Origin of the sequence: Polaromonas sp. AER18D-145, assembly GCF_002379095.1 — a bacterium.
Lineage (GTDB): Bacteria > Pseudomonadota > Gammaproteobacteria > Burkholderiales > Burkholderiaceae_C > Polaromonas.
Genome location: NZ_NBZV01000019.1, coordinates 1 through 54,322, shown reverse-complemented (window position 1 = coordinate 54,322; position 54,322 = coordinate 1). Strand labels below are relative to the sequence as shown.

Annotated in this window: 58 protein-coding genes, 2 tRNA genes and 1 pseudogene (1 of these 61 cut by a window edge); 26 read left to right on the top strand and 35 right to left on the bottom strand. The window is 63.4% G+C overall.

Annotated features, from left to right (window positions below):
* The 5 genes from B7G52_RS11510 to B7G52_RS11490 form a co-directional block, all read right to left on the bottom strand.
* Positions 1–464: the 5' portion of a branched-chain amino acid ABC transporter permease gene (locus B7G52_RS11510; protein WP_096697733.1), read on the bottom strand. It extends 400 nt beyond the left edge of the window; the window shows 464 of its 864 coding nt (coding positions 1–464); it begins with the start codon at positions 462–464; its stop codon lies beyond the left edge, outside the window.
* A 9-nt stretch (positions 465–473) separates the two neighbouring features.
* Positions 474–1,100, bottom strand: a complete 627-nt coding sequence (locus B7G52_RS11505; protein ID WP_096697732.1) for a LysE family translocator — start codon at positions 1,098–1,100, stop codon at positions 474–476.
* An 81-nt stretch (positions 1,101–1,181) separates the two neighbouring features.
* Positions 1,182–2,381 (bottom strand): ABC transporter substrate-binding protein, encoded by a 1,200-nt coding sequence (locus tag B7G52_RS11500; protein WP_096662290.1) that lies wholly within the window; start codon positions 2,379–2,381, stop codon positions 1,182–1,184.
* Between the two features lie 144 nt (positions 2,382–2,525).
* Positions 2,526–4,106 carry a benzoate-CoA ligase family protein gene (locus B7G52_RS11495; protein ID WP_096697731.1) on the bottom strand — a complete coding sequence of 527 codons (1,581 nt, stop codon included), beginning with the start codon at positions 4,104–4,106 and terminating at the stop codon, positions 2,526–2,528.
* A gap of 76 nt (positions 4,107–4,182) precedes the next feature.
* Positions 4,183–4,671 carry a flavodoxin domain-containing protein gene (locus B7G52_RS11490; protein ID WP_096697730.1) on the bottom strand — a complete coding sequence of 163 codons (489 nt, stop codon included), beginning with the start codon at positions 4,669–4,671 and terminating at the stop codon, positions 4,183–4,185.
* A gap of 123 nt (positions 4,672–4,794) precedes the next feature.
* Between B7G52_RS11490 and B7G52_RS11485 the strand changes: the two genes are divergently transcribed.
* From B7G52_RS11485 to boxB, 3 genes are all read left to right on the top strand, one after another.
* Positions 4,795–5,691 (top strand): helix-turn-helix transcriptional regulator, encoded by an 897-nt coding sequence (locus B7G52_RS11485; protein ID WP_096697729.1) that lies wholly within the window; start codon positions 4,795–4,797, stop codon positions 5,689–5,691.
* Positions 5,692–5,829: 138 nt separating this feature from the next.
* Positions 5,830–7,524 carry a 2,3-epoxybenzoyl-CoA dihydrolase gene (gene boxC, locus B7G52_RS11480; protein WP_371329018.1) on the top strand — a complete coding sequence of 565 codons (1,695 nt, stop codon included), beginning with the start codon at positions 5,830–5,832 and terminating at the stop codon, positions 7,522–7,524.
* Between the two features lie 146 nt (positions 7,525–7,670).
* Entirely contained in the window at positions 7,671–9,095 is a 1,425-nt protein-coding gene (boxB, locus tag B7G52_RS11475) for a benzoyl-CoA 2,3-epoxidase subunit BoxB (RefSeq protein WP_096697727.1), read from the top strand.
* A gap of 30 nt (positions 9,096–9,125) precedes the next feature.
* Here boxB and B7G52_RS11470 read toward each other — a convergent pair whose 3' ends face one another.
* The 6 genes from B7G52_RS11470 to B7G52_RS11445 all read right to left on the bottom strand — a co-directional run bounded on the left by B7G52_RS11470 (position 9,126) and on the right by B7G52_RS11445 (position 11,276).
* Positions 9,126–9,467, bottom strand: coding sequence for a type II toxin-antitoxin system RelE/ParE family toxin (locus tag B7G52_RS11470; protein WP_096697726.1), 342 nt, complete (start codon positions 9,465–9,467; stop codon positions 9,126–9,128).
* The gene (locus B7G52_RS11465; RefSeq protein ID WP_096697725.1) at positions 9,442–9,756 is read right to left on the bottom strand and encodes a type II toxin-antitoxin system Phd/YefM family antitoxin; all 315 of its coding nucleotides are present in this window, start codon (positions 9,754–9,756) and stop codon (positions 9,442–9,444) included. Before B7G52_RS11465 ends, B7G52_RS11470 begins: the two co-directional genes overlap by 26 nt.
* Positions 9,757–9,799: 43 nt before the next feature.
* Positions 9,800–10,186, bottom strand: a complete 387-nt coding sequence (locus tag B7G52_RS11460) for a DUF488 domain-containing protein (protein ID WP_096697724.1) — start codon at positions 10,184–10,186, stop codon at positions 9,800–9,802.
* A 74-nt stretch (positions 10,187–10,260) separates the two neighbouring features.
* Positions 10,261–10,337, bottom strand: a tRNA-Arg gene (locus tag B7G52_RS11455).
* A 72-nt stretch (positions 10,338–10,409) separates the two neighbouring features.
* A tRNA-Pro gene (locus tag B7G52_RS11450) sits at positions 10,410–10,486 on the bottom strand.
* Positions 10,487–10,571: 85 nt separating this feature from the next.
* A complete protein-coding gene (locus B7G52_RS11445) occupies positions 10,572–11,276 on the bottom strand; it encodes a glutathione binding-like protein (protein ID WP_096697752.1) in 705 nt (234 codons plus the stop codon).
* Between the two features lie 126 nt (positions 11,277–11,402).
* Between B7G52_RS11445 and B7G52_RS11440 the strand changes: the two genes are divergently transcribed.
* A complete protein-coding gene (locus tag B7G52_RS11440; protein WP_240523411.1) occupies positions 11,403–12,059 on the top strand; it encodes a hypothetical protein in 657 nt (218 codons plus the stop codon).
* Positions 12,060–12,144: 85 nt separating this feature from the next.
* Here B7G52_RS11440 and B7G52_RS11435 read toward each other — a convergent pair whose 3' ends face one another.
* From B7G52_RS11435 to B7G52_RS11415, 5 genes are all read right to left on the bottom strand, one after another.
* Positions 12,145–13,404: an acyl-CoA dehydrogenase family protein gene (locus tag B7G52_RS11435; RefSeq protein ID WP_096697722.1), complete on the bottom strand. Its 1,260-nt coding sequence runs from the start codon at positions 13,402–13,404 to the stop codon at positions 12,145–12,147.
* Between the two features lie 42 nt (positions 13,405–13,446).
* On the bottom strand, positions 13,447–14,547 hold the full coding sequence (locus B7G52_RS11430; protein ID WP_096697721.1) for a phosphotransferase: 1,101 nt from the start codon (positions 14,545–14,547) through the stop codon (positions 13,447–13,449).
* Positions 14,548–14,551: 4 nt separating this feature from the next.
* Complete coding sequence (locus tag B7G52_RS11425; protein ID WP_096697720.1) at positions 14,552–15,277, bottom strand: Crp/Fnr family transcriptional regulator; 726 nt, start codon at positions 15,275–15,277, stop codon at positions 14,552–14,554.
* A 131-nt stretch (positions 15,278–15,408) separates the two neighbouring features.
* Complete coding sequence (locus B7G52_RS11420; protein WP_096697719.1) at positions 15,409–16,188, bottom strand: oxepin-CoA hydrolase, alternative type; 780 nt, start codon at positions 16,186–16,188, stop codon at positions 15,409–15,411.
* Positions 16,189–16,338: 150 nt separating this feature from the next.
* Positions 16,339–17,859 carry a 3-hydroxyacyl-CoA dehydrogenase gene (locus tag B7G52_RS11415; RefSeq protein WP_096697718.1) on the bottom strand — a complete coding sequence of 507 codons (1,521 nt, stop codon included), beginning with the start codon at positions 17,857–17,859 and terminating at the stop codon, positions 16,339–16,341.
* Positions 17,860–18,101: 242 nt separating this feature from the next.
* Here B7G52_RS11415 and B7G52_RS11410 point away from each other — a divergent pair, with 242 nt between their 5' ends.
* Entirely contained in the window at positions 18,102–19,868 is a 1,767-nt protein-coding gene (locus B7G52_RS11410) for an emp24/gp25L/p24 family protein (protein ID WP_096697717.1), read from the top strand.
* A gap of 66 nt (positions 19,869–19,934) precedes the next feature.
* Here the strand turns inward: B7G52_RS11410 and B7G52_RS11405 are convergent, their stop codons facing one another.
* The 3 genes from B7G52_RS11405 to lexA all read right to left on the bottom strand — a co-directional run bounded on the left by B7G52_RS11405 (position 19,935) and on the right by lexA (position 22,365).
* Entirely contained in the window at positions 19,935–20,942 is a 1,008-nt protein-coding gene (locus tag B7G52_RS11405) for a D-2-hydroxyacid dehydrogenase family protein (protein WP_096697716.1), read from the bottom strand.
* Between the two features lie 183 nt (positions 20,943–21,125).
* On the bottom strand, positions 21,126–21,524 hold the full coding sequence (locus B7G52_RS11400; RefSeq protein WP_096697715.1) for a hypothetical protein: 399 nt from the start codon (positions 21,522–21,524) through the stop codon (positions 21,126–21,128).
* 148 nt (positions 21,525–21,672) lie between these two features.
* A complete protein-coding gene (gene lexA / locus B7G52_RS11395) occupies positions 21,673–22,365 on the bottom strand; it encodes a transcriptional repressor LexA (RefSeq protein ID WP_170954752.1) in 693 nt (230 codons plus the stop codon).
* A 127-nt stretch (positions 22,366–22,492) separates the two neighbouring features.
* Here lexA and B7G52_RS11390 point away from each other — a divergent pair, with 127 nt between their 5' ends.
* The 9 genes and pseudogenes from B7G52_RS11390 (at position 22,493) to B7G52_RS11360 (ending at position 26,461) form a co-directional block, all read left to right on the top strand.
* Complete coding sequence (locus tag B7G52_RS11390; RefSeq protein WP_096697714.1) at positions 22,493–23,443, top strand: asparaginase; 951 nt, start codon at positions 22,493–22,495, stop codon at positions 23,441–23,443.
* Between the two features lie 137 nt (positions 23,444–23,580).
* Positions 23,581–23,694: pseudogene (locus B7G52_RS24445) on the top strand (sigma factor); the annotation flags it as partial.
* On the top strand, positions 23,675–24,046 hold the full coding sequence (locus B7G52_RS24085) for an RNA polymerase sigma factor (RefSeq protein ID WP_371329016.1): 372 nt from the start codon (positions 23,675–23,677) through the stop codon (positions 24,044–24,046). The pseudogene B7G52_RS24445 and the gene B7G52_RS24085, both read left to right, overlap by 20 nt.
* A gap of 14 nt (positions 24,047–24,060) precedes the next feature.
* Positions 24,061–24,597, top strand: a complete 537-nt coding sequence (locus tag B7G52_RS11380) for an anti-sigma factor (RefSeq protein WP_371329017.1) — start codon at positions 24,061–24,063, stop codon at positions 24,595–24,597.
* Positions 24,479–24,907 carry a periplasmic heavy metal sensor gene (locus B7G52_RS11375; RefSeq protein ID WP_240523413.1) on the top strand — a complete coding sequence of 143 codons (429 nt, stop codon included), beginning with the start codon at positions 24,479–24,481 and terminating at the stop codon, positions 24,905–24,907. Before B7G52_RS11380 ends, B7G52_RS11375 begins: the two co-directional genes overlap by 119 nt.
* 125 nt (positions 24,908–25,032) lie before the next feature.
* Positions 25,033–25,302, top strand: coding sequence for a hypothetical protein (locus B7G52_RS24080; RefSeq protein WP_240523410.1), 270 nt, complete (start codon positions 25,033–25,035; stop codon positions 25,300–25,302).
* A 54-nt stretch (positions 25,303–25,356) separates the two neighbouring features.
* Positions 25,357–25,500, top strand: coding sequence for a hypothetical protein (locus tag B7G52_RS24075; protein ID WP_240523409.1), 144 nt, complete (start codon positions 25,357–25,359; stop codon positions 25,498–25,500).
* Between the two features lie 34 nt (positions 25,501–25,534).
* On the top strand, positions 25,535–25,954 hold the full coding sequence (locus B7G52_RS11365; RefSeq protein ID WP_096697712.1) for a hypothetical protein: 420 nt from the start codon (positions 25,535–25,537) through the stop codon (positions 25,952–25,954).
* 27 nt (positions 25,955–25,981) lie between these two features.
* Complete coding sequence (locus tag B7G52_RS11360) at positions 25,982–26,461, top strand: DUF6152 family protein (protein WP_096697711.1); 480 nt, start codon at positions 25,982–25,984, stop codon at positions 26,459–26,461.
* 79 nt (positions 26,462–26,540) lie between these two features.
* Here the strand turns inward: B7G52_RS11360 and adk are convergent, their stop codons facing one another.
* From adk to B7G52_RS11330, 6 genes are all read right to left on the bottom strand, one after another.
* Entirely contained in the window at positions 26,541–27,197 is a 657-nt protein-coding gene (adk, locus tag B7G52_RS11355; protein WP_096697710.1) for an adenylate kinase, read from the bottom strand.
* Positions 27,198–27,306: 109 nt separating this feature from the next.
* Complete coding sequence (kdsB, locus tag B7G52_RS11350; RefSeq protein ID WP_096697709.1) at positions 27,307–28,074, bottom strand: 3-deoxy-manno-octulosonate cytidylyltransferase; 768 nt, start codon at positions 28,072–28,074, stop codon at positions 27,307–27,309.
* 45 nt (positions 28,075–28,119) lie between these two features.
* Positions 28,120–28,302, bottom strand: a complete 183-nt coding sequence (locus B7G52_RS11345; RefSeq protein ID WP_096662311.1) for a Trm112 family protein — start codon at positions 28,300–28,302, stop codon at positions 28,120–28,122.
* Complete coding sequence (gene lpxK, locus B7G52_RS11340; protein WP_170954753.1) at positions 28,283–29,293, bottom strand: tetraacyldisaccharide 4'-kinase; 1,011 nt, start codon at positions 29,291–29,293, stop codon at positions 28,283–28,285. The genes B7G52_RS11345 and lpxK overlap by 20 nt, the downstream gene beginning before the upstream one ends.
* A gap of 40 nt (positions 29,294–29,333) precedes the next feature.
* The gene (locus B7G52_RS11335; RefSeq protein WP_096697707.1) at positions 29,334–29,762 is read right to left on the bottom strand and encodes a biopolymer transporter ExbD; all 429 of its coding nucleotides are present in this window, start codon (positions 29,760–29,762) and stop codon (positions 29,334–29,336) included.
* A gap of 112 nt (positions 29,763–29,874) precedes the next feature.
* Positions 29,875–30,513 (bottom strand): MotA/TolQ/ExbB proton channel family protein, encoded by a 639-nt coding sequence (locus tag B7G52_RS11330; RefSeq protein WP_096697706.1) that lies wholly within the window; start codon positions 30,511–30,513, stop codon positions 29,875–29,877.
* Between the two features lie 341 nt (positions 30,514–30,854).
* Here B7G52_RS11330 and xseA point away from each other — a divergent pair, with 341 nt between their 5' ends.
* From xseA to B7G52_RS11320, 3 genes are all read left to right on the top strand, one after another.
* Positions 30,855–32,150, top strand: a complete 1,296-nt coding sequence (gene xseA, locus B7G52_RS11325; RefSeq protein WP_240523408.1) for an exodeoxyribonuclease VII large subunit — start codon at positions 30,855–30,857, stop codon at positions 32,148–32,150.
* A 57-nt stretch (positions 32,151–32,207) separates the two neighbouring features.
* Positions 32,208–32,789: a superoxide dismutase gene (locus B7G52_RS24070; protein ID WP_096662315.1), complete on the top strand. Its 582-nt coding sequence runs from the start codon at positions 32,208–32,210 to the stop codon at positions 32,787–32,789.
* A gap of 425 nt (positions 32,790–33,214) precedes the next feature.
* Positions 33,215–35,452, top strand: a complete 2,238-nt coding sequence (locus B7G52_RS11320; RefSeq protein ID WP_096697705.1) for an NADP-dependent isocitrate dehydrogenase — start codon at positions 33,215–33,217, stop codon at positions 35,450–35,452.
* Positions 35,453–35,541: 89 nt separating this feature from the next.
* Here the strand turns inward: B7G52_RS11320 and B7G52_RS11315 are convergent, their stop codons facing one another.
* Together B7G52_RS11315 and B7G52_RS11310 are read right to left on the bottom strand one after the other, a co-directional pair.
* Entirely contained in the window at positions 35,542–36,027 is a 486-nt protein-coding gene (locus B7G52_RS11315; RefSeq protein ID WP_096697704.1) for a DUF192 domain-containing protein, read from the bottom strand.
* Positions 36,028–36,118: 91 nt separating this feature from the next.
* On the bottom strand, positions 36,119–36,451 hold the full coding sequence (locus B7G52_RS11310) for a cell envelope biogenesis protein TolA (protein WP_096697703.1): 333 nt from the start codon (positions 36,449–36,451) through the stop codon (positions 36,119–36,121).
* Between the two features lie 207 nt (positions 36,452–36,658).
* On the opposite strand from B7G52_RS11310, the gene icd reads away from it, so the two are divergent.
* The 3 genes from icd (at position 36,659) to clpA (ending at position 40,924) form a co-directional block, all read left to right on the top strand.
* Positions 36,659–37,912 carry an NADP-dependent isocitrate dehydrogenase gene (gene icd, locus B7G52_RS11305; RefSeq protein ID WP_096662319.1) on the top strand — a complete coding sequence of 418 codons (1,254 nt, stop codon included), beginning with the start codon at positions 36,659–36,661 and terminating at the stop codon, positions 37,910–37,912.
* 224 nt (positions 37,913–38,136) lie between these two features.
* Positions 38,137–38,505, top strand: a complete 369-nt coding sequence (gene clpS / locus B7G52_RS11300; RefSeq protein WP_170954751.1) for an ATP-dependent Clp protease adapter ClpS — start codon at positions 38,137–38,139, stop codon at positions 38,503–38,505.
* An 82-nt stretch (positions 38,506–38,587) separates the two neighbouring features.
* Positions 38,588–40,924, top strand: coding sequence for an ATP-dependent Clp protease ATP-binding subunit ClpA (gene clpA / locus B7G52_RS11295; protein WP_096697701.1), 2,337 nt, complete (start codon positions 38,588–38,590; stop codon positions 40,922–40,924).
* A gap of 170 nt (positions 40,925–41,094) precedes the next feature.
* Here clpA and B7G52_RS23305 read toward each other — a convergent pair whose 3' ends face one another.
* Together B7G52_RS23305 and B7G52_RS11290 are read right to left on the bottom strand one after the other, a co-directional pair.
* Positions 41,095–41,211 carry a universal stress protein gene (locus tag B7G52_RS23305; RefSeq protein ID WP_240523407.1) on the bottom strand — a complete coding sequence of 39 codons (117 nt, stop codon included), beginning with the start codon at positions 41,209–41,211 and terminating at the stop codon, positions 41,095–41,097.
* Positions 41,212–41,284: 73 nt separating this feature from the next.
* Positions 41,285–41,743 (bottom strand): host attachment protein, encoded by a 459-nt coding sequence (locus B7G52_RS11290; protein WP_096697700.1) that lies wholly within the window; start codon positions 41,741–41,743, stop codon positions 41,285–41,287.
* Positions 41,744–42,193: 450 nt separating this feature from the next.
* On the opposite strand from B7G52_RS11290, the gene sbcB reads away from it, so the two are divergent.
* Positions 42,194–43,663 carry an exodeoxyribonuclease I gene (gene sbcB, locus B7G52_RS11285; RefSeq protein ID WP_096697699.1) on the top strand — a complete coding sequence of 490 codons (1,470 nt, stop codon included), beginning with the start codon at positions 42,194–42,196 and terminating at the stop codon, positions 43,661–43,663.
* 133 nt (positions 43,664–43,796) lie between these two features.
* On the opposite strand, the gene B7G52_RS11280 is transcribed toward sbcB, so the two are convergent.
* The gene (locus B7G52_RS11280; RefSeq protein ID WP_096697698.1) at positions 43,797–44,459 is read right to left on the bottom strand and encodes a glutathione S-transferase; all 663 of its coding nucleotides are present in this window, start codon (positions 44,457–44,459) and stop codon (positions 43,797–43,799) included.
* Positions 44,459–45,430 carry a rhodanese-related sulfurtransferase gene (locus B7G52_RS11275; protein WP_096697751.1) on the bottom strand — a complete coding sequence of 324 codons (972 nt, stop codon included), beginning with the start codon at positions 45,428–45,430 and terminating at the stop codon, positions 44,459–44,461. Before B7G52_RS11275 ends, B7G52_RS11280 begins: the two co-directional genes overlap by 1 nt.
* A gap of 222 nt (positions 45,431–45,652) precedes the next feature.
* Between B7G52_RS11275 and B7G52_RS11270 the strand changes: the two genes are divergently transcribed.
* On the top strand, positions 45,653–46,792 hold the full coding sequence (locus B7G52_RS11270) for a PHB depolymerase family esterase (protein WP_096697750.1): 1,140 nt from the start codon (positions 45,653–45,655) through the stop codon (positions 46,790–46,792).
* Positions 46,793–46,867: 75 nt separating this feature from the next.
* Here the strand turns inward: B7G52_RS11270 and B7G52_RS11265 are convergent, their stop codons facing one another.
* The 3 genes from B7G52_RS11265 to B7G52_RS11255 are packed head-to-tail and all read right to left on the bottom strand — an operon-like array spanning position 46,868 to position 48,641.
* Positions 46,868–47,365 (bottom strand): DUF1499 domain-containing protein, encoded by a 498-nt coding sequence (locus tag B7G52_RS11265; protein ID WP_096697697.1) that lies wholly within the window; start codon positions 47,363–47,365, stop codon positions 46,868–46,870.
* Complete coding sequence (locus tag B7G52_RS11260) at positions 47,362–47,859, bottom strand: EVE domain-containing protein (RefSeq protein ID WP_096697696.1); 498 nt, start codon at positions 47,857–47,859, stop codon at positions 47,362–47,364. The genes B7G52_RS11265 and B7G52_RS11260 overlap by 4 nt, the downstream gene beginning before the upstream one ends.
* Positions 47,860–47,870: 11 nt before the next feature.
* The gene (locus B7G52_RS11255; protein WP_096697695.1) at positions 47,871–48,641 is read right to left on the bottom strand and encodes a TSUP family transporter; all 771 of its coding nucleotides are present in this window, start codon (positions 48,639–48,641) and stop codon (positions 47,871–47,873) included.
* A gap of 226 nt (positions 48,642–48,867) precedes the next feature.
* Here B7G52_RS11255 and B7G52_RS11250 point away from each other — a divergent pair, with 226 nt between their 5' ends.
* The 4 genes from B7G52_RS11250 (at position 48,868) to ftsH (ending at position 53,497) form a co-directional block, all read left to right on the top strand.
* On the top strand, positions 48,868–49,794 hold the full coding sequence (locus B7G52_RS11250; protein ID WP_096697694.1) for a ketopantoate reductase family protein: 927 nt from the start codon (positions 48,868–48,870) through the stop codon (positions 49,792–49,794).
* A 237-nt stretch (positions 49,795–50,031) separates the two neighbouring features.
* Positions 50,032–50,751, top strand: a complete 720-nt coding sequence (locus tag B7G52_RS11245) for a Crp/Fnr family transcriptional regulator (RefSeq protein ID WP_240523406.1) — start codon at positions 50,032–50,034, stop codon at positions 50,749–50,751.
* Between the two features lie 244 nt (positions 50,752–50,995).
* Complete coding sequence (locus tag B7G52_RS11240) at positions 50,996–51,394, top strand: hypothetical protein (RefSeq protein WP_170954750.1); 399 nt, start codon at positions 50,996–50,998, stop codon at positions 51,392–51,394.
* 93 nt (positions 51,395–51,487) lie between these two features.
* Complete coding sequence (gene ftsH, locus B7G52_RS11235) at positions 51,488–53,497, top strand: ATP-dependent zinc metalloprotease FtsH (protein WP_096697691.1); 2,010 nt, start codon at positions 51,488–51,490, stop codon at positions 53,495–53,497.
* 586 nt (positions 53,498–54,083) lie between these two features.
* Here ftsH and B7G52_RS23635 read toward each other — a convergent pair.
* The coding region (locus B7G52_RS23635; RefSeq protein ID WP_170954749.1) for a hypothetical protein at positions 54,084–54,322 on the bottom strand (239 nt) is incomplete at its 5' end.

Sequence of the window (54,322 nt, the reverse complement as noted above, 5' to 3'; positions counted from 1 at the left end):
GCCAGCGCGATGCACACGCCCGACATGAACAGGCGGTAGACCGGGTAGGACAGGTTCTCGGTCAGCGGGATCGACGCGCTGAGCAGCTCGGGAATCGGCACGCCGTGGACATCGTCGCCCCAGACAATGGAACGCAGCTCTTCAAAGATGTAGATCAGGCCGAAGGTCAGCAACACCTGGTCGAGGTGGTCGCGCTGGTAGAAGTGGCGAAACAGCAGCCACTCCAGCGCGAGCCCGAAAATCGCCGACAGCACGGCCCCGCCGAGGATGGCCAGGGTCAGGCTACCGAAATAGGCGCTGAGCGACCAGGCCAGGTAAGCGCCCAGCATGTAGAAGCTGCCGTGGGCCAGGTTGACCACGCCCATGATGCCGAAAATCAGCGTCAGGCCGGCGGCCAGCATGAACAGCAGCAGGCCGTACTGGACGCTGTTGAGCAGCTGGATGAGGAAGTTCGCGAGATCCATGGCTCAGCTTCAGGCTTGGCGGCGGGTCAGCAGCAACAGCCCGCCCATCAGCGTGAACAGCCCGCCGGAAATCCGGTTGAACCAGCGCACCGCGCGGCTCGAACGCAGCAGCGGTGCAATGCGTGACACGCCGAGCGCGCAGCCGCTGAGCACGCTGAACTCGAAGGCCATGAAGGTCAGTGCGAGGATGGCGAACTGTGGCGCGAAGGGCGCTTGCGGATCGAGGAACTGGGGAAAGAAAGCGGCGAAAAAAAGCACGGCCTTGGGGTTGCTCGCACCGACGAGGAAGCCGCGCAGGAAAAACGAGCGGCGCGGCGTTTCAGCCGGACCCGCATCGGCCCGCAGCACCGAGGCGTCATTGCGAAAGGTTTTGACGCCCAGGTAAATCAGGTAGGCGGCGCCCAGCACCTTGGCTGCCATGAAGCCCGTTTCCGATGCCGCCAGCAGCGCGCCCAGGCCCAGCGCCGACAGCAGCATCACGCCCAGCACGGCGCTGACGCTGCCGGCCACCGAGGTCATGGCCTTGCGCGGGCCATGGTTCAGCGAGGTCGTCATGCACATCAGCATGGTCGGGCCTGGCGTGAAGATCAGCAGGGCAACTGCTGCGAGGTAGAGAAAGTAGGTGGTGAGGGTCATGGTGGGAAGTGGAGGCTTCGCTGCGAAACAAGGCAAAAAAATGGGAGGCCCGAAACCTCCCATTTTGAAGCAGAAAAAAAATCAGCCCATCTTGCAGCCGGCGCCGGAGTCGGCCAGCGCCTTGGCGGCCACGCCGATCACCTTGTTTTCCTTGTTCTCGACCTGGCGCAGGTAGATGTCCTGCACCGGGTTGTGGGCCTTGCTCATGGTCCACTTGCCGCGCGGGCTGTCGATCACGGCGGACTCGAGCGCCTTGTACAGGGCCGGTTTGCTGTTCAGGTCGCCCTTGACAGCATTGGCACCCTGGACCAGCAGCAGGCCGGTGTCGTAACCCTGCACCGCATACACGTCGGGCTGCATCTTGAAGCGGCTGGCATAGGCAGTGCGGAAAGCCTTGTTGCGCGGCGTGTCCAGCGAGTCGCTGTAATGCATGGTGGTGATGATGCCGTCGGCCGCAGGGCCGGCGGCGTCCAGCACACCTTCGGTCAGGAAACCCGAACCGTACAGGGGAATCTTGCCTTTCAGGCCAGCCGCCGCGTAGTCGCGGATGAACTTGGCAGCGCCGCCGCCGGCAAAGAAGCAGGCCACGGCGTCGGGCTTGAGGGCGGCGATTTCGGTCAGCAGCGCCTGGAACTCGACGTTGGGGAATGGCAGGCCCAGTTCCTTGACGATGGTGCCGCCGGCCGCGGTGTAGCTTTCCTTGAAGCCTTCAAAGGCCTCGTCGCCGGCAGCGTATTTCCAGGTGATCCAGACGGCTTTTTTGTGGCCGCGGGCGACCATGGCCTGGCCCAGCGCGCGGGTGGGCTGGGAGTTGCTGAAAGAGGTGCGGAAGACATTGGGCGCGCACAGGCCGCGGGTGGCGGCATGCACACCGGCGTTCGGGATCAGGCTCAGCACGCCGGAATCGCGCGCCACTTTCTGGATGCCCATCTGCACGCCCGAGTGCACGGTGCCGACCAGTACATCGACCTTGTCGCGCTGCACCAGCTTGCTGGCGTTTTCAATGCCTTTGGAAGGCTCGGACTCGTCGTCCACCTTGAAGTACTCGATCTCGCGGCCGCCGAGCTTGCCACCCTGCTGGTCGATGGCCAGGCGGAAACCGTTTTCAATCGCCACGCCGAGCTGCGCGAAGGTGCCGGTGTAGGGCAGCATGAAACCCACGCGCACCTTGCCCGATTGCGCCCGCGCCATCTGGGGGAGCAGCAAGCCGGTGGAGGCGGCGCCGATGACGGCCGCACTCTGGCTCAGGATCAAACGACGTGAAGGAAGGCGTGAGGTCATGGATAACTCCTGGTTGGAACGGAAGGGGATGCGCCGGAAGGCTTCAATAGTAATGGCGGTCTTCGCCCGAGGACCTAGTGAAAAACCCGAGATTGAGGATTAAATTGTTTATGCCTAAATCAATTGTCCTGCCAGCCTGCAGCTTCAAGCTGTGCCCTGGCGCAACTTGAAGCGCTGGATCTTGCCGGTCGCGGTTTTCGGCAACTCGTCCACAAACTCAATCCAGCGCGGGTATTTGTAAGGCGCCAGTTGTTGCTTGACGTGCGCCTTGAGGTCATCGGCCGAGGCGGCCTGGCCTTTCTTGAGCACCACAAACGCCTTGGGCTTGACCAGCTGGTCGGCATCGGCCAGACCGACCACCGCCACTTCCAGCACCGCCGGGTGGGTCATCAGCGACGCTTCCACCTCGAAAGGCGAGACATAGATGCCGCCAACCTTGAGCATGTCGTCGGTGCGGCCGCTGTAGGTGTAGTAGCCATCGGCATCCACCGTGTATTTGTCGCCGCTGCGTGTCCACTCGCCGGCAAACGTGGCCTTGGTCTTGGCGCGGCTGTTCCAGTACATCAGGGCCGAACTCGGGCCCTGGATCTGCAGCTCGCCGATCTCACCGACGCCGCAGTCCTGGCCGTCATCACCGACGATGCGCAGCGCATAACCGGGCACGGCCTTGCCGGTGCTGCCGTAACGTACTTCGCCGGGCCGGTTGCTCAGGAAGATGTGCAGCATTTCGGTCGAACCGATGCCGTCGAGGATGTCGCAGCCGTACTCGGCGGCCCACTTGTGGCCGATGCCGGCGGGTAGGGCCTCGCCGGCGCTGGTGCAGACGCGCAGGTTCAGCGCAGCCCGGGGCGGACGGGCGGGGTCTGCCAACAGCGAGGCGTACAGCGTCGGCACGCCGTAGAAGATGGTGGGCTGGTGTTCTTTCAGGATGCGGAAGACCTCGGCCGTGGTCGGGCGCGCCGGCAGCAGGATGGCCGTGGCACCCACACTCATCGGGAAGGTCAGGCCGTTGCCCAGCCCGTAGGCAAAAAACAGCTTGGCCGCGGAATACACCACGTCCGTCTCCTGGATGCCCAGCACACCGCGGCCGTACAGCTCGGCGGTCTGGATCAGGTGGCTGTGCAGGTGCACCGTGCCCTTGGGCGCACCGGTGGAGCCGCTCGAATACAGCCAGAAACAGGCGTCGTCGGCGCAGGTGGGTGCTATGGTTTTGGTAGCTTCCTGCGCGCGCACCATCTGGGCCAGGCTCGCATGCGGTGCGGCGTCTTCCGCGCCGGCAACGATCACGCTGCGCAGCGTGGGGATGCTCCCGATCAGCGGCTCAAACGCGGGCAGCAGCGCCTGGGACACGATCAGGCCCTGGGCGCGCGAGTCGTGCAGCATGAAGTCGAAGTCGGGCGTGGTCAGCAAGGTGTTGGCGGCCACCGGCACCACACCGGCCAGGATGCAACCCAGAAAAGCCACCGGCCATTCAGGGGTGTCCAGCATGGCCAGCAGGACACGGCTCTCGGGCGCGAAGCCCTGGGCCCGCAGCGCATTGGCGAAGCGGTGGGCCTGGTCGTCCAGCTCGCCGTAGCTCAGCGTCGCACCGCTGACGGCATCGATAAACGCGAGTTTGCCGGCGCGGCCGGTATTGCGCGCCAGCAGGTCATGGGCGGCGTTGTAGTCGCGGGGAATGTCGACGCGAGGGGGGGTCACCGAATGGTCGGCGCGGCTCAGGTTCATGGGGTCTCCGGATGCTCTATTTTTTATAGCTGCCTGCGCCCGCTGCTATTGGGCTGGAGGCTGTTTTTATTGAAACTCAGGCGGCTTCGGTGCTGGGCGTGCTGCTCAGTGCCAGCGCCAGCCATTCGCGGCACCAGGCGGCACCCTCGGTTTCGGGCAGGGTGCCGGCGCTGGCGTCGTGGCACCAGACCTCGCCGATACGCTGCGCGCCCAGGCTCTGCAGGCGCTCGTCAAACTTCTTGCCGCCGAAACAGAAGGTCTGCAGGTAGGTGCGGTCGCCGAGGGCGATCACGCCGTAACGCACATGGCCCAGGAATTTGGGCTGGGCATCGAGCGAGTCATACAGCAGCCGGGCGTTGTCCGGCACATCGCCCTGGCCGTAGGTGGAAGAGCAGATGAGATATATTGCATCTTCTTCGGCGGCGTTATCAAACACGCTGATATCCAGACCGTCCATCAACTGCACCTCGATATCACTGACGAGATCGGCGCAATCCATCTGGATGGCTTGGGCCACATAGTCGGCCGTGCTGGTCATGGTGCCCACGAGAATTTTGAGTTTCATGTTGTTCCGATCATCCTGAGTTTGTCGAAGGGCGAAAAAAGATGCAATAAACTGCTTGACAAGTTAATTGTGTGAAGTATAGTGCAATATTGATTTAACGCAAACTTTTTTCAAATAACGCAGATGTCCAACGTCGAAACCCTATCCGAACAGGCGAACAAAGCCACGCTCGCCGAGCTGGGTGCCCGGGTGCGGGCCTGGCGCGCTCGCCGTGGCATGACACGCAAGGCGCTGGCGAGTGATTCCGGCCTGAGCGAGCGTTTCCTGGCCGACGTGGAAAGCGGCAAGGGCAACGTCTCGATCAACTCGCTGGAAGCCGCGGCCCGCGCGCTGAACATCTCCATTCTGGAACTGCTGCAGGACGCACCGCGCCCGGCGCTGGCCCGTGTCCACGGGCTGCTGGGCCGGCTCGACGACACGCAGCTGGACCAGGCCTACGCGCTGCTCGGCAGCACCTTCGGCCTGAGCGATGCGCTGGGTCGCGAACAGCGCATTGCGCTGATCGGCCTGCGCGGTGCGGGCAAGTCCACCCTGGGCCTGAAGCTGGCCACAGAGCGCGGCGTGCCTTTTGTCGAACTCGACCGCGAGATCGAACGCGAAGCCGGCACCAGCATGAACGAAATCCTGCTGCTGCACGGGCAGGCCGGCTACCGCCGCTACGAGCGTCGCGCACTGTTCCGCATCGCCGAGGACCATGCCGACGGCGTTGTGATGACCACCGGCGGCAGCATTGTCAGCGAGCGGGAAACCTTTGACCTGCTGCAAAGCCGCTTTTACTGCGTCTGGCTCAAGGCCAGCCCGGAAGAACACATGGCACGGGTGGTGGCGCAGGGCGACATGCGGCCTTTCAATGCCACCCGCGGTGCCACGGACGAGGCGATGGAAGACCTGCGCCGCATCCTGGCCAGCCGCGAAGCGCTGTATGCCCGCGCCGATGCCGTGGTGGACACCGCTGCCCGAACCCTCAAACAAAGCCTGAAAGACCTGGAACGCGCCGTTCCGCCGGTCGCAGGCGCCTGACACCCACAGGAGAAAAGTCATGGAGCGCATGGCGAGGGGCCCCAGCTTGCTGGGGATCGACACGCGGAATGACTTTGGGTGGTCGACACCCAGGCAGTACCGAAACCAACTGAAACACAGGAGACCACGATGAATGCCATGACTGAACCGCTGTTATTCAAGCAGGTGATCGAAGGCCAGGAGCGCGAGCTCGTGAGCTTTGCCACCCACCCGACCAAGTACCAGCACTGGACACTGAGCGTGGAGGGCGACGTGGCCCGCCTGAAGCTCGACATCAATGAAGACGGCGGCATCAAGCCCGGCTACAAGCTCAAGCTCAACAGCTACGACCTCGGCGTGGACATCGAGCTGCACGACGCGATCAACCGCATCCGTTTCGAGCACCCGGCCGTCAAGGTGGTGGTGTTTGAGTCGGGCAAGGAAAAGATCTGGTGCTCGGGCGCCAACATCTACATGCTGGGCCTGTCCACGCACGGCTGGAAGGTCAACTTCTGCAAGTTCACCAACGAAACCCGCAACGGCCTGGAAGACTCCTCGCGCCATGACGGCCTGAAAGCCATCGCATCGGTCACCGGCGCTTGCGCCGGCGGCGGTTACGAGCTGGCACTGGCCTGCGACCGCATCGTGATGGTCGACGACCGCTCCAGCACGGTGAGCCTGCCCGAGGTGCCTTTGCTCGGCGTCTTGCCGGGCACCGGTGGCCTGACGCGCGTGACCGACAAGCGCAAGGTGCGCCGCGACCTGGCCGACATCTTCTGCACCACGTCCGAAGGCGTGCGCGCCGACCGCGCCAAAGACTGGAAGCTGATCGACGCGTATGCCAAGCCGCAACAGTTCGGCGCCTTGCTTGCTACTGAAATAGAAGCGCTTCGCGCCCATTCCACGAGGGCTGCGGGGTCAAAAGGCATTGAACTGACGCCACTCAAGGTGGTGATCGACGATGCCGGCTACCACTACAGCGTGGTCGATGCGCAGGTGGACCGCGAAAAACGCATCGCCACCCTTACCGTCAAGGCACCGGCCGCCGCCATTGAGTCCACGCCGGAAGCCATCGAAGCCGCCGGCGCCCACTGGTACCCGCTCAAGCTGCAGCGTGAACTCGACGACGCCATCCTGAACCTGCGCACCAACGAACTCGAAGTCGGTACCTGGGTCATCAAGACGCAGGGCGACGCCGGCCAGGTGATCCGCATGGACGAGGTGCTGGCCAGACTGAAGGACCACTGGCTGGTCAAGGAAACCACAGGCGCGCTGCGCCGCACGCTGGCGCGGCTGGACGTGACCAGCCGATCGCTGATTGCGCTGGTCGATACCGGCTCCTGTTTCGCCGGCACGTTTTACGAACTGGCGCTGGCCTGCGACCGCATCTACATGCTGGACCTGCCGGATTCGCCCGACGCTGCGCCCGCGCTGCAGCTGAGCCCCGCCAACTTTGGCTGGTTCCCGGCCGTCAATCACCTGACGCGGCTGCAGACCCGGTTTTATGAAGACGAGGCCACCATCGCGCAGCTGCAAAAACTCGGCGACAGCCCGCTGCGTGCCGACCAGGCGTTGGCGCTGGGTCTGGTCACCCTGAGCCCCGACGACATCGACTGGGACGACGAGATCCGCATCATGCTGGAAGAGCGTGCGTCCATGTCGCCCGACGCCATGACCGGCATGGAGGCCTCGCTGCGCTTTCCCGGCAAGGAGACCATGGAGACCCGTGTGTTCGGTCGGCTCAGCGCCTGGCAGAACTGGATTTTCATCCGCCCGAATGCGGTGGGCGAAGAGGGTGCCCTCAAGCTCTTCGGCACCGGCAAGAAGGCCAAATTCGACTGGAAAAGGATCTGATTTTTTTTTACTCCCTCCCTCTGGGAGAGGGCAGGGGTGAGGGCTCCCCGTTGCCGCGTTCAACGCCGCAGACCCCCTCACCCTGACCCTCTCCCAAAGGGCGAGGGAACTGGTCACCTGTTTTGTAGATTTTCAAGGACAACACCATGAGCACCATTGACCTGCAAGCCCTGATCCCCAACAACGTCAACCTCGGCGAAAACCGCCAGCTGCAGCGTGCGCTCGAGCACTGGCAGCCGGCCTTCATGAGCTGGTGGGACGAAATGGGCCCGAGCGACTTCAATGCCAAGGAGGTCTACCTGCGCACCGCCGTCGGCGTGGACGCTTCCGGCTGGGCCAGCTACGGCTACACCCCCATGCCCGACTACCGCTGGGGTATCTTCCTGGCCGACCAGGAAGAAAACCGGAAAATCGGCTTTGGCGACCACATGGGTGAGGACGTCTGGCAGGAAGTGCCGGGCGAGTACCGCAGCGCCTTCCGCCGCCTGATCGTGACCCAGGGCGACACCGAGCCGGCGTCCGTCGAGCAGCAGCGCCTGCTGGGCCACACCGCGCCCAGTTTGTACGACCTGCGCAACCTGTTCCAGGTCAACGTCGAGGAAGGCCGCCACCTCTGGGCCATGGTCTACCTGCTGCATGCCCACTTCGGCCGTGATGGGCGCGAGGAGGCCGAAGAGCTGTTGACGCGCCACAGCGGCGACGCCGACAAGCCGCGCATCCTGGGCACCTTCAACGAGCCCATGGACAACTGGCTGAGTTTCTTCATGTTCACCTACTTCACCGACCGCGACGGCAAGTTCCAGCTCAAGTCATTCGCCGAAAGCGCCTTTGATCCGCTGGCCCGCACCACGCGCTTCATGCTGACGGAAGAAGCGCACCACATGTTTGTCGGCGAGACCGGCATCGGCCGCGTGATCAAGCGCACGCTGGAAGTCATGAAAGAGCTGGACACCGACAACGTGGACACCTTGCGCAAGGCCGGCGTGATCGACTTGCCGACCATCCAGAAATTCATGAACTTCTGGTTCACCTCCTCGCTGGACCTGTTCGGCTCGGAGGCCTCGTCGAATGCCGCCAACTACTTCAGCAACGGTATCAAGGGCCGGCCCGATGAAGCCAAGTTTGCCGACCACGTCGAGCTCGAAAGCGAAATGACCATCCAGGTGCCGGACGGCAAGGGCGGCCTGAAGAATGAAACCATTTCCACCCGCAACGGCATGAACGAAATCACGCGCCTGGAATACGTGAAAGACTGCAATGTCGGCGTGACGCGCTGGAACATGGCCATCAAACGTGCCGGCGTGGACTTCGAACTGGGCCTGCCGAACTCGCGTTTTCGCCGCAGCGTGGGCGCCTGGTCGGCCGCCCACACCGACCCGCAGGGCAACCCCATCAGCGCCGCCGAGTTTGAGGCGAAAAAAGACGCCTGGCTGCCGACGGACGAAGACAAGACCTTCATCCACAGCCTGATGCAGCGCGTCACCGAACCTGGCAAGATGGCCGGCTGGATTGCACCGCCGGATCGCGGCATCAACGCGAACGCGGTGGAGTACGAGTACGTGAAGCTTTGAGAAGGAGTCTCAGCATAGTGAGTTGCTGCGCTAGCTACGAAGGAGCCGGCGCATCAACAAGGCTTGCATGTCGCGCCTGCCATCCACGATCAGGTACACATAGACCCGCCGGTTGACGATGCGGTAAATCACGCGGTAGGGCTTGAAGTAGGTCTCCCGATAGTCACGGATACCGACTGACAGCAGTTCCTTGGTGATGGGGCTGCGTTCAGGGAATAGCGCTAGCGTGGCCAGCAGTTTCTCTATGGCTGCCAGCACATGGGCCGCCTTCGCAGAGGCATCGTGCTCGGCAATGTAGTCGCAGATTTCTTCCAGGTCGCGTTGCGCGTCCTCGGTCAGCACGACTTCATACCGCGCCGGTTTGCTCGTCATTTCTGCTTAGTCTTTGGATTTTGGTAGCACGCTGGCGGATGCGCGCGATGGCTTCAGCCGCCGGAACAACCCGGCCTTGCTCGATTTGCTGGTTGCCGAGCGCCAGGATTTTCAGCAGGGCCAGTGTTTCCTGATTGTTTTCATAGGAAGCGATGTCCTGGATGACGGCTGTGGCTTCACCATTCTGGGTAATCACCATAGGCTCGCGCTGCTCGGCAATGTCTCGCAGAACTTGAGCGGCGTTTGCCTTGAGATAGCTGATGGGTTTGATTTGGGTGGAGTAACGCATGGACTGAATATAGTCTTTATTTAGTCTCAGTGCAATGAATCCATTAAACGATGGTCGCGCCGCGCTCGCTGAGCAATCCGCGAAGCAGAGAGCGGTGGCAGCGCGCTTCATTTTCACAATAACAACCCATCGAAAAATTCGTTTGGTGCGACAGCGCCGCCAGCAGGTCCAGGTTGCGGCTGGCATCCGGCTCGTTCATCTCGGCGCGGTATTTTTTGCTGAACGCCACCCAGTCCTTTTCCGTCTCCACCGACTGGCCCAGTTTCATGGTCTCCGCGCTGGGGGCCAGGTTGGGGTACCAGACGTCGTACCAGTCCTGCGAGGCGAATTCACTTTTGGGCACGCCGCGCGGCGGGCGCCGCACGGTGCCTATGCGCAGGCCTTCTCCGCTGCTTTGGGCGGTACCCAGTCTTATGATTTTTACTGCCATGCGAGATCCTTTCAGCACAGACGGTCTAGCGCCATTTTGAACGGTTTTGGATGACGGTAGTGGAGTGGTGGTGGTGGTCTGCCCGGAGGGGATCGAACCCCCGACCCTCAGCTTAGAAGGCTGATGCTCTATCCAACTGAGCTACGGGCAGAAAAAGCGGCTACAGGCGAATGTAAACGCAGATGCGAAAAAAGCCCACAGAGTGAGCTTTTTTGGATTTTTTTGGTCGGAGTACAAGGATTCGAACCTTGGACCCCCTGGTCCCAAACCAGGTGCGCTACCAGACTGCGCCACACTCCGACAAGTTCAAGATTATAGCCCGAACACGCAGCCCGCTGCGCGCTGCGCTGAATTATTTCACGGGCTGCAGTCGGTGGCGGGAGATTCAGCGTTTCTGGTATTGCGTTTTACCGAACAGGATGTCCCGCGATTTGTCGTCGGTGATGGGGCGGCGCAGCTCGGCCAGCACCTTGACGCCGCGCTGCACGGCAGGCCGGGCAGCGATGACATCAAACCATTTTTTCAGGTGCGGGTAGTCGGCCCAGTCGATGCCGTGGTTTTCCCAGTTGCGCAGCCACGGGAAGATGGCGATGTCGGCCACCGTGTACTGGTTGCAGGCGATGAACTTGCTGCCCGCCAGTTGCTGGTTCATCACACCGTAGAGCCGTCGGGTCTCGTTGGTGTAGCGGTTGATCGCGTAATCGATTTTCTCGGGCGCGTACTGGCGGAAGTGGTGGGTCTGTCCGATCATGGGGCCGACGCTGCCCATCTGGAACATCAGCCACTGCAGGACCTGGAACTTCAACCGGTCGCTCTTGGGCAGGAACTTGCCGGTTTTGGCTGCCAGGTACAGCAGGATGGCGCCGGATTCGAACAGCGCCATGGGCTTGCCGTCCGGCCCCTCGGGGTCCACCAGCGCGGGAATCTTGTTGTTCGGGCTGATGGCCAGGAACTCGGGCCTGAACTGGTCGCCGGCGCCGATGTCGACCGGAACCGCTTCCCAGTCGCGCCCGAGACGAAAGCCGCATTCTTCCAGCATGATGTGGACCTTGTGGCCGTTGGGGGTGGGCCAGGAATAGACTTTGAGCATGAGCGCAACCTTTGGAACTATGATGGAAAAGAGGCTGTCCGCGCCGTCTTGCTGGCGGGTGGACGAGTTCTCAAGCACTTTAAGAGAAAAGCCGGAATCATGTTTGAGCGCCTGAAAAAAGTTTTTGTGCGAAGCGAGACTCAGCCGCTGGAAGCGGCAAGGTCCGACCCGGTGTCGGAGTGGGCCAGCACGCACGGCTTCAGTTACTCCAGCCAGGGCAAGGGCGCCGGTGTTGTGCTGACCGGCAAGGTGCGCGGCAAGAGCTGGAAGCTGGAGAGCGGGGCGGCATCACGCGACTACATCGTCGGCGAGGAACTCCGCGCCCGTGCGATGCTGGACATCAACGAAGATGCGGCGGTGCTCATCATGAACCGGCCCCTCAAGGAATCGCTGGAAAAACGCGCCTACGCGATTTACACCGACACGCTGCAGACCACGGCCGACCCCAGTCTGCCCGAGGAAATGCGCTGGCTCGCGATGTATGACGAAGTCGGCTGGAGCAGCCTGGTGCCCGAATTCTGGGAGCGTTACACCGTGCTGGCCGACCGGCGCGAAAATGCCCTGGCATGGCTGGACAGCAACCTGGCCGAACTGCTGCTCCACTGGCCCGCGCCGGGCCTGGATGTGCAAACCCCGTTCATCCTGATGCTGTTGCGCGGCAAGGCCTACCTGCGCATGCAGTACAGCCCGCCCAGCATCGCCACGCTGCAACATGCGGCGATCGTGTACACCAGCGCCTGTGAGTCGGCGCTGGCCGGCCTATCGACGGATACCCTCCTCTGATTCGAGTAAAAAATGGCTTGAGCCCAACAAATACGGGCGCATTAAGCTATTATTTTTATAGCTAATCAGCGCCCGGTTTTCTCAATCAGCTGCCGCGGGTGATCGGCATCTCGACTTCGCCGGGCATGGCCAGGTGTTTGGCCAGTTCCAGTTTGGCGAGCGAGGCGCGGTGCACTTCATCGGGGCCGTCGGCCAGTCGCAGGGTGCGCTGGTGGGCGTAGGCATAGGCCAGCGGGAAGTCATCGGACACGCCGCCGCCGCCGTGCGCCTGAATGGCCCAGTCAATGATCTGGCAAGCCATGTTGGGCGCGACGACCTTGATCATGGCGATTTCGGCCTTGGCGATCTTGTTGCCGACGGTGTCCATCATGTAGGCAGCTTTCAGCGTCAGCAACCTGGCCTGGTCGATCATGCAGCGTGCGTCGGCAATGCGTTCATGCCAGACCGACTGGCGTGCCACCGGCTTGCCGAAAGCGACACGGGTGTTCAGGCGCTTGCACATCAGTTCCAGTGCACGTTCGGCAATGCCAATGCTGCGCATGCAATGGTGGATGCGTCCGGGGCCAAGGCGGCCTTGCGCGATTTCAAAGCCGCGGCCTTCGCCAAGCAGCAGGTTGGTCGCCGGTACACGTACGTTGGTCAGGCGCACCTCCATGTGGCCGTGCGGCGCATCGTCGTAACCGAACACGCTGAGCGGTCGGATCACGGTGATGCCGGGTGCATTGGCTGGCACCAGGATCATGGACTGCTGCTCGTGGCGGCCCGCGTCGGGGTTGGTTTTGCCCATGACGATGTAAATCGCGCAGCGTGGGTCGCCGGCGCCCGACGACCACCATTTCAGGCCATTGATCACATAGTCGTCACCGTCACGCACGATGCTGCACTGGATGTTGGTGGCGTCGGACGAGGCCACTTCGGGCTCGGTCATCAGGAAGGCGGAACGGATCTCGCCCTTGAGCAGGGGTTCCAGCCAGCGGTCCTTGTTGGCTTCCGAGCCGTAGCGGGCGATCGTTTCCATGTTGCCGGTGTCGGGTGCCGAGCAGTTGAAGATCTCGGGCGCAAACGGCACGCGGCCCATGATTTCGCACAGCGGCGCGTACTCGAGGTTGGACAGGCCTTCCGGTGCACGCGGCGAATGTGGAAGGAACAGATTCCACAAGCCGGCCGCGCGGGCCTTGGGCTTGAGTTCCTCGATGATGGTGGTCGGAATCCACGGATTGCCCTTGGCGCGGTTCTCCGCTATCTCGCGGAAGAAACGCGCCTCGTTCGGGTAAACATGCTGGTCCATGAAAGCCAGCAGGCGGGCTTGCAGTTCCTGGACTTTGGGGGTGTAGTTGAATTCCATCGTTATCTCCTGGAGTGGCGTCGTCGTAAAGGGTGAGGGCGGTCAGGCGCTCTGTGATTGGCTCTTCTGCGCAAAGTCCCAGGCCATGCGAGCCAGCGCGGGAGCGCCTTTGGCGGAGGCGACGGCCTGGGCGCTCGCCGCGGTGCCGGCTTCAACCCGCTTGGCGATGCCCTGCAAAATAGCCGCGAGCCGGAACAGGTTGTAGGCGAGGTAGAAATTCCAGTCGGCCTTGATCAGCTCGGGACTGGCAAACCCGGTGCGTTCGCAGTACAGGCGGATGTACTCGGATTCAAGCGGAATGCCCAGGCTGGCCACGTCCAGGCCGCCGATGCCGCGAAAAGCACCGGGCGGAATGTGCCAGGCCATGCAGTGGTAGCTGAAGTCGGCCAGTGGATGGCCGAGGGTCGAGAGTTCCCAGTCCAGCACGGCGAGCACGCGCGGTTCGGTCGGGTGGAACATCAGGTTGTCGAGGCGGAAGTCGCCATGCACGATGGAAACCATGGTTTCGTCACGCGCGCTGGCGGGCATGTTTTCGGGCAGCCACTTCATGAGTGCGTCCATCTCGGGGATGGGCTGCGTGATGGAGGCGGTGTATTGCTTGCTCCAGCGTCCGATCTGGCGCTCGAAATAATTGCCGGGTTTGCCGTAGTCGGCCAGCCCGCGCTCGGCGAACTTGACCTTGTGCAGGGCGGCAATGACGCGGTTCATTTCCCGGTAGATATCGCCGCGCTGGGCATTCGTCATGCCCGGCAAGGCCTGGTCCCACAGGACGCGACCCTCGACAAACTCCATCACGTAGAAGGCGCGGCCTATCACGGCCTCGTCTTCGCACAGGCAGTACATCTTGGCGACCGGCACGTCGGTGCCCTGCAGGCCGGTCATGACCTTGAACTCGCGCTCGACCGCGTGGGCCGAAGGCAGCAGTTTCGCGACCGGCCCCGGCTTGGCGCGCATCACGTACGAGCGCTGCGGCGTGATCAGCTTGTAGGTCGGGTTGGACTGGCCGCCCTTGAAGATTTCGGCGCTCAGCGGTCCCTGGAAACCCGGCAGGTGCTTCTCGAGGTAGGCGCTCAGCGCTTCCATGTCAAAAGCGTGCTGGCCCGAGACTTCGCGGGTGCCCAGGAAATGGTCAAAGTTGCTCATTGCTTTATTTTTCCAGGTCGGCTTCAGAAATACGCATGAGCGCTTCGCGGTTGCGCACCACCAGGCCACCCGGCTCGATGCGGATGGCATTTTCGCGCTCCATGGCTTTGAGTTCCTGGTTCACGCGCTGACGCGAGGCACCCAGCAGCTGCGCCAGTTCTTCCTGCGCCAGTTGCAAACCGATGCGCACCTCGTGCCCGTCGCTCAGGCTGCTGACGCCGTAGCTGCGCACCAGGTGCAGCAGTTGCTTGGCCAGGCGCGCGCGCAGGGGCAGGGTGTTGAGGTCTTCCACCAGGCCGTACAGCTGGCGGATGCGGCGCGCATGCAGGCGCAGCATGGCTTCGTACAGTTCCACGTGCGCGGCCAGGATTTTCTTGAAGTCGGCCTTGGCCACACACAGGATGGTGGTCTCGCCATGCGCATAGGCGTCGTGTGTGCGCCGGTCGCCGTCGAAGATCGCCACGTCGCCGAACCAGATGCCGGGCTCCACATAGGTCAGCGTGATCTGCTTGCCTGAAATCGAGGTCGAACTCACGCGTACTGCGCCCTTGGCGCAGGCAATCCATTGTTCCGGCGGGTCGCCGCGGGCGGCGATCAGTTCGCCATCCTTGAAACGTTGGACGTAAGCGCATCGAAGTATGTCGTGCCTGAGTGAGGGGGATAGGGATGAAAACCAGCGGCCACCGTTGATGGCCTCTCTTTCATCTATCGTAAGAATGGGATCGTCCATAGCCTGTCTTTTGGGTGACTCACAAGAAAGCTATTGTCGCGCCAGCGACGATGCCACAGGCCGCCATCTGTCGCCTCGGTGTCCCGGCCGCCCGCCCCGTGCGCAAGCACGGGCGGCGTTCCCGCGGCCGCTCAGTCGTAGACCGGCGGCCGCTTTTCCAGAAAGGCCGCAATGCCTTCGCCGCCATTGGGATGGTGGAGGTTGCGCACGAAATGCCCGCGTTCGGCGTCCAGCTGCTGGCTCAGGGTGTTGGCCTGAGCGTCATTGATGAGTTCCTTGATGCTGGCCAGTACATTGGGCGCACGCGCATTGAGCGTGTCGGCCAGTTTCAGTGCCTCGCTGAGCGCATCACCGGCGGCGACGCTGCGGTTGACCAGGCCGAGCGCATGGAGACGCGGTGCGCCTATGCGCTCACCGCACATCAGCAGCTCCGCGACCAGCGCGCGCGGCAGAGCCCGGCTCAGGGCCCAGCTGCCGCCGCCGTCAGGCGACAGCGCGACGCTGCTGTAAGCCATCACAAAAACAGCGTTGTCTGCGGCGACCACGAAGTCGCAGGCCAATGCCAGGGAAAAACCGGCACCGGCCGCGGCGCCCTCGACCGCGGCAATCACCGGTTTCGGGAAGGTGCGTATCGAGTCGATCCAGCTGTGCAGCCCATTGATGCTCTGGGCCTGCACTTCCATGGGCAGTTGCCGGTTGCCCTGCAGGCGATGCAGGTTGCCGCCGGCGCAGAAGTTGCCGCCTTCGCCGGTGATGACCACGCTGCGGATGTCGGGGTTGTTCTCGGCCGCGTTGAGCGCTTCCACGCCCGCGGCATAGATTTCCGGCCCGAGTGCATTCTTGAATTCCGGGTTGCTCAGGGTCAGCACCAAGGTGGCGCCGTCGCTGGTGCTTTTGAGTGCGCCTGCCATGTCAGTTTTTCCAATACAGAGAAATGGGGAATGGGCAGGAAATGCGTTCCCGCAACAACGGGGGCCGTGGAACCGGCTTTGCCGGTCCACAGGCGCCGCCCCCTCGAGGGGGGAAGGCGCTACACGCAGTGCGCGTCCGACGGGGGTGCTTCATGCCTCTTCGTGCATCAGGCTGAGGCCAATCGCGCCGCGGCGGCGCAGCCACGGGGAAGGGCGGTAACGCGGATCGCCGTACACGGTCTGCATGTTGAACAGCACTTCGAGGATGTTGGTGGGACCGTAACGGTCACCCATGGCGAGCGGACCCATGGGATAGCCCAAGCCCAGCGTGACGGCGGTCTCCAGGTCTTTGGGGCTGCAGATGCCCTGCTGGCAGATGTCGCTGGCAATGTTGACGATGGCGGCCACCACACGCTGTGTGACAAAGCCGCCGCTGTCGCGAATCACGCTGACGGCCTTGCCGTCGCGCGCAAACAGCGCGTGCGCGGCGTCACGCATGTCGCTGCGGGTCGCAGGGTTGGTCGCCAGCACGCGGCGCTTGCAGGCTGCGTCGTCGATCAGCATGTCGATGCCCACCGTGCGTGCGGGGTCGAGCCGCTCGACCACGGCCACGGTGGTGATGTCAAAGCCCAGGGGCGCTACCAGTACGAGTGCATGCATCGAAGGTGACGCGCCGGTCTCTATGCTGGCGCCGAGGTTCTTGAGCAGTTGCAGCAGCTCCGATCGGCGCGCCGCCCGGGGCGACACCCAGACCGGGGGCATCTCGGCCACCACGGGCACGGCCGGCTCTGCAGGGGTTTGTGCGGCGCCGTCGGTGTAGCGGTAAAACCCTTCGCCGGTTTTGCGGCCCAGCAGGCCGCCGGCCAGACGCTGCGCCGTGATCACGCTGGGGCGGTAGCGCGGTTCCTCGTAATACTGGTGGTACACCGACTCCATCACCGGGTGCGAGACATCAAGCGCGGTCAGGTCCATCAGTTCAAACGGCCCGAGCTTGAAGCCGGCCTGGTCCTTGAGGATGCGGTCGATGGTGGCGAAATCGGCAATGCCTTCGCTGACAATGCGCAGGGCCTCGGTGCCGTAGGCCCGTCCGGCGTGGTTGACGATGAAGCCCGGTGTGTCTTGGGCCTGCACCGGCGTGTGGCCCATTTGCCGCGCATAGTCGGCCAGCGCGCTGCAGGTTGCGGCGTCCGTCTTGAGGCCGGCAATCACCTCGACCACCTTCATCAGCGGAACAGGGTTGAAAAAATGGTAGCCGGCAAAACGCCCCGGGTGCTTGAGTCCGGCGGCAATGGCCGTGACGGACAGCGAGGACGTGTTGCTCACCAGGATGGTTTGTTCGGAAACAACACTTTCCAGCGACAAAAACAGTGATTTCTTCACATCCAGGCGTTCTACGACCGCTTCGATAACGAGGTCGCAATCGGCCAGATCTTCAAGTGTGTCGGCGCGCAGCAGGCGGGCTTTGTGGCCGGTGGCCAGGCCGCTGTCGAGGCGGCCCTTGTCCACCAGTTTGCCCCATTGCGCCGCCAGTGCGTCGCGCGCCTTGTCGGCTGCACCCGCCTGGGTGTCGAACAGCTTGACGGTGCTGCCCGCCTGCGCGGCGATTTGTGCAATGCCCCGGCCCATGGCGCCCGTGCCAACCAGGCCAACAGTTTTAAAAAGAGGTTTCATGGAAAAGTATTATCCAGCAGCCCGGACCGCGTTCCACATCCTGCTGGAGGGGCGTTCGCAGGGCCCGCGTCGTTTGCGCGGTCATGGGTCGAGAGTTAGACTTGTGCGACGGTTTTATCCACCAAGGTGCGGGGACGTGGGCTGCGGGGGCAGACGGGTCGGCCCGGGGCCGTGTCTTTTTTTCGTTCAAGTGACCTCTGCCTGCACTTCCTGCAGGGGCCGGACATGCCAGAATCAGCCAAGTGAACACCTTTTTGCATCCACTCCCACACCGTGCCCTGCTGACAGGGGGCCTGTGGCTGTGTCTGTCGGCGGGTGCTTTGGCGGTGACATTGGGGCCCAGCACCCGGTCGGCCGTGCTGGGCCAGCCGCTGGATCTTTCCATGCAGCTGATGCTTGACACCGGGGATGACCCGCAGGCGCTGTGTCTTGAAGCCGATGTTTTCTACGTGGACAAGCCGCTCGACAAGGCCAGTGTCCGGATAACGCCGGAAAAGGGCGCCACCGCCCAGGACTGGCTGGTCCATATCCGCTCTGCGACACCCGTCGAAGGACCCGTGGTCACCGTGCATCTGCGTGCCGGGTGCGTACAAAAAACCATACGCCGTTATGTGGTGCTGGCGGCAACCAAACCGCGCGCGGTGGGGGCCAGTCTGCAAACCACGCTTGCGGCGGCAGATCCGCAGCCACTTTCTGCGGGCGCACCACCGGCGCAGTCAGCGGTGGCCGGCACAGCAGACGGCAATAAGGTCCAGACGCTGGAAGCAGAGCTTCGCCAGTTGCGTGCAGACATGATGCGCAACCAGGCGGCGCTGGCCGAAAACCGGCATCAACTCGAGCAGGCCGAGAATGCGCGATTTGGCAAGGTGGTTGTGTATGGCCTGGCTGCTCTTTGTTCCCTCGCGGTCATGGGCCTGCTTTTCGTGTTGTACCTGCGCTCCACCGCCCAGGCAGCGGGCACCGTCTCTTCCTCCGAGCACAGCACTTTCAGCCCGGAATCCGGCCTCTCGACAGGCTTGCCGATGGCGGCTGCAAGCCGGACCGCTGATCTCGACGTCAATGAGTCGCTTTTCGACGAGCTCAGGCGCGCGTCCCGCTATCCAGCGGCCGACTCCATCCCGTCGCTGCCGCCCCGCGATCGCCCCCGTTTCTCGGTCAGCGTGCCTTTCGTGCCGCGGACCGTCAAGGTTCCAGAACTGTTCGATCTTCAGCAGCAGGTGGAGTTTTTCAGCTCCCTGGGGCAGCAGGCCAATGCCATCGCGCTGTTGCGCAAGCACCTGGTCGACAACGTCAAAACCAGTGCGCTGATTTATCTGGACCTGCTGGATCTCTACCACCAGACCGGCAATGTGCAGGACTACGAGGACCTGCGTGACGATGTCAACAAGGTTTTCAACACCCGGATTGTGCCCTTCGACCGTTACGTGCCGGCCAGTGCGGGAGGCGCCGCTTATGCCACCATTTTGTTGCAGATCCAGGCCGCGTGGCCGACGCGGCAGGTCTTCAGGATCATTGAAGAGGCCCTGTTTCGGGAGCCTGGCGACGGCGCAGAGGTGCTGGCCCTGGAGGAGTATCGCGAACTGCTGCTGCTGTATGCCGTGGGCCGCGAAATCATCGAACTTGAATCCGGCTCGGTCGGCCGCGGCGGCGACACCCAGTGGCCCGATCTGGCCATGCAGCCGAGGTCTTCGCCGCGCCTGGGTCTGGACATCGACCTGACCCGGCTGTCAGACGGCAGCGACAGCAAGCCTGCGGACAACCAGGCAACGGCCAGGACTCCATCGACGGGGCGTGCTTCCCGAATGGAACCTGTACGGGCCGATTCCCCCGCCAGCCTTGCGGAACTGCCGCACGCGGCACGGCGCAGGGACGGCCAGCGTACCGGTGCGGCCTCACCGTTGTCCATTGCGCCCAACTCCGTGAGGCCGACGGGGCTGGATTCCCTGGTGGACTTTGATGACTACGACACGGGCTACCGGCCCGACGATGTCGACAAATCCCGACTCTGAGCGTCCGGGTCTATAACCGCCTGCCACCGGGGCCGCCTGCGCTCGCGGCCTTGCGCCCTTTGACCTTCAACGCCGTACCTGCAATGCGCCGGGGTTGACGATGTTGGTGGGCGTGCCCTTGATGAAGTTGACCACGTTGTCGAAGGCAGAGCTGAAATACATCTCGTAGCTTTCCTGCTCCACATAACCGATATGCGGCGTGCAGATGCAGTTCTCCAGGCGCAGCAAGGCATGTCCCTGCAGGATGGGTTCAGACTCGAATACATCGACGGCCGCCACTCCCGGGCGCCCGCGGTTCAGGCTGGCAATCAGTGCTTCGGGTTCGATCAATTCGGCGCGTGAGGTGTTGACCAGCACGGACGAGGTTTTCATCTGCGCCAGGTCTTCCAGGGTGACTGCCCCGCGTGTGTCGTCCTGCAGCCGCAGGTGCAGGCTGAGCACATCGCTGTCCCTGAAAAATTCGTTCTTGGAAAGGGCTACTTCATAACCATCGGCCTGGGCACGTGCGCGCGAGGCCTGACTGCCCCACACCAGCACGCGCATGCCGAAAGCGCGGCCATAACCGGCAACAATCTGGCCGATCTTGCCGTAGCTCCAGATGCCCAGGGTCTTGCCCTTGAGTACCGAACCGATGCCGAAGTTGGGCGGCATCGAGGCGTTTTTCAGGCCTGCCTGCTGCCAGGCGCCGTGCTTGAGGTGCGAGACATAGTGCGGAATCCGGCGCATGGCGGCCATGATCAGGGCCCAGGTGAGTTCTGCCGGTGCCGTGGGTGATCCCACGCCCTCGGCGACGACAATGCCACGCTCGGTACAGGCGCCGACATCGACATGACTTCCGACGCGGCCGGTCTGCGCGATCATCTTGAGCTTGGGCAGTTTCTCAATCAGCTGGCGTGGCAAATGCGTCCGCTCACGGATCAGCACGACCACATCGGCATCCTTGAGCCGTACGGACAGTTGGCCGATGCCCTTGACGGTGTTGGTGTAGACCTTGGCTTGGTAAGCGTCGAGTTTCGCGGCACAGGCGAGCTTGCGCACCGCATCCTGGTAGTCGTCAAGGATCACAATATTCATGCCGATATTGTGCCTGCAAGTTTTCCCTCGGGGACGCGGCACGGGCATGAAGGGGTGTAGCAGTCCCGGAAAGGAAGTAGCGGTCCTTCCATGTTGCCGGCGGCTGCGCGACAGCAAGTGCCGCCAACGGTTTCTACGGCTTGGGACGGGGCGGGCGCCAGGGCACCCGACCCGCCAGGTTCTTCAGGCGGACTGTACAGCTGCCTCTCGTTGGGCCATGCGATCGAGCTCGGCGCAGACATCGGCCATGCGGCCCGAAATGACCATGCGGCCGGCGCATGAAGGACTCACGCCGGCCTCAAATTCGCGGACGATTTTCAGCCGGCGCGGCGACGTGGCCTTGGCCACGGTTTGACAAGGCTTGTGGCCTGCCACGGATGCGTGGCGGGCGCTGGTGGCCATGGCTTTGAGGGCCACCGGTAATTCACCCGTCGCCTCGCGCCGTGATGCCGCGACAAATGCGGGCAAGGGGGTCACTGGCTGTACCGGCCGCAGCAGAGAGGCAAGCGCCTGCAGCGGCGAGAGCAGCAGGGACAAAAGGGGTGAATGAGCGGGTGAACGTGAAAAAACGGCGATTCCCATGAGAACTCCAGAAGTAGAGGTAAACACAGGCAGGATTGCAAACTGAACAACCGCCGCACCAGGGTGTTGGTCCACGCGACCAAACGCCCGCCACCTGTTGCGCGGAAAAAAATGGGCAGTCCATGCATGCGCACTGCCCGGACCATGGCTACATCAGCATGGTGTTGCGTATCAGGCCCACCGCCAGGCCCTCGATTTCGAAGGCATCGCCGGGCTCGACCACAATGGTTTTGAAGTCGGGGTTTTCGGGCAGCAACTCGATCAGGTTCTTGTTGCGGCGGAACCGTTTGACGGTGACGTCATCGCCCAGGCGCGCCACCACGATCTGCCCGTTTTTGGCTTCCTTGGTCTGCTGCACGGCCAACAGGTCACCATCCATGATGCCGGCATCGCGCATGCTCATGCCGCGCACCTTCAGCAGGTAGTCGGGCTGGCGCTGGAACAGGCTGCTTTCGAAATAATAGGTGTGGTCCACATGCTCCTGCGCGAGAATGGGGCTGCCAGCAGCAACCCGCCCCACCAGAGGCAGGGCGAGTTGGGCCAGGCTTTGCAACGGCAGGGAAAACTGTTTGATGCGTGACTCGTTGATGGAGCGCAAAGTGTCGCTGCGCAGGCGGATGCCGCGCGAGGTGCCGCTGACCAGCTCGATCACGCCTTTGCGGGCAAGCGCCTGCAGGTGTTCTTCGGCGGCGTTGGCGGATTTGAACCCGAGTTCGTTGGCGATTTCGGCCCGCGTGGGCGGGGCGCCAGTGCGGGCGATGGCGCTTTGAATCAGTTCAAGTATTTGCTGCTGGCGTGCAGTCAGTTTGGGCATGTCGGAAAAATCGTTGAAGCTGCTCATCACGGGGCTCCTTGTCAAAAAGGTGATTCCATCGTCCAGAATGGGATGAAGAACCTTGGCGAGCTGTTTTAATAACCAGTAGCTGTATTTTCATCCAGTTTTTTAAAGAATGCAAGTCTCAACGCTTATGAACAGAAAAATCGTGATTCTGGGTACCGGCGGCACGATTGCCGGCACCGCCGCCAGTGCCTCGGACCATACGGGTTACACCGCCGCGCAGGTGGGCATTGCCCAACTGGTCGAGGCCGTGCCGGCCCTGGCCGAAGGCCCCTGCGATCTGGTGACCGAGCAGGTGGCGCAAATCGACAGCAAGGACATGAGTTTTGCGGTCTGGGCCCGGCTCGCCGCGCGGGTCAGCCACTTTCTGGCGCAGCCCGATGTGCAGGGCATCGTCGTGACACACGGCACCGACACGCTGGAGGAAACCGCCTGGCTGCTGCACGCGTTGCTCCATCCCGGCAAGCCGGTGGTGCTGACCTGTGCGATGCGTCCGGCCACGGCGCTCGCGCCGGACGGCCCACAGAACCTGCTGGACGCGGTGGCTGTCGCCGCGCATCCCGGCGCACGCGGCGTGCTGGCCGTGTGCGCGGGCGTCATTCACGGTGCGCCGGACGTGCAGAAGGTGCATACCTACCGGCTCAACGCCTTCAGCTCCGGCGATGCCGGGCCTGTCGGTTATGTCGAGGAAGGGCGTTTGCGTATGGTGAGAAACTGGCCTGAAGCCCCCGTCCATCAAGCGCCAGGCGCTATCAAAAAAGTAGTGGAGCAGCAGGACGGGCTGGGTTGGCCCCGCGTCGAGATCGTGATGAATTACGCGGGCGTCGGCGCCGGCGTGGTGCAGGCACTGGTGGCCGCGGGCGTGCAGGGCCTGGTGGTGGCGGCGACGGGCAACGGCACGTTGCACCATGAGCTCGAGGCGGCCTTGCTGGAAGCGCAGGCGGCCGGCGTGCGCGTGGTTCGCGCCACACGTTGCCTGGAGGGCAGGGTGTTGCCGAGGCACGGTGACGCGATTGCGGATTCGCAGGGTCTGAGTCCGGTGAAGGCACGTGTGGACCTGATGCTTCAGCTGATCGCCTGATCAAGAGTTGGAGAGTTGGAACTTTTTTTGCGCCCCTTCGTTAAATCAGCTTTCAACCATGCGAAATTTCAGCCACCTCGACGAGGACGAATGCATCGCGCGCCCAGCGCGGTGATGTCGCAGCGTTTTCGGAGTTGGTGGCACGCTATCAGGACCGTATCTATCGCTTTCTTGTGCGGCTTACCCGCTCGGAGGACGACGCGCTGGATTTGACGCAGGAGACGTTCTTGCGTGCTTATCAGGGTCTGCCGCGTTGGCGGCCGGACGCGCTCTACAAGACCTGGCTGTTTCGCATCGCGCAATTTCGCCTTCGATCTGTTGCGACGCCACAAACGCGTCGAATTTGTGGCGCTGGACGAAGATGCGGAAATTGCCGACCCTGCGCCGGGGCCCGATGCTGCCCTCGAAACGTCCCAGCGCCTGCGCATGCTGGAGGCAGCATTGTTGCGCTTGCCGGTCGAACATCGCGAGATTCTGTTGCTGCGGGAAATCGAGGAAATGTCTTACGAGGAGATTGCTGTTGTGCTCGACCTGAATCCCGGAACTGTCAAGTCGCGTATTGCGCGGGCGCGCGCTACGCTGCTCGGCAACACAAAGTGCTGACTGGAGAAATTGCCATGACTTGCCCACCCTATGACGACCTTTCCGCCTACGCGGATCACATGCTCAAGCCCCGTGACCAAGAACGGTTTGCCGCGCATTTGGCGGGCTGCCCGGTCTGCCGGCTGCGGCTCGATGAGATTAGCGCGCTGCGGCAAAGCCTGGGCGCGCTGCCATCTCCGGCGCTGGGGTTGAATCTTGGAGCGCGCCTCGAGGACCGCCTGCGCGCCGGGTCGGTGCGAAGACGCCCGCAGCCGTTCTGGTCGAACTGGGTGCCCGCCGGCTTGGCGGCGGCGCGCCGCCCGCAAGCATGGTGCGCGTGTTCGATCCGGTGCCGCCCGGTGGACTGTGCGCCGCTGCTGAACTCTGCCGCTTATCGAAAGGAATGCAATGAACCGCACCGCATGGAAATGGCTACTGGCCGTGTCGCTGTCGCTGAATCTCGGCATCATCGCTACTGTTGTCTTCAACCAATTGCGGCCGTTCCCGCCGCATGCGAACACCACGCAAACGCCGCCTGTGAATTTGCCGGATTACCTTCAACTGAGCAATGAGCAGCGCCAGCGCTGGCAGCAACTCGAACCTGTTTTTTTGCAGGATATTGCAGCCAACTGGCGTGAGATTCGCAAGCATCGTGAAACGCTGGTACGGCACATTTTTGCAGGCACGCCGCAGCGAGCCGCGATTGATGCCGAGCAAGCCCGGATTGCCGCCTTGCAAGATGCGCAGCAACAGCGCGTGATCAGCCAACTGCTGGCCGAACGCGATTTGCTCAATGAAAGCCAGCGCGCCAGGCTGATGGCCTTGCTGCTCAGTCGTTACGAGCAGGAAGCCACGAAGGAGGAGCTGCTGCATCGTGATTGATGCGGTCCTGCGGCAGTTTTCCGGACGGCTTGGTAAAAAAATGGAACATCTTCGGTCCTTGCTCGTTTAAGTAAGAAGCCAGGCAAATGTTTGGCTGAGCATTTTCAACTGAACCGGAGAAAACCATGAAATTTTTTACACCTTTACTGATTGTCGCAACGCTGGCAAGTCCTTTGGCAACGCTGGCCGCCAATCAACATGGGCACGATGGCGCGGCGCCTCAAAAGATCGAACTCAATGCTGGCAAGAAATGGGCGACCGATGCCCCTTTACGCCAGGCAATGACCGCCATCAGGTCATCCGTTGCCACCACCTTGCCCGCAGCGCACGCTGGCAAGGCCAGCAAGGCGGACTACGATGCGCTGGGCAGGGAAGTCACTGTGCAGGTCGCCTAAAACTGCAAGCTTGACCCCAAGGCGGATGCGCAACTTCATATCATCATCGGTGACATGATGAACGGCGCGGAAGCCGCAGAGGGCAAACAGCCTGACAAGAGCAGGGCATCAGGCGTGGTAAAAATCGCGCAGGGCCTGAACACCTATGGCACGTATTTCGACCACACCGGCTGGCAGGCGGTCAAGTTGCCGCATTAAAAGTCAGACGCATCGCAGGGGGATCCACACCGACATGTTTGCCGAGCTCAGATCCCATCTGTGGGCCTACCCAGCGCTGGAGATGGTCCATATCACCGGTATCGCGCTGCTCTTGGGCAACCTGGTGCTGCTGGAACTGCGGGTGTTCGGCTTGGGCGCGGCCCTTCCGGTGAAAGACCTGGCGCGCCTGAGCCTGGGCCTTGCCCTCAGCGGCTTCGTCATCGCTGCGGCGTCCGGCCTGCTGATGTTTGCGTCCCAGCCGGGCGAATTGCTGGCCAACCGGGCTTTTACCCTGAAGATGCTGCTGTTATTCACCGCGGCGTGTAATGCAGCCTGGTTCCACGGACGCGGCTCGCTCGGCAAACTCGATGTCTGGGCGCGCGTGCAGATGGCGATGTCCACCCTGATCTGGCTGGCCATACTGGCGTGCGGTCGCTGGATCGCCTATCTCTAAGCAAACCATCCCTCAAGGAGTTGACAGATGAAACGACGTGACGTGATCGGGGCCGTAGGTGCCGTTTCCAGTGTCGGCCTGATGCCTTTTGCGCGGGCCCACCACGGCTGGAGCGGCTTTGACCAGGAACGGCCGATCTACCTCGAAGGCAGGGTGCTCAAGTCCCTCTGGCAGAACCCGCATGGCGAGCTGGAAATTGAATTGCCGGCCACGCTGAAGCTGCCGGCCGACCTTGCCCAGCGCGCGCTGCCGGCGCAGAGCGCCCCGGTCGATGGCAAGGCCTTGCTGGCCAAAGCCATGCTGCCCACGCGCAAGGACAGGCGCTGGGAGATCGAGCTGGCGCCCTTGACGCGCCTGCAGGCCTGGAAAGTCGCGGAGATCAAGCCCGGCACGCAGATTTCGGTGTTGGGCTTCACCTTCGCCGGCGAGAAGGGGGACGCGATTTTGCGCGCCGAATACCTGTTTGTCGACGGCAAGGCGTATGGCCTGAGGTCCAGTCCGGCCTGAGTGACGGTGAGTGACAGTGAGTGACGCCCAGCAAAAAGGCCGTCTGTCGACGGCCTTTTTTTGGGTGCGGTGAGAGCGCTCAGTTCGATAGCGCTTCAAAGGCCCTGGCCGTGATTTCATCCACACCGCCCATGCCGCTGATCGCGCGGTATTTGGGCGCGGCTTCGGGCGCTGCCTTGGCCCAGCTCGAGTAGTAGTCCACCAGCGGACGGGTTTGCGCGCTGTAGACCTCGAGGCGCTTGCGCACGGTTTCTTCCTTGTCGTCTTCACGCTGGATCAGCGGCTCGCCGGTCATGTCGTCCTTGCCTTCCACCTTGGGCGGGTTGAACTTGACGTGGTAGGTGCGGCCCGAGGCCGGGTGCGAACGACGGCCGCTCATGCGTTCGATGATGGCCTCAAACGGCACGTCGATCTCCAGCACGTAGTCCAGCTTCACGCCGGCGGATTTCATTGCGTCGGCCTGGGGAATGGTGCGCGGAAAACCGTCGAACAGAAAGCCCTGGGCGCAGTCCGGCTGGGCGATACGTTCCTTGACCAGGTTGATGATCAGGTCGTCGCTGACCAGCGCGCCGGCGTCCATGATCTTTTTGGCTTCGATGCCGAGGGGCGTGCCGGCCTTGACGGCGGCACGCAGCATGTCGCCTGTGGAAATCTGGGGGATGCCGTATTTCTGGCAGATGAAGGTCGCTTGCGTTCCCTTGCCCGCGCCTGGCGCGCCCAACAAAATCAGTCTCATGGATGTCCTTGGATTTTTATGAATTCGGCAGCGGGCAGGTGGCCAGATGCCGGCCCCGGCCTCACATTATTTTGATCTGGAGGATAGCATGCGTCCCCCTGCGCGCAGCTTACACAAACAGCCGTCGCACGCGCTCCAGGTCCTCGGGGGTGTCGACGCCAGGCCCGGGTGCCTGCGTGGTGACGTGCACTGCAATGCGATGGCCGTGCCAGAGCGCGCGCAGCTGCTCGAGTTGTTCCAGCCGCTCCAGCGGCGCTTGGGGCAAGGCCGGAAACTGCCGCAGGAAACCGACGCGGTAGCCATAGATGCCCACGTGGCGCAATGGGGGCGGCAGATCCTGCGCAGCATGGCCGGCCTGCCACCAGGCCTGGCCGGAAAAATCCCGCGCGGCCGGGATAGCCGCGCGGCTGAAATACAGCGCCGTGTCGCGTGCATCCAGCACCACCTTGACGACATTCGGGTTCAGCAGTTCCTCGAGGCTGGCGATGGCATGGGCGGCCGTGCTCATGGCGCAGTCGCTGCGCTGGTCCAGCAGATGGGCCACGGCATCAATCAGCGCCGGGTCGATCAGTGGTTCGTCGCCCTGGACATTGACCACACATTCCGCGTCACCGAGTCCCAGCAGGTCGCAGGCCTCGGCCAGCCGGTCGCTGCCGCTCGGGTGGTCGGGACGGGTCAGCACGGCGGTCACGCCAAAGGCGGCGCAGGCCGCCACGATCTGGCGGCTGTCAGCCGCCACCACCACGCGGGTTGCGCCACTCTGGATGGCGCGCTGCGCCACCCGGACCACCATGGGCACGCCTGCGATATCGGCCAGCGGTTTATCGGGCAGGCGGGTGGACGCGAGGCGGGCCGGGATCAGGACGGTAAAACTCATGCGCGGCAGGTCACAGGCCGAGTTCCTCGTCGCAAGCATCCAGGGTCACAGCCCGAGTTCCTCGTCTGTGAGGGTGCGCGCTTCGCTCTCGAGCATCACCGGCAGGCCGTCGCGGATGGGGTAGGCCAGACGTGCGCTGCGCGAGATCAGCTCCTGTTTTTCACGGTCGTAATCGAGCGGGCCCTTGGTCACGGGGCAGACCAGCAGTTCAAGCAGTTTGGTGTCCATGGGTGGATGGTAATGGAGAAAGCAGGGGGGCCAGCAAGGCGTCGAGCGCCGTGAAAAAGGCCGGTTCGGGTGAAAACTCCAGCGGCACGGCCAGCACATCCGCTTGCCGGGGAAACAGCTTGACCGCGTCTTTTTCAGTGCAAATAACGGTGTAACCCTTGTCCTGCGGGCGCGGGTAGCTATCAAAAGTGTAGTGGTCAGACAATGCCCGGGTTTCGGCCAGCACCAGGCCGCGGGCGCGGAGCATGGCAAAAAACGCCTCGGGTTTGGCGATGCCGGCCAGCGCCAGCAGCGGCTGGCCGGCCAGGCTCTCCAGTGCCACGCGGCTGCCGTCGGCGCGCAGCGCGTGGTCGGCCAGGCGCCGCGTCGAGCCAAAATCCGAAGAACCCGTAAAGGCGGCGTGTTCGCCGGTGTGCAGCACCAGGTCAATGCCGCGCCCGCCGGCGCGCACGCCGCGTCGCAGGCGCTCCGGCCACGGCTCGCGCAAGGGGCCGGCCGGCAGCAGCCAGCCGTTGCCGACGCCGCGCTCGTCGAACACCGCAATCTCAACATCACGCTGCAGCGCGTAGTGCTGAAGGCCGTCGTCGCAGACGATCAGCTGTGTCGGGCGATGGGCAGCGAGCAGCGCACGCGCGGCCTCGGCGCGCCGGGGTGCTACAAAAACAGGAGCGCCTGTCGCCCGCTGTATAAGGGCCGGCTCGTCGCCCGACGCTTCGATGGGGGTGCCCGGCAACACCTCCAGGCAATGCGGGCTGGTACGCCCGTAGCCGCGCGACACCACCCCGACCTGCAGACCGCGGGCCTGCAGGTGCTGCACCAGGGCAATCACCGCCGGGGTCTTGCCGGCTCCGCCCGCCACCACGTTGCCCACCACCAGCACCGGCACGGGCAGGCGTTCAGATCTGAAGTAGCCGGCCCGGAACGCCAGCCGGCGCAACTCGGCCAGCAGGCCGTACAGCCAGGACAGCGGCCAGAGCAGGCGGGCGAGCATGCCGCGCCGCAGCCAGGCCTGCTGCAGCCGGGTTGCCACTTTACCGGGCGCCGGCCTGCGCCGCGCTCTGGGTGGCAAAGGTGATTTGGCTCAAGCCGCTGCGCCGGGCCGCTTCCATCACGGTGATGACCGACTGGTGCGTGGCGCTGGCATCGGCGCTGATGATGATCACGCTGTCCTTGCCGGCCTTGGCCGCCGCGCTGATGGCGGCACTCAGCGCCTCGATGCTGCGGCCGGGAACAGGCACCTTGCTGACCATGTAGTGGCCGTCGCTGCTGACGGCCACGATCACTTCCTTGGGGTAATCGCGCTGCTGGTCGGCGTCGGCCACCGGCAGCTTGATCTGCAGTTCGGTGAACTTGCTGTAGGTGGTCGACAGCATGAGGAAGATCAGCACGACCAGCAGCACGTCGATGAACGGAATCAGGTTAATCTCGGGTTCATCGCGGGAGCTTCTGCGGAAATTCATGATGGCCTCCGCGTGGGGGCCGATGTTTTTTCGCCGGGCCGCCCCAAGAAAAAATGCGCCCCCCCGGGGGACAGCGACGTACGCGAAGCGACGAGCGTGGGGGCCCTGTTCATCATTTGCGCAGGGTGTTCAGGTGGCGCACAAAACGCTCGGAGGCAATCTCCATCGTGAGCAGGTAACCGTCCACCCGGGCGCGGAAATAACGCCAGAAAATCAGCGATGGAATCGCCACGATGAGGCCGAAGGCGGTGTTGTACAACGCAATCGAGATGCCCTGTGCCAGTTGCGCGGGGTTGCCGCCCGCGGCATTGGCCACGCCGCCGCTGCCGGCCTGCGAGCCGAAAATCTCGATCATGCCGATCACCGTGCCGAGCAGGCCCAGCAGCGGGGCGGCCGAGGCGATGGTGGCCAGCGCCGCGAGGTAACGCTCCAGCGTGTGGGCAGCGCGCCGGCCCGCACCTTCGAGGGTGGAGCGCAGATCGTCCTCGCTGATGCGCGGGTTGGTGTTGAGCGCACGAAAACCGCTGGCCAGCACCTGACCGAGCAGGGAGTTCTGCTCGAGGTGCGAAACCACGTCGGGGGCGGGAACCGTGCCGCGCGACACGGTGATGGCTTCGTCCAGCAACCTGGGCGGGGCAATTTTTCCGGTTTTAAGGCTGACAAAACGCTCGATGACCAGGGCCAGGGCCAGTATGGAGCAGGCAACGAGGGGCCAGATGGGCCAGCCTGCGGCTTGTATGATCGAAAACAAGTAAACGTCTCCCGGCAAATAGTTGCTGTGGATTATGGCCCAGCCAGGGGCGTGACCCGGACGCAGCGTTGTGTGCCCGCGGCCTTTTCCCAAGGCGTAGGGTTGTAGGACCTAACTCACAGATCTTGTGGATAACTTTGTTAGCAAGTAGCCGGCGGGGGGCCGCCAAGCCGCGCCAAATGGGCCCTGTAACAGAACGATGAAAAAATAAGCAGAATATAGTTCTTCTAAATCAATGAGTTACACGAATTTATCGAGGCCTCCCCGGCAAACCAGGGGTTTGACCCCGCTGTCATGCGGCTCTGTGGAGTATTACCCCCGTCTTATCGAGGGGTTTGCCCGTGTTTGAGTCTGCGGGGGCGCCCGAGAGAGCTTCGCCGGGGGGACGGGTCTGGCCCGTGGGTTCCCTGCTGCGCGCGATCGCCGACAGTCTGGAGGCACGTTTCAACCCGGTGGCCGTGCAAGGGGAGGTCAGCGGGTTTTCGCGGGCCGCCAGTGGGCACAGTTACTTTTCCCTGAAAGACGAGCAGGGCCAGATCCGCTGCGCCATGTTCCGGCGAGCCGCCGGCCTGCTGGATTTTTCGCCACGCGACGGCCAGCTGGTCGAAGTGCGTGGCCGGCTCGGCGTCTACGAGCCGCGCGGCGAGCTGCAGATGGTGGTCGAGTCCATGCGGCAAGCCGGGCAGGGCAACCTGTTCGAACAATTCCTGTTACTCAAGGCCAGGCTGGAGGCCGAGGGCCTGTTCGAGCCCGGCCGCAAGCGGCCCCTGCCGCTGCTGCCGCGCGCCATCGGCGTGGTGACCTCACTCGGCGCAGCCGCCTTGCATGACGTGGTGACGGCCTTGCAGCGCCGCGCGCCGCATATTCCGGTGGTGATTTACCCGGCCAGTGTGCAGGGTGCCCAGGCCCCCGAGGAGTTGCGCCAGGCCCTGCGCAAGGCCAGCGAACGCGCGGAGGTGGACGTGCTGCTGCTGGTGCGCGGCGGCGGGGCCATGGAAGACCTGTGGGCCTTCAATGACGAGCAGCTGGCGCGCCTGATCGTGGCTTCGCCGGTGCCCGTGGTGTGCGGCGTCGGCCACGAGACGGATTTCACAATTGCCGATTTTTGCGCTGACCTGCGCGCGCCCACCCCCACCGCGGCGGCCGAAATGTGCGCCCAGCCGCAAAGTGTCTGGCTCGGCGCGCTGGACCTGGCCCAGGGGCGCATGCAGGACGGCGTGGAGCGGCAACTGCAGGCCCAGAACCAGCGGCTCGACTGGGCCGCGTCCCGCGTGAGCCGGCCGTCCCATCTGGTCACCCGCCAGCAGGCCCGGCTGGCCGGCCAGACCCAGCGCCTGCGGCATGCGCTGCAGTCGGGCGTGCAGCGGGAGAACAGCCGTCTCCAGGGACTGGCGCTGGCTTTCCCGCAGGCCATGGCGGGCGCGCTGGCGCAGCAGCAACGGCGGCTTGAGCGGGCGCAGCTCAGGCTGGCGCCGCTCGACCCCAAGCTCGTGCTGCAGCGCGGTTATGCCTGGCTGGCCGACCTGCAGGGGCAGGCTGTCACCAGTGCCCGCGCCACCCATCCTGGCCAGGCGTTGCGCGCTACCCTTGCCGACGGCGCGGTCGATTTGACCGTTTCAGCGCCGCGGCTGATTTAGTTTTTACAATGACCGTCGAAACCGGTTTTATCAACAACACCTCACGAGGAAAAAAACATGGAACACAAACTCCCCCCACTCCCGTACGCCATCGACGCGCTGGCACCCCACTACAGCCAGGAGACGTTTGAGTACCACCATGGCAAGCATCACAACGCCTATGTGGTCAACCTCAACAACCTGCAAAAAGGCACCGAGTTCGAGGCCATGACGCTCGAAGAGATCATCAAGAAATCCAGTGGCGGCGTATACAACAACGCAGCCCAGATCTGGAACCACACCTTCTTCTGGGACTGCATGAAGCCGGCCGGCGGCGGCGAGCCAAGCGGTGCGCTGGCCGCGGCCATCAATGCCAAGTTCGGTTCCTACGCGGCTTTCAAGGAAGCGTTCGTGAAGTCGGCCGTCGGCAACTTCGGTTCAGGCTGGACCTGGCTGGTGAAAAAGGCCGATGGCTCGGTTGACATCGTCAACACCGGCCCGGCCGGCACACCGCTGACCACCGCCGACAAGGCGCTGCTGACGGTGGACGTGTGGGAACACGCCTATTACATCGACTATCGCAACCAGCGTCCCAAGTTTGTCGAGACTTTCCTCGACAAGCTGGTGAACTGGGACTTTGCAGCCAAGAACTTCGCCTGACATCCATTGGGCTGTTCCCTGTGTTCCTCTGGAAAAGGGGCCCGCGTAGAACAAGCCAGTTTTAAACCTGCCTGGGCTGCTTGATGCACTGGCTGGAAATACAAAGGGCTCGAAGATTTGATCTTCGAGCCCTTTTGTTTGACGGCCGTCAGCAGGGCCTGCGCTCGCACGGTTGGCGTCATGCCTTCGCGGGACATCCGCATCGGGTGCGCCGCAGACGGTTTTTTGACCTGGCGGCGCCGGTTTTTTTCGGCTGTGTGGAAAAAAGTTGCTGCAACCACCTGCAATTTCGCATTGTGATATCGCGTTGCATAAAATGCAGCTTGGGTCAGATTCCCCCAAGGAACGTCTGACAACATCCGATCGTGACCTCCGGGCTGTGCCGCAGCCGGTGGCGTTCCCATAACAATTTCTGGAGATAAGCGATGAGCACCGAGCAACCCACCATCATCTACACCCTGACCGACGAGGCCCCGCTGCTGGCGACCAGCGCCTTCCTGCCCATCGTGCGCACTTTCACCGCGCCGGTCGGAATCAAGGTGACCACCAGCGACATCTCGGTGGCTGGCCGGATTCTGGGGCAATTTCCGGAATGCCTGACCGAGGAACAACGGGTTGCGGACAACCTGTCAGAGCTGGGCAGGCTCACGTTCAGACCCGAAGCCAACATCATCAAGCTGCCCAACATCAGCGCGTCGGTGGCTCAGCTCAAGGACGCGATCAAGGAGTTGCAGGGCAAGGGCTACAAGATCCCGGACTACCCGGAAGCCCCCAAGACCGACGAGGACAAGGACATCCGTGCGCGCTACAACAAGTGCACCGGCAGCGCCGTGAACCCGGTGTTGCGCGAAGGCAATTCGGACCGCCGCGCGCCCAAGGCCGTCAAGGAATACGCGCGCAAGAACCCGCACAGCATGGCCGACTGGAGCCAGGCCTCGCGCTCGCACGTCTCGCATATGCACGCCGGCGACTTCTACCACGGAGAAAAGTCCATCACACTGGACCGCGCGCGCGAAGTCAAGATGGAGCTGATCGCCAAGAGCGGCAAGACCATCGTACTCAAGCCGAAGGTCGCGCTGCTGGACCGCGAAATCATCGACTCGATGTTCATGAGCAAGAAGGCGCTGGTGGAGTTCTACGAGAAGGAAATCGAGGACGCGCACAAGACCGGCGTGATGTTCTCCCTGCACGTGAAGGCGACCATGATGAAGGTGTCGCACCCCATTGTGTTTGGCCACTGCGTGAAGATCTTCTACAAGGAAGCGTTCGAAAAACACGCCAAACTGTTTGAGGAGCTGGGTGTTAACGTCAACAACGGCATGGTCGACCTGTACAACAAGATCGGCACGCTGCCGCAGAGCAAGCAGGACGAGATCAAGCGCGACCTGCACGCCTGCCACGAAGGCCGCCCCGAGCTGGCCATGGTCGATTCGGCCAAGGGCATCACCAACTTCCATTCGCCCAACGACATCATCGTGGACGCATCCATGCCCGCGGCCATCCGCAACGGCGGCAAGATGTGGGGCGCCGACGGCCGACTGAAGGACGTCAAGGCCGTGATGCCCGAATCGACCTTCGCCCGCATCTACCAGGAGATCATCAATTTCTGCAAGTGGCACGGTGCCTTCGATCCCAAGACCATGGGCACGGTGCCCAATGTGGGACTGATGGCCCAGCAGGCCGAGGAATACGGCTCGCACGATAAAACCTTCGAGATCGCCGAAGACGGCGTGGCGAACATCACCGACCTGTCCACCGGCGAGGTGCTGCTGAGCCAGAATGTTGAAGCTGGCGACATCTGGCGCATGTGCCAGGTCAAGGACGCCGCGATCCGTGACTGGGTGAAGCTGGCTGTGACCCGCGCGCGCAACTCCGGCATGCCGGTGGTGTTCTGGCTCGATTCCTACCGCCCGCACGAAGCGCAGATGATCACCAAGGTCAAGATGTACCTGCACGAGCACGACACGGCGGGTCTGGACATTCAGATCATGAGCCAGGTGCGTGCCATGCGCTACACGCTGGAGCGCGTTGTGCGTGGCTTGGACACCATCAGCGCCACCGGAAACATCCTGCGTGACTATCTGACCGACCTGTTCCCCATCATGGAGCTGGGCACCAGCGCGAAGATGTTGTCCATCGTGCCTCTGATGGCCGGCGGCGGCATGTATGAAACCGGCGCCGGCGGGTCCGCACCCAAGCATGTTCAGCAACTGGTGGAAGAAAACCACCTGCGCTGGGACTCACTGGGCGAATTCCTGGCCCTGGCGGTGTCGCTGGAGGACTTGGGGCTAAAGACTGGCAACGCCCAGGCAAAGATTCTGGCCAAAACGCTGGATGCCGCCACTGGCAAGCTTCTCGACAACAACAAAAATCCGTCGCCGAAGACCGGTCAGCTGGACAACCGCGGCAGCCAGTTCTACCTGGCCATGTACTGGGCGCAGGAACTGGCCGCACAGACCGAAGACGCGGCCTTGGCTACCCGCTTTGCTCCGCTGGCCAAGGAACTGACGACCAACGAGCAGGCCATCGTCGCCGAACTGCAGTCCGTGCAGGGCAAAGCGGTGGATATTGGCGGTTATTACAAGCCTGACTTCGACAAGCTCGACGCCGTGATGCGGCCGAGCAAGACCCTGAACGCGGCACTGGCGTCTTTCCAGGCGTAAACAAACTTGACGCCTTGACCAGCGCACAAAAAAGCCGACTTCACGTCGGCTTTTTTCATGGTGCCGCCAATGGCGCGGCGTACGCCTGGTCAGCGAGGCGGCGCGAACACCGGTCCCGCCAATTTGCTGCCGGCCTTGATGCCTTTTTTGGCAAACCAGCCGACGTTCATCTCCAGCACGTAACGCACTGGTTTTTCCGAACAGTGCGAGTCTGTCGTCTGCGGTTTCATGTCGGCGAGGTTCACGATGGTTCCGTCGTCGGCGACAAATGCTGCGGTCAGCGGCAGCAGGGTGTTTTTCATCCAGAAACACTGTTGGGCAGGCTGTTCGAAGACAAACAGCATGCCTTCGGTTTGCGGCATCTCCCGGCGAAACATCAGGCCGATTTGCCGTTGCTCGGGCGTCAGCGCCAGTTGCGCATCAATCTGGTGCATGCCTGCCGACAGTTTGGCCCGCGGCAGGTTTGTTTGCGGCGTTCCTTGGGCCAGCGCGCATCCGGTGGTCAACACCAGGCAGGAAAGTGCGAGCTTCAGGCCGCGCAGGGACGGCTTCGGGACATCGGACAGGAAGGACATAAGGGTTCACCGGAAAGAGGTCAGACGGTCAGCATAAACGACCGCCATAAAAAATGCCCGCAAAGCGGGCATTTCAGACAGGCGCGAAGAATTACTTCTTGGCGGCAGCAGCTTTGTCTTCTTTGGCTTTCTTGGCGGCAGCGGCTTTTTCAGCTTTGGCAGCTTTTGCAGCGGCAGCTTTTTCAGCTTTGGCTTTTTTGGCAGCAGCAGCTTTTTCAGCCTTGGCGGCCTTGGCATCAACCTTGGCAGCAGGTACGGCTGGCGTTGCAGCGGTCGCTGGTGTAGCCGGTGCGGCAGCAGTAGCCGGTGCGGCAGCGGTCGCAGGGGTGGCAGGCTTAGCGGCCATAGGAGCGCCAGCGTGGGAAGCGGCAAAAGCGCCTGCAGCAAACAGACCGGAAATCAGGGCAGCAAGAATCTTGTTCATTTGGAGTTTTCCTAAATAAGTTTTTGAACCAGGTCCCCCGAAAAACTCGTGGACCTGAATGTAACGAGGCCCGTTTGGAAACGGTTGACACGCAGGCCGTTAAATCTGTCGAGGGAAGATTTGGGGCTAAAATTTGCGGGTTATCACCTAAACAGCGCCCGGCAGTCGATCACTGCAATTTCTGGCGCGTACCGGAGACTTGTTCACATGTACCAGCACATCAAGGTGCCCGCCCAGGGTCAGAAAATCACGGTCAATGCCGACAATTCACTGAATGTTCCGGACGAGCCGATCATTCCGTTCATTGAAGGCGATGGCACGGGCGCGGACATCACGCCGGTCATGCTCAAGGTGGTCGACGCGGCCGTGGCCAAGGCCTACGGCGGCAAGAAAAAAATCCACTGGATGGAAGTCTACGCCGGTGAAAAGTCGACCAAGGTCTACGGTCCCGACGTCTGGCTGCCGGAAGAAACCCTGGCTGCGGTCAAGGACTATGTGGTCTCCATCAAGGGTCCGCTGACCACGCCGGTTGGCGGCGGCATCCGCTCGCTCAACGTCGCGCTGCGCCAGGAACTGGACCTGTATGTCTGCCTGCGACCCATCCAGTACTTCAAGGGCGTGCCCTCACCGGTGAAAGAGCCGCACAAGACCAACATGGTGATCTTCCGCGAGAACTCGGAAGACATTTACGCCGGCATCGAATTCGAGGCCGAGTCCGACAAGGCCAAAAAACTCATCAAGTTCCTGCAGGACGAGATGGGCGTCAAGAAAATCCGCTTCCCCAACACCTCGGGCATCGGCATCAAGCCTGTGTCCAGGGAGGGCACCGAGCGCCTGGTGCGCAAGGCCCTGCAGTACACCATTGACAACGACAAGCCCAGCCTGACGATTGTCCACAAGGGCAACATCATGAAGTTCACCGAGGGAGGCTTTCGTGACTGGGCCTACGCCCTGGCGGCCAGGGAGTTCGGCGCCGAGCTGATCGACGGCGGCCCGTGGATGAAGTTCAAGAATCCGAAAACCGGCAAGGAAATCACCGTCAAGGACTCGATTGCCGACGCTTTCCTGCAGCAGATCCTGCTGCGCCCGGCCGAATACTCGGTGATCGCCACGCTGAACCTGAACGGCGACTATGTCTCCGACGCGCTCGCGGCCCAGGTCGGCGGCATCGGCATTGCGCCCGGCGCCAACCTCAGCGACACCATTGCGATGTTCGAGGCCACCCACGGCACGGCGCCAAAATACGCCGGCAAGGACTACGTAAACCCCGGTTCCGAAATCCTGTCGGCCGAAATGATGCTGCGTCACATGGGCTGGACGGAAGCCGCTGACCTGATCATCAGTTCGATGGAAAAGTCGATCGAGTCCAAAAAAGTCACCTACGACTTCGCCCGCCTGATGGATGGCGCAACCCAGGTCAGCTGCTCCGGTTTCGGCCAGGTCATGATCGACCACATGTAAAAAAGCAGGCTGCCTGGCAGCCCGCCGCGCCAGCCAGGGGCTGCGTGGCCGGGAAACCAGGCAGAATATGCTGCAAAGCCGCCGCGGCTCAGGCTGGGCGGCTTTTTTTTTTGGCTTTTGAACCGGCAGGCCAGAAGTCAATTGCGCGCGCTTGATTGTCGCGTTCCCGCCACCAATTTCCCTGTCAGGCGCACTGGACAATTCCGGTCGCTAGAATGATTTCCATGGTCAGCAAACCTCCCAAAACTCCCGCACCACCCAAGGCACCGGCCTTCAAGCCCGAGGATGCCAACGGCGGGGATGCGGTCGTGCTTGAGCGCCGTCCGCAAAAGACCGAGCCGCCGCAGATGTACCAGGTCGTGCTGCTCAACGATGACTACACCCCGATGGAGTTTGTCGTCGTGGTGATCCAGGAATTTTTCAATAAGGACAGGGAAACGGCCACGCAGATCATGCTGAAGATCCACCTCGACGGCAAAGGCGTGTGTGGCGTGTTTTCCAAGGATGTCGCGTCGACCAAGGTCGACCAGGTCACGGAAGCGGCGCGAAAGAATGGCCATCCGCTGCAGTGTGTGTGCGAGCCCATTGAATAATTGAAAAAACAGCCCATATCGGCTTGAAGAGTTACACAATGATCCCATCAGATATCCCAGCAGCAAGCCGAAAGGAAAAGCAATGATTGCCCAGGAACTAGAAGTCAGCTTGCACATGGCCTTTGTTGAGGCCCGCCAGCAGCGCCACGAGTTCATCACCGTGGAGCACCTGCTGCTTGCCTTGCTCGACAACCCCAGCGCCGCCGAGGTGCTGCGCGCCTGCTCCGCCAATATCGATGACCTGCGCAAGTCGCTGGCCAACTTCATCAAGGACAACACGCCGCAGGTCGCCGGCAGCGACGACGTGGACACGCAGCCCACGCTGGGTTTCCAGCGTGTGATCCAGCGCGCCATCATGCATGTGCAGTCCACCGGCAACGGCAAGAAGGAAGTCACCGGCGCCAACGTGCTGGTCGCCATCTTCGGCGAAAAAGACTCGCACGCGGTGTATTACCTGCACCAGCAGGGCGTCACGCGCCTGGACGTCGTGAACTTCATCGCGCACGGCATCAAGAAGAGCGATCCGCCCGAGCCGACCAAGGCCGGCGAGAGCGCTGCCGAGAACGAAGAAGGCGGCGAGAAGAACGAGAAAGCCTCGCCGTTGGAGCAGTACACCCAGAACCTGAACCAGCTCGCCAAGGAAGGCAAGATCGATCCGCTGATCGGCCGCCACTACGAGGTCGAGCGTGTGATCCAGATCCTGTGCCGCCGCCGCAAGAACAACCCGCTGCTGGTCGGTGAAGCCGGCGTGGGCAAGACGGCCATCGCCGAGGGCCTGGCGTGGCGCATCACGCAAAAAGACGTGCCGGACATCCTGGGCGAGGCGCAGGTCTATTCGCTCGATATGGGCGCTTTACTGGCCGGCACCAAGTACCGTGGTGACTTCGAGCAGCGCCTCAAAGGCGTGCTGAAAGCGCTGAAAGACAAGCCCAACGGCATCTTGTTCATCGACGAGATCCACACCCTGATCGGGGCCGGTGCGGCTTCGGGCGGCACGCTGGATGCGTCCAACCTGCTCAAGCCCGCGCTCAGCTCGGGTCAGCTCAAGTGCATAGGCGCTACGACCTTCACCGAGTACCGCGGCATTTTCGAAAAAGACGCGGCCCTCTCACGGCGGTTCCAGAAGGTCGACGTGGTTGAGCCGACGGTTCAGGAAACGGTGGACATCCTCAAGGGTCTCAAATCCCGGTTTGAAGAGCATCACAGCGTTAAATACGCGGTGGCAGCTCTGCAGGCTGCGGCCGAGCTCAGCGCCAAATACATCAACGACCGCCATTTGCCTGACAAAGCGATCGACGTGATTGACGAAGCGGGTGCGGCCCAGCGCATTCTGCCAGCGTCCAAGCGCAAGAAGATCATCACCAAGGCCGAGGTCGAAGAGATTGTGGCCAAGATCGCGCGTATTCCACCCGCCAATGTGTCCAACGACGACCGCGGCAAGCTCAAGACACTCGAGCGCGACCTGAAAAGCGTGGTGTTCGGCCAGGACAAGGCCCTCGACGTGCTCGCGTCTGCCGTCAAGATGGCGCGTTCCGGCCTGGGCAAGGATGACAAGCCGATCGGTTCCTTCCTGTTCTCCGGCCCCACCGGCGTGGGCAAGACGGAAGCGGCCAAGCAGCTGGCCTACATCATGGGCATCGAGCTGATCCGCTTCGACATGTCCGAGTACATGGAACGCCATGCGGTGAGCCGGCTGATCGGCGCGCCTCCGGGTTACGTCGGTTTTGACCAGGGTGGCCTGCTGACCGAGGCCGTGACCAAGAAGCCGCATTGCGTGCTGCTGCTCGACGAGATCGAAAAAGCGCACCCGGATATCTTCAACGTGCTGCTGCAGGTCATGGACCATGGCACGCTGACGGACAACAACGGGCGCAAGGCTGATTTCCGCAATGTGATCATTGTCATGACGACCAATGCCGGCGCCGAGACCATGAACAAGGCGACCATCGGCTTCACGAACCCGCGCGAGGCGGGCGACGAGATGGCCGACATCAAGCGCCTGTTCACGCCCGAGTTCCGCAACCGCCTTGACGCGGTCGTGAGCTTCAAGGCGCTCGACGAAACCGTCATCCTGCGTGTGGTCGACAAGTTCCTGCTGCAGCTCGAGACGCAACTGGCCGAGAAGAAGGTTGACGTCACCTTCACCGACACGCTGCGCAAGTACCTGGCCAAGAAGGGCTTCGATCCGCTGATGGGCGCACGGCCGATGCAACGCCTGATCCAGGACACGATCCGTCGTGCGCTGGCCGACGAACTGCTGTTCGGCCGCCTGGTCGACGGCGGGCGCCTGACGGTGGACATGAAGGTGACCACCGACGAAAAAGGCGTGGAAAACGGCGAGGTCGTGCTCGACATCCAGCCGCTGCCCAAGAAGGAAGGCCGGGCCAAGCCGGAGGCCGAAGAGGCGACGGCCGACTGAGAAAACATCGGGCAAGCAGCAAAAGGCCGGTGGCGTCATGCCACCGGCCTTTTTTATTTGCTCCTGAAATAATAGCTGCCTGTGCCCGTTTTTATTGGGCAAAAGGCCTGTTTCATGGGCCTATCGGGCTCCACGCTTGGTACCCGGCGGCGACGCGCCCAGGCGGGCGCTTATTTGACCCGCAGCACGGGGACCGGTGACTGATGGATCACGCGCTGGGCCACCGAGCCCAGGACCATGTTGCCGACGGCGTCCACCGCCCGGTCAACATGCCCGGAGCCATCCACGGCAATCAGGATTTTCAGTATGCTGTACTCCTTTTTTCGTTGAAAAAAACGCCCCGTCCCTCGTCCCTGTCTTTCAATCGGGCAGTCGCAAGGCGTCATCGACACGTTTTTTCAACTCAGGGCCCTGGTAGCGGGTCAGGTCGCTCACAACGGCGCTCTGCACCACCTTCTGAGCGGCACTGCTCAAACAGGGTCGGAGCTCACCCAGCATGGGGCTGGAGGCAATCAGCACCAGCCCGTTGCAGCGCTTCGCGGCCACCGCCTCGTTGAGGTAATCGGCGAGCTGGCGTGCAAAGCTGTCACGTTCCTTGGCCTGGGCTGGTGTGTGCGGCTCGAACTGCGTGCCGGCGTGCCCGGTGCGCCCGTGGCCCTTGCCCGCCGCGCCCGTCAGGGCGCCGCCCTGGGCCTCGCCGGCGAGGCTGGCATGCGGATGCACAAAGTCGTTCAGCTCGGTGAGGGTGTGGTGGGTGGCATCACGCTGGAAGCAGCGTGCACGCTCGGCATTGGCGACCAGAACCCAGGTTTTTTCCATGATGTTTCCTTTGGAGACTCCCGTCCGTGAAACCTGCGTCGTTCGGGGTTCATGGCCGGCATTTGCTCGGAACACCCGCAATTATCAGGACTGGCGGGCCGTTGCCCGCTTGATGTATCGCAAGGTTCACGGTGGTGCGCGGCGCCCCGTCCGGGCACGCTGCCACGGGCGGGATTTCTGGCGCGCGAGGCGGGCGACGGGATGGCCGCCGGGTTCCTGCGAGCCAGGACACGATCTGCCGCGCATGAGCCGACGAACTGCTGTGGGGCCGCCGAAAAATGACGTGACGGTTCGAAAGAGCCTGGAAGAGCCCAAAAGGCCGGTAGCATCACGCTGCGGGACTTTTTCTTTGGCCGCTTGAATTGCTCCTGAAAACATAGCTGCTTGCGTCCGTACTGTATGGGCTGGAGGCACTTTTTATGCATAACCCTGGCTGACAGGCCCCGACCGATGGCGACGCACACCTTCCTCTGGCACGACTACGAAACCTTCGGCCTGAACACGCGCCGCGACCGGCCGGCGCAGTTTGCCGGCATACGCACCGACGCCGAACTCAACGAGATCGGCGAGCCGCTGATGATTTACTGCCAGCCAGCGCGCGACTACCTGCCCGACCCGTCCTCCTGCCTGCTCACCGGCATCACGCCGCAGCTGTGCCTGGAGCGCGGCCTGCCCGAACATGCATTCGCCGAGCGCATCGAGGCCGTGCTGGCCGAGCCCGGCACCATTGGCGTGGGCTACAACACCATCCGGTTCGACGACGAGGTCACGCGCCACCTGTTCTGGCGCAACCTGATCGATCCCTATGCGCGCGAGTGGCAAAACGGCTGCGGCCGCTGGGACCTGCTCGACGTGGTGCGCATGGCTTATGCGCTGCGGCCCGAAGGCATCCAGTGGCCGATGAAACCCGATGAACGTCGCCCCGGCGAGGCCGGTGCATTGCGTCCCAGCTTCAAGCTCGAAGACCTGGCGCGTGCCAATGGCCTGATGCACGAGGCGGCGCATGACGCGCTGTCAGACGTGCGCGCCACGATTGCGCTGGCCCGCCTGATCCGCACGGCCCAGCCCAAGCTGTTCGACTTCTGCCTGGGGCTGCACAAGAAAGACCGGGTGGCCGCCGAACTCGGCCTGCCCACCAGCCCGCAGACGGCGCAGCCGTTTCTGCATGTATCGGGCATGTTCCCGCCCGAGCGCGGCTGCCTGGCCGTCATGTGGCCGCTGACCATGCACCCCGCCAACAAAAACGAGCTGCTGGCCTGGGACCTGGCGCAGGACCCCGGCGAGTTGCCGCTGCTCGACGTGGCGACCCTGCGCCAGCGCCTGTTCAGCAAAAGCGCCGATCTGCCGGAAGGCGTGCTGCGCCTGCCGATCAAGTCGGTGCACCTGAACAAGTCGCCCATGGTGGTGCGCAAGCTGGCCACCCTGAGCCCGGAGATGGCGGCCCGGTGGGGCGTGGACCTCGAGGCCGCGCTGCGCAACGCCGAAAAAGCCGCCGGCCTGCCCGACATGAGCGCGATCTGGCCCGAAGTCTTTGCGCGGCCCAAAGAGGGCATTCCCGACGTGGACGAAGACCTGTACGGCGGCTTCATCAACAACGACGACCGGCGCCGCCTGAACCAGCTGCGCGCCTTGCCGCCGGCCGAACTCGCGCACAGCCGCACCGGTTTCGACGACGACCGGCTCGAAGAGCTGGTGTTTCGCTACCGCGCGCGCAATTTCGCCGAAACGCTCTCGCCGGAAGACGCCGAGCGCTGGGAGGCGCACCGCACCGCGCGGCTGCTCGAAGGCGAGGGCGGGGCGCGCAATGTGGATGCGTTTCTGGCCGCGCTTGATGTGCTGTCGGAAACGGCGGACGAGCGCGGTGAAGAGGTGCTGGGGGCGCTGTACGAGTATGCGGAGATGGTGGCGCCGGAGGTGTGAGTTGGTGCGCTCAGAAGAGGTGGTTTTGCTTCTTTATTGATAGCTGCTTGCGCTTGTCCCTAAAGGGCCAGAGGCCGATTTTATGCATGAATCTTCATGCAAGCCCGAAAGAAAAGGTGAACCGGTATCACCGCTACGCGACAGCGACCGTCTGCCATGGCGCATGTTTTTGCATCACGCCCGCATACAAGTCGCTGGCCTCGAACGCCGCCAGCCAGCCCTGCAGGCGCGGCCACGGTTGCGCGGCGAACCAGTCGGCATCGGTGTGGGCGAACTGGCGCACAAAAGGCAGCAGGGCCATGTCGACCAGGCTGGCCTGGGTGCCCAGCAGCCAGCCGCCAGCCAGACACATGTCGAGTTGCGCCAGCCAGTGCGCCGCTTCCGTGCGATGCTTGAGCGCAAAACCGGCCGCATCACCGCCGGACTCGTCGGCATAACGGTTCGGGTATTTGTAGCGGTCCAGGTGGCGCTTGAAGTCGCCGTCGTTGGCAGCAATCAGCGCTACCATTTCATCGGACGACGCGCCCGGCGGCGCCAGCCACTGCGCCGGGTCGTGGCGGGCCAGCGCCCAGCGCATGATGTCCAGGCTTTCGTCCAGCACCTCGCCGCCAGGAAGCATCAGCACCGGCACCGTGCCCTTGGGCGAGGCGGCCAGCAGGTCGGCGGGTTTGTTCCTGAGTACGACTTCGCGCAGTTCATGCGCCTGGCCGCTGACGCTGAGGGCCAGCCGCGCGCGCATCGCATACGGGCAGCGGCGAAACGAGTAGAGGACGGGCAGAGCGGGCAGGGCGCCCATCAGGCGCCTTCGCTGTCCCCGGCGGCCGACGACGGCAGTTTTGCGCCTATGTGCGGCTGGCGCCGGCGGTTCGCATAGTCGACCTGGCGCTGGCGCTCGATGAAGCCGCGCTTTTGTTCGTCGGTTTTCTTGTCGTGGCAGGCCGGGCAGCTGACGCCGGGCACGTACAGTGGCGAGGCCATGTCGGCCTCGCTGATCGGGTCGCGGCAGGCGCGGCACAGGCCGTAGTGGCCGGTGGCCAGGCCGTGCACCACCGAGACACGTTCGTCGAAGACAAAACATTCGCCCTGCCACAGGCTGTCGGTCTCGGGCACGGTTTCCAGGTACTTGAGGATGCCGCCTTCGAGATGGTAGACCTCGTCAAAACCCTGGGTGCGCATGAAGGCGGTGGATTTTTCGCAGCGTATGCCGCCGGTGCAAAACATCGCCACCCTGGGCTTCTTGCCGTCTTTGGCGGCCAGCAGTCCGCCCGGCGCGGACTGCGCTTCCACCCAGGCGGGCAGTTCCGAAAAACTCCGGGTTTTGGGATTGAGCGCGCGCTCGAACGTGCCTATGCCGAACTCGTAGTCGTTGCGGGTGTCCACCACCACCACGTCAGGGTCGGCAATCAGGGCGTTCCAGTCCTGCGGCTTCACGTATTCGCCGGCCATCTCGTTCGGGTTGATGCCGGGCACACCGAGGGTGACGATTTCGCGCTTCAGGCGCACCTTCATCCGGTAAAACGGCAGCTTCTGCGCCCAGGATTCCTTGTGCGGCAGGTCGGCCAGGCGCGGATCACGGCGCAAATAGGCCAGCACCGCACGCACGCCGGCTTCCGGCCCGGCAATCGTGCCGTTGATGCCTTCCCGGGCCAGCAGCAGCGTGCCGCGTACGTCCTGGGCCTCGCAAAAGGCCTGCAGGGGCGCCTGCAGGTCGGCAAAGTCGGGAAGATCGATAAATTTATAGAGGGCGGCGGTCAGGAAATCAGGCATGGCAGGCAGAGATGAGAAAAAAGCGTGCGAAAACAAGGCCGCAGGCAACGCGGAACTTGCCATCGTACCAAGGGCTGGGGCGGGGCCACTTGCGCCACGTCAGCATCCTGACAGACACGCGGCGTGAAGGACCACACAAACGGCAGTCGATGGCGTGGACGCGTTTGCTGCAATGCAGCAAAATGAATGCATGCTAACTAATTCAAGCCTATGCGGAGCACGATGGCCAAAAGCCTGAGCAGCCTCTGGCTCAAAAGCATGCGCCGCATGGGCAAGGTCCAGCAGGCGCAGGGCCGCAGGCTGTTCCAGAGCCTGGTGCCCGCGGTTGCCGCCAGTCCGGTGCGCCGCGCCAAACCCGTCAAGCTGCCCAGGCCCAAGGCGGTGAAAGCCCTGCGCAAACCCGCCGCGCCACCGGCACGCGCCGTGTCCGGCCTGCCCGGAACCTGGCAAAAGGCCTATTTTTCCGTGCCGGCCGCCGGCCAGCTTGCGCCCGCGCGGCGCATGTTGTACTGGCTTTACCTGCCGGCCGCAGCCAGCCCGGCGCCGCGGCCGCTGGTGGTCATGCTGCATGGCTGCCAGCAAACCGCCACCGACTTTGCGATTGCCACGCGCATGAACCAGCTCGCCGAACGCAAGGGTTTTGCCGTGCTCTACCCGCACCAGTCGGCCACGGCCGACGCACACCGTTGCTGGCACTGGTACCAACGTGCCACCCAGGAGGGGCAGGGCGACGTCAGGCTGATTGCAGAAATGATGGCCCATGTGCAGGTCAAACACGGGCTGGATCCGACGCGCACCTATGTGGCGGGCCTGTCCGCGGGCGCCGGGCTGGCCAACATCCTGGCGCTGCGCTACCCCGGCCTGGTGGCCGCCCTCGGCCTGCACTCGGCGCCGGTGTTCGGCACGACCGACTCGCCCATGAGCGCCTACCGGGCCATGCAGCACGGCGCCGGCGCGGCCCACAGCGAGGCGGCGCGTTCCTTCACCGCGGCCCTGCCGGCCTTCCCCGGCATGCCGGCGATTCTCATCCACGGCGCGCGCGATGCCGTGGTGCGGCGCATCAACATGGCGCAGTTGACCGAGCAGTTCACGATCTTCAACGCCGCGGCCATCACCCGCCCGGAACCGGTGGTGCGCCGCTACCCGGCGCGTGCCACCGGGCGCCATCCGCGCCACGCCTACGAAAGCGCCACGTACTACGCCGGCAGAAAGCCCCATCTGGTGAGCTGCGAGATCGAGCACCTGGGCCACGCCTGGAGCGGCGGCGATGCGAGTGTGGATTTCAGCGCGCCGGAAGGCCCCGACGCCACGCTGATGATGTGGACGTTTTTTGCGCACCACCGCCGGCCGGCAGCGGGTTGATGCCCTGGACACATAAAAGAAAGTGCCTCCAGCCCAATAGTGGCGGGCGCAATCAGCTATTGTTTTGGTAGCGGACTAGGGTCTTGGGGCTTGATCAAAGCGTGCCCGCAAGGCCTCCACGCGTGCGCGGTTGACGCCAAAGTCCTTGCTCCCCAGCCGGCTGGCGGAGCGCACCTGAATCACGCCTCCCGCTTCGTCGAGGAAGAATTCCACATCGTCCGTGAACTTCAGCCAGCGGGTGCGGCACTGCGCATACAGGTAAGCCGGCTCCCGCGTCACCAGCACGCAGCCGGGGGTGGTTTCCAGAAAGGTGGCCAGGCGGCGCAGGGCCGCCTTGGCGTCACCGGTGTAGCGCAAGGGGGCGATGTTGGCCTCCCTGCGCTGCGGGTGGTCGGCATAGTCGCCGGCCTGGCTGGACACGCTGTTCGGTGTGGGGGAGGGCGGCTTGAGGCGGCCATCCCGCACGCCCAGGTCTTGCGGCGGCTTGCCCGCGAAAAACCCCAGTTGCCTGGCCGCCAGCAGCAACGCGGCCACGACCAGCAACACACCCAGAAGCAGTCCCATGGTTTTCATGACCTGACCTTTTTAGCTGGGGCCTCCGCGCCGCTGCCCGTGATGGCCTGCCAGTGGCGCGGCTCCACCGGCGTGATGGACAGGCGGTTGCCCTTTTTGAGCACCAGCAGCTCGGCCAGCTCGGGCCGGGCGCGCAGCGCGGGCAGGGTGATGGTGGGGATTTTCCTGAGCACCTGCACGTCCACCAGCAGCCAGCGCGGCGCTTCGGGGCTGGACTTGGCGTCGTAATACGGCGAGGCCGGGTCGAACTGTGTCGGGTCGGGGGAGGCGGTGGAGGCCACGCGCGCGATGCCGACGATGCCCGGCTGGTCGCAGCTCGAGTGGTAGAACAGTACGCCATCGCCGACCCGCATGGCGTCGCGCATGAAATTGCGCGCCTGGTAGTTGCGCACGCCCACCCAGGGCACCGTGGCTTTCGGGGCCGCCAGTGCGTCGTCGACCGAGCATTCCCCGGGTTCGGATTTCATCAGCCAGTAGTTCATGGGTTCAGGCATTCCATGGGGGTTCAGAGGCCGGTCCTGGCGATCTGCAGCAGCGCCGGAACCAGCAGCCCGACACCCGTCAGCAACAACAGCGCACAGACCAGTTTGAGCACCGTGGGTCGCGACCAGCCGGGCGGGTGCCGCTCCAGCCACCAGCTTAGCCCGAACACCAGCGGCGCGGCAAGCAGGCACAGCTTGAGCGCGTTGGCGCTGAACTGCCCGGTGCCCAGGACCATCGCCAGCCGCATCAGCGAACTGGCCGCCAGCGTCGCGACCAGGGTGTCGCGCACCGTTCGCAGCGGCATGGGCTGACGGTACAGGTGGTAGACCAGCGGCGGCCCGCCGGTCGAAAAAAGGCCGGTCAGCAGGCCCGAGATCACGCCCCAGGTGCGAAACGAGGCGGCGGACGAGCGTTCGCGCAGGGCCGCGGCCTGCAGCAGCACCACGATGGCGCAGGCCAGCACCGTCAGGCCCAGCAACACACGTAAAACCAGCGTGACGTTGGTGCTGAGCCAGCCGACCAGCAGCACACCCGCCAGAATGCCCACGGCACTGCCCATCGCGGTGTCGCGGAAAGCGGGCACATCGAGCGTGCGGCCCGAGCGACGCAAGGCGACCAGGGCGTTGGCCAGCGCCAGCACGGTGGCCACGTTGGCCAGGTCCGCCAGCGGCGCCAGTTCCAGCAGGCCAGCCAGGCCCAGCAGAATCAGCGCGAACGCAAAACCGCTGAGGTTCTGGGCGCAGGTCGCCAGGGCCACACACAGCAGGAAGAGCGCGATTTGCCACGCCGTCATTCACCCGCACGCTGCGGGTTGTTCACCCGCCAGTCTGGAAATTGCATACACATGCGGGCAGGATAACCTGCCGGCAGGCAGCGCACGGGCAGGGCGAAGGGGCCGGATGGCGGTTTCTCCGGCACACTTGTTGAAGTTTTCCTGGAATGCGCCATCCATTTCCCCCGAGCCTGCCCGATCCTTCGCCTGTCGAAAAGGCCGGGCGCCCCTCTTCTGAACTTTACCCATGACAAACGTCCACCTCTCCCCGAACCCCCTCCCGGTGGCCATCATGGGCGCAGGCGCTGTCGGCTGCTACTACGGCGGCATGCTGGCGCGCGCCGGCCACGACGTGGTGCTGATTGCCCGGCCGCACCATGTGGAAGCCATCACACGCGACGGCCTGCACCTGGAAACCAGGAGCTTCGACGAGCACGTGCGCCTCGCCGCCAGCAGCGAGCCCGGCGCGGTGCAGGGCGCCCAACTGGTGCTGTTCTGCGTCAAATCCACCGACACCGAAGCCGCCGGCGCCCAGATAAGGCCGCATCTGGCGCCCGATGCGCTGGTGCTGTGCCTGCAAAACGGCGTGGACAACGCCGACCGGCTGCGCACGGTGCTGCCGCAGCATGCCGTGGCCGCCGCCGTCGTCTACGTCGCTACCGAAATGGCCGGCCCCGGCCACGTCAAGCACCATGGCCGTGGCGAGCTGGTGATCGAGCCGTCCCAGGCCAGCGATGCCGTGGCGCAGGCCCTGGTTGCCGCCGGCGTGCCCACCGAGGTCTCGGACAACGTGCGCGGCGCCTTGTGGGCCAAGCTGATCCTCAACTGCGCCTACAACGCCGTCTCGGCCATCACCCAGCTGCCTTACGGCCAGACGGTGGCCGGCGAGGGTGTGCAAGACCTGATGCGCGACGTGGTCGCCGAATGCCTGGCCGTGGCCCGGGCCGAAGGGGTGCAGGTGGCCGGCGACGTGTATGCGGCGGTCGACAAACTCGCCGCCAGCATGCCCAGTCAGTTCTCATCGACCGCGCAGGATCTGGCGCGCGGCAAGCCCACCGAAATCGACTACCTCAACGGGCTGATTGTCAGACGCGGCAAGGCGCTGGGCGTGGCCACGCCAGCGAACCGGGTGTTGTGGGCGCTGGTGAAGTTGATGGAGCGCAAACAGTCCTAGAAAGCGCGTGGCTGTTGGGCGGGCGATTCGCCTACAAAAAGAGCCGATTCCCGGCCGTTCGCCATCGCACAGACCAGCGGGTGTCACCACCGTATGCTGAAAGCTGAGGCCGTCCAGCTGCCACCTCGGCAAGCTGAGAAGACAGGCTCATCACATGGTTCTGTATTGCTTATGCCTTCACCCAAAACAAAGCCGCTCCGGGCTTCTTCCTCGCCAAGCGCACATGCGAAGGCTGTGGTGGCCAGTTCGAGCGAAATAAAACTCAATCGTCTGCTCGCCGCCTTGCCCGACGCGCAGCTCAAGGCCTGGTTGCCGCATCTTGAACTGTTTGAGATGCCGCTTGGCGAGGTGCTTTATGAATCCGGCAAAGTCGAGCACTACGTCTATTTTCCGACCTCGTCCATCGTGTCGCTGCTATACGTCATGAAAAATGGCGACTCGGCCGAGATTGCGGTGGTCGGCAATGAGGGCATTGTCGGCATCGCGCTCTTCATGGGCGGAAACACCACGCCAAGCCGTGCCGTGGTGCAAAGCGGCGGCAAGGGTTATCGCCTGAAAGCAAAGTTCATGAAGGACGAGTTTGACAAGGCCGGGCCGGTGACGAATCTGCTGCTGCGTTATACCCAGGCGCTGATCACGCAGATGTCGCAAACGGCCGTCTGCAACCGCCACCACTCCCTGGACGAACAGCTGTGCCGGTGGTTGCTGCTGAGCCTGGACCGCTTGCCTGGCAACGAACTTGTGATGACCCAGGAGTTGATTGCCAACATGCTCGGCGTGCGCCGGGTCGGCGTCACGGAAGCGGCGCTCAAGGTGCAGGAGGCCGGGCTGATCAGCTACGCCCGCGGCCGCATTAAGGTGCTGGACCGAAAGGGGCTGGAGCAGCGTTCCTGCGAGTGTTACCAGGTTGTCAAGGACGAATACGACCGCTTGCTTCCGATGGAGATGGCCGGCTAGGAGCAAAGCCGGCCGTGTGATGCCCTCAACTGCCTCCCTCCCGCCCATCCAGACGGCGTGACGTCCTACATATTTATTCATTTTTTTCCGGCTAAGTCCGCTACCGGACCGACTGACCTTTCTGAAACTTCTATAAACGACCCAAGGCAATGGCGTACCGAGCCTCGGTCGCATTAGCGCCTTACCGTCGCTGCAGCGTTATGCAGCAAATTCCGCAGGTTCCCGCATGAAGCGAACAGCCTCCTTGCCCACCAGACAGATGCGAAATCTTGCGCACAAAGCCCTCAAGGCGCTCGGTTTCGTCAACCTCAATCTCCTGTTCAAGGCTACTCCTTCTCCTCCTCCTTCGCCCGTCACACTCGCTCCACCGACGGAGTTACAGGCGCAGGGCGACACCGGCTTGCCACAGGAACCTGAACCCGCTGGACAGGGGTCGGCGTGCCGTCTGCAGATTCCGTTCGAGGACTGGGACATCCTGTTCCAGTCGGTCCAGTCGCGGCTCAGAAAAGCCGCGGGCGAGCGCCTCGCGCCATCCCCGGCGCTGCAAGCAGACGATGCCGCCGCCCATCTTCAGGTGGTGGTCCTCGATTGCGTGGCGGCCATGGAGCAACTGCGCACCGCATTGACGCCGGAGCGCGCGTAGCGCCGGCGGGCAGGCGGGCCGGGAGCGTCCCGGCTGGTGCTTGTTGGGTGGGAGTGCCAGCATGGCTAAGATCGGCTCATCCAAGGAGAGATCATGCGTTGGCCCCCTCAACAAGTAAAAAGTCCCAACGAGAACAAGCGACCCGGCCCGCCGCCGCAGGCGCCCGCGACCCCGCCGCGCCGGGCCTGGCTCATCCTGCTGGCCGTGCTGGCAGCGAACTACCTGCTGGCGCGGCTGATTTTCCCGGGGGGCGACCTTCCCGCCACCGTGCCCTACACCGAGTTCCGCCAGCAGGTGGCCAAAGGCAATGTGGCCTCCATCTACAGCCGTGGTGTCAGCATCGAGGGCCGCTTCGTGGCGCCCATCACCTGGCCGCCGCCGCCGGCCGATGGGGCGGCCAGCCCAGCCGGCCCGCTGCCTGCCAAGCCGCGTTCGGTGACCCACTTCGACACCACGCTGCCGGCTTTTGTCGACCCGGGGCTGGAAAACTTCCTGATTGAGCACAAGGTCGAAATCAGCGCGATCCCGCTGCAGACCGTGGGTGGCCTGTCCACACTGCTCTACGGTTTCGGGCCGGCACTGCTGATCATCGGCTTTTATGTCTGGATGTTCCGGCGTGCCGCCAAGGGTGGCGGTGGCCTGATGGGCGGCGGACTGTTCGGCCTGGGCAGCAGCAAGGCGCGGCGTTACGACCAGGACACGGCGAACAAGGTCACCTTCGCCGACGTGGCCGGCATCGACGAAGCTGAAAACGAGTTGGTCGAGGTTGTCGATTTCCTGAAGTCACCCGCCAAATACACCCGCCTGGGCGGCAGTGCGCCCAAGGGCGTGTTGCTGGTGGGCGCACCCGGCACCGGCAAGACGCTGCTGGCCCGGGCGGTGGCCGGGGAGGCCGGCGTGCCTTTCTTCTCTATGAGCGGCTCCGAGTTTGTCGAAATGATCGTCGGTGTCGGCGCGGCGCGGGTGCGCGACCTGTTCAGGCAGGCGCGTGAGAACGCGCCTGCGATCATCTTCATCGACGAGATCGACTCGATAGGCCGGGCGCGTGGGCAGATTGCGATCGGCGGCGCGAGCGAGCAGGAGCAGACGCTCAACCAGGTCCTCGCCGAGATGGACGGCTTCTCGGGCCAGGAGGGTGTGATCGTGCTGGCCGCCACCAACCAGCCCGACGTGCTGGACCGCGCGCTGCTGCGGCCCGGTCGCTTCGACCGGCGCGTCGTTGTCAACCTGCCGGACAAGACCGGCCGCGAAGCCATCCTCAAGGTGCACACGCGCAAGGTGCCGCTGGCGGCCGATGTGGACCTGACCGATGTGGCGGCCTCCACCCCGGGCCTGGCCGGCGCCGACCTGAAGAACCTCGTCAACGAGGCGGCGCTGCTGGCGGCGCGGCGCGGGCAGGACAGCGTGACGCAAAAAGACATCCTCGACGCGCTGGAGAAAATCGTGCTCGGTCCGGAGCGGCCGCTGCTGCTGAGTGCCGATGACCGCCAGCGCATCGCCTACCACGAGAGCGGCCACGCCATCCTGGGCCTGGTCGTGCCCGGCTCCGACCCGGTGCAGCGCGTCAGCATCGTGCCGCGCGGCCAGACGCTGGGCGTGACCTACCAGCGACCGCAAACCGACCGCTACAACTATCCCGAGGCCTACATGCGCGCCCGCATCGTCGGCATGCTGGGCGGGCGCGCCGCCGAAGAGCTGGTTTATGGCACCCGCACCACCGGTGCCGAAAGCGACATCGAACAGGTGAGCCAGATCGCGCGCAACATGGTCACGCGCTGGGGCATGAGCGACGAGCTCGGCATGGTGCAACTGGCCCCGCGCGAGAACCGCTACCTGGGCATCACCGGCAGCTTCGGAGGTGACAAGCCCTTCAGCGAAGCCACGGCGCAGCGCATCGACAGCGAGGTGCAACGCATCATCAACGAATGCCAGGACGAAGCCAGGCGCCTGCTGGCCCAGCATCGCCCGCAACTCGACGCCTTGGTCGCCGCGCTGCTGGAGCACGAGACGCTGGGCCAGGAGGAAATTCTCAAAGTCACCGGCCTGCCGCCGGCACCTGAACTGGAGAACCGGCCGCTGGCGCCTGTTGCGCCGCTGCCATGACTTTGGGTAGTCCAGGTTCGAGGGCTTTGTTCGAGCCTCAACTGGGGATGCGTTTCTTTCGAGAGCAGGCTAACGTGAGGGTCTCTTGAGTAAATGAGCGACCGCAGCGACTTTGACCATGCCGGAAATGCACTAGCTCATTGAGCTTTAACGAGTTTTCTCAGAGGGATGGTCATCTTCTCTGAATGGTATTCCGAAGCAGCATTGGCCATCTCACGACGCCTGGAAGGCGGATCAGCCAGCCAGTAGCCATCGGTATGTATCGATGGCCAGCATTCGACTAGCGATAGCCAGGAGGTGATCGCGCCCGTGGCCGGCAAGTACGCCGCAATCGAGATCAACATCTAGCGTGTCCACGCGAAAGGCCATGGGAGCTCGCCCAGGCGCAATGATGCCGATCAGAGTCCGCCGCGATCGCGCGGCATTGAAGCAGCTATCTCTGTCGTCGGTATTGGATGTAGGCGTGAAGGTGGAGGGCCGAAGCCTAGGTTCAAAAGCCCCACCAGGCACAGTGCCCCACTGGTTGATTATCCCGCACTGCCAGCCACCTCTCAACGAAGGCTGACTGCGGCATCAGGAATCGCTTCTAGATGCGCTTCCGGAGAAAACAGCCACGAACCTGAAGCGGCTCGCTACCCACGGTGTAGACAGCAGCTCGCAGGCCGTCACACCGCGCATCTACCGGCTCGCCTTCGTCAAGGGCAAGACAGCGCTGGACTTCACCGTCATCGGCACCGATGGCGGCCTGATCGAACGGCCGGAAACGGTGAGCGAAGCCTTTCTCGCGCCGGGCGAGCGCCTCGATGTGCTGTTCGACGCGGGCCA

What these genes read in the sequence shown, in the direction of transcription:
- B7G52_RS11505 (WP_096697732.1), bottom strand. Translation starts at nt 1,100, where the DNA reads ATGACCCTCACCACCTACTTTCTCTACCTCGCAGCAGTTGCCCTGCTG.
- B7G52_RS11500 (WP_096662290.1), bottom strand. Translation starts at nt 2,381, where the DNA reads ATGACCTCACGCCTTCCTTCACGTCGTTTGATCCTGAGCCAGAGTGCG.
- B7G52_RS11495 (WP_096697731.1), bottom strand. Translation starts at nt 4,106, where the DNA reads ATGAACCTGAGCCGCGCCGACCATTCGGTGACCCCCCCTCGCGTCGAC.
- B7G52_RS11490 (WP_096697730.1), bottom strand. Translation starts at nt 4,671, where the DNA reads ATGAAACTCAAAATTCTCGTGGGCACCATGACCAGCACGGCCGACTAT.
- B7G52_RS11485 (WP_096697729.1), top strand. Translation starts at nt 4,795, where the DNA reads ATGTCCAACGTCGAAACCCTATCCGAACAGGCGAACAAAGCCACGCTC.
- boxC (WP_371329018.1), top strand. Translation starts at nt 5,830, where the DNA reads ATGACTGAACCGCTGTTATTCAAGCAGGTGATCGAAGGCCAGGAGCGC.
- boxB (WP_096697727.1), top strand. Translation starts at nt 7,671, where the DNA reads ATGAGCACCATTGACCTGCAAGCCCTGATCCCCAACAACGTCAACCTC.
- B7G52_RS11470 (WP_096697726.1), bottom strand. Translation starts at nt 9,467, where the DNA reads ATGACGAGCAAACCGGCGCGGTATGAAGTCGTGCTGACCGAGGACGCG.
- B7G52_RS11465 (WP_096697725.1), bottom strand. Translation starts at nt 9,756, where the DNA reads ATGCGTTACTCCACCCAAATCAAACCCATCAGCTATCTCAAGGCAAAC.
- B7G52_RS11460 (WP_096697724.1), bottom strand. Translation starts at nt 10,186, where the DNA reads ATGGCAGTAAAAATCATAAGACTGGGTACCGCCCAAAGCAGCGGAGAA.
- B7G52_RS11445 (WP_096697752.1), bottom strand. Translation starts at nt 11,276, where the DNA reads ATGCTCAAAGTCTATTCCTGGCCCACCCCCAACGGCCACAAGGTCCAC.
- B7G52_RS11435 (WP_096697722.1), bottom strand. Translation starts at nt 13,404, where the DNA reads ATGGAATTCAACTACACCCCCAAAGTCCAGGAACTGCAAGCCCGCCTG.
- B7G52_RS11430 (WP_096697721.1), bottom strand. Translation starts at nt 14,547, where the DNA reads ATGAGCAACTTTGACCATTTCCTGGGCACCCGCGAAGTCTCGGGCCAG.
- B7G52_RS11425 (WP_096697720.1), bottom strand. Translation starts at nt 15,277, where the DNA reads ATGGACGATCCCATTCTTACGATAGATGAAAGAGAGGCCATCAACGGT.
- B7G52_RS11420 (WP_096697719.1), bottom strand. Translation starts at nt 16,188, where the DNA reads ATGGCAGGCGCACTCAAAAGCACCAGCGACGGCGCCACCTTGGTGCTG.
- B7G52_RS11415 (WP_096697718.1), bottom strand. Translation starts at nt 17,859, where the DNA reads ATGAAACCTCTTTTTAAAACTGTTGGCCTGGTTGGCACGGGCGCCATG.
- B7G52_RS11405 (WP_096697716.1), bottom strand. Translation starts at nt 20,942, where the DNA reads ATGAATATTGTGATCCTTGACGACTACCAGGATGCGGTGCGCAAGCTC.
- B7G52_RS11400 (WP_096697715.1), bottom strand. Translation starts at nt 21,524, where the DNA reads ATGGGAATCGCCGTTTTTTCACGTTCACCCGCTCATTCACCCCTTTTG.
- lexA (WP_170954752.1), bottom strand. Translation starts at nt 22,365, where the DNA reads ATGAGCAGCTTCAACGATTTTTCCGACATGCCCAAACTGACTGCACGC.
- B7G52_RS11390 (WP_096697714.1), top strand. Translation starts at nt 22,493, where the DNA reads ATGAACAGAAAAATCGTGATTCTGGGTACCGGCGGCACGATTGCCGGC.
- B7G52_RS11380 (WP_371329017.1), top strand. Translation starts at nt 24,061, where the DNA reads ATGACTTGCCCACCCTATGACGACCTTTCCGCCTACGCGGATCACATG.
- B7G52_RS24080 (WP_240523410.1), top strand. Translation starts at nt 25,033, where the DNA reads ATGAAATTTTTTACACCTTTACTGATTGTCGCAACGCTGGCAAGTCCT.
- B7G52_RS24075 (WP_240523409.1), top strand. Translation starts at nt 25,357, where the DNA reads ATGATGAACGGCGCGGAAGCCGCAGAGGGCAAACAGCCTGACAAGAGC.
- B7G52_RS11365 (WP_096697712.1), top strand. Translation starts at nt 25,535, where the DNA reads ATGTTTGCCGAGCTCAGATCCCATCTGTGGGCCTACCCAGCGCTGGAG.
- B7G52_RS11360 (WP_096697711.1), top strand. Translation starts at nt 25,982, where the DNA reads ATGAAACGACGTGACGTGATCGGGGCCGTAGGTGCCGTTTCCAGTGTC.
- adk (WP_096697710.1), bottom strand. Translation starts at nt 27,197, where the DNA reads ATGAGACTGATTTTGTTGGGCGCGCCAGGCGCGGGCAAGGGAACGCAA.
- kdsB (WP_096697709.1), bottom strand. Translation starts at nt 28,074, where the DNA reads ATGAGTTTTACCGTCCTGATCCCGGCCCGCCTCGCGTCCACCCGCCTG.
- B7G52_RS11345 (WP_096662311.1), bottom strand. Translation starts at nt 28,302, where the DNA reads ATGGACACCAAACTGCTTGAACTGCTGGTCTGCCCCGTGACCAAGGGC.
- lpxK (WP_170954753.1), bottom strand. Translation starts at nt 29,293, where the DNA reads ATGCTCGCCCGCCTGCTCTGGCCGCTGTCCTGGCTGTACGGCCTGCTG.
- B7G52_RS11335 (WP_096697707.1), bottom strand. Translation starts at nt 29,762, where the DNA reads ATGAATTTCCGCAGAAGCTCCCGCGATGAACCCGAGATTAACCTGATT.
- B7G52_RS24070 (WP_096662315.1), top strand. Translation starts at nt 32,208, where the DNA reads ATGGAACACAAACTCCCCCCACTCCCGTACGCCATCGACGCGCTGGCA.
- B7G52_RS11320 (WP_096697705.1), top strand. Translation starts at nt 33,215, where the DNA reads ATGAGCACCGAGCAACCCACCATCATCTACACCCTGACCGACGAGGCC.
- B7G52_RS11315 (WP_096697704.1), bottom strand. Translation starts at nt 36,027, where the DNA reads ATGTCCTTCCTGTCCGATGTCCCGAAGCCGTCCCTGCGCGGCCTGAAG.
- B7G52_RS11310 (WP_096697703.1), bottom strand. Translation starts at nt 36,451, where the DNA reads ATGAACAAGATTCTTGCTGCCCTGATTTCCGGTCTGTTTGCTGCAGGC.
- icd (WP_096662319.1), top strand. Translation starts at nt 36,659, where the DNA reads ATGTACCAGCACATCAAGGTGCCCGCCCAGGGTCAGAAAATCACGGTC.
- clpS (WP_170954751.1), top strand. Translation starts at nt 38,137, where the DNA reads ATGGTCAGCAAACCTCCCAAAACTCCCGCACCACCCAAGGCACCGGCC.
- clpA (WP_096697701.1), top strand. Translation starts at nt 38,588, where the DNA reads ATGATTGCCCAGGAACTAGAAGTCAGCTTGCACATGGCCTTTGTTGAG.
- B7G52_RS11290 (WP_096697700.1), bottom strand. Translation starts at nt 41,743, where the DNA reads ATGGAAAAAACCTGGGTTCTGGTCGCCAATGCCGAGCGTGCACGCTGC.
- sbcB (WP_096697699.1), top strand. Translation starts at nt 42,194, where the DNA reads ATGGCGACGCACACCTTCCTCTGGCACGACTACGAAACCTTCGGCCTG.
- B7G52_RS11280 (WP_096697698.1), bottom strand. Translation starts at nt 44,459, where the DNA reads ATGGGCGCCCTGCCCGCTCTGCCCGTCCTCTACTCGTTTCGCCGCTGC.
- B7G52_RS11275 (WP_096697751.1), bottom strand. Translation starts at nt 45,430, where the DNA reads ATGCCTGATTTCCTGACCGCCGCCCTCTATAAATTTATCGATCTTCCC.
- B7G52_RS11270 (WP_096697750.1), top strand. Translation starts at nt 45,653, where the DNA reads ATGGCCAAAAGCCTGAGCAGCCTCTGGCTCAAAAGCATGCGCCGCATG.
- B7G52_RS11265 (WP_096697697.1), bottom strand. Translation starts at nt 47,365, where the DNA reads ATGAAAACCATGGGACTGCTTCTGGGTGTGTTGCTGGTCGTGGCCGCG.
- B7G52_RS11260 (WP_096697696.1), bottom strand. Translation starts at nt 47,859, where the DNA reads ATGCCTGAACCCATGAACTACTGGCTGATGAAATCCGAACCCGGGGAA.
- B7G52_RS11255 (WP_096697695.1), bottom strand. Translation starts at nt 48,641, where the DNA reads ATGACGGCGTGGCAAATCGCGCTCTTCCTGCTGTGTGTGGCCCTGGCG.
- B7G52_RS11250 (WP_096697694.1), top strand. Translation starts at nt 48,868, where the DNA reads ATGACAAACGTCCACCTCTCCCCGAACCCCCTCCCGGTGGCCATCATG.
- ftsH (WP_096697691.1), top strand. Translation starts at nt 51,488, where the DNA reads ATGCGTTGGCCCCCTCAACAAGTAAAAAGTCCCAACGAGAACAAGCGA.